41 protein-coding genes and 2 pseudogenes (2 of these 43 only partly in view) are annotated in these 57,671 nt (G+C 61.5%); 16 read left to right on the top strand and 27 right to left on the bottom strand.

From position 1 onward, the window contains the following. On the top strand, window positions 1-217 hold the end of the coding sequence (locus tag P6U29_RS02335) for a 3'-5' exonuclease (RefSeq protein ID WP_407116151.1). The gene continues 680 nt to the left of window position 1, outside the view; 217 of the gene's 897 nt are visible here — the last part of the coding sequence; the start codon falls outside the window, past its left edge; the stop codon is at window positions 215-217. A 5-nt stretch (window positions 218-222) separates the two neighbouring features. Here P6U29_RS02335 and P6U29_RS02330 read toward each other — a convergent pair whose 3' ends face one another. Next, window positions 223-405: a DUF3606 domain-containing protein gene (locus P6U29_RS02330; RefSeq protein ID WP_407116150.1), complete on the bottom strand. Its 183-nt coding sequence runs from the start codon at window positions 403-405 to the stop codon at window positions 223-225. Between the two features lie 229 nt (window positions 406-634). On the opposite strand from P6U29_RS02330, the gene P6U29_RS02325 reads away from it, so the two are divergent. From P6U29_RS02325 to P6U29_RS02310, 4 genes are all read left to right on the top strand, one after another. Beyond that, on the top strand, window positions 635-913 hold the full coding sequence (locus P6U29_RS02325; protein WP_407116149.1) for a hypothetical protein: 279 nt from the start codon (window positions 635-637) through the stop codon (window positions 911-913). Next, entirely contained in the window at window positions 914-2,596 is a 1,683-nt protein-coding gene (locus P6U29_RS02320) for a helix-hairpin-helix domain-containing protein (RefSeq protein ID WP_407116148.1), read from the top strand. A gap of 490 nt (window positions 2,597-3,086) precedes the next feature. Continuing rightward, the gene (locus tag P6U29_RS02315) at window positions 3,087-3,962 is read left to right on the top strand and encodes a tyrosine-type recombinase/integrase (protein WP_407112507.1); all 876 of its coding nucleotides are present in this window, start codon (window positions 3,087-3,089) and stop codon (window positions 3,960-3,962) included. 10 nt (window positions 3,963-3,972) lie between these two features. Further along, a complete protein-coding gene (locus P6U29_RS02310; RefSeq protein WP_407112508.1) occupies window positions 3,973-5,166 on the top strand; it encodes an IS91 family transposase in 1,194 nt (397 codons plus the stop codon). Window positions 5,167-5,839: 673 nt separating this feature from the next. Here the strand turns inward: P6U29_RS02310 and P6U29_RS02305 are convergent. The 3 genes and pseudogenes from P6U29_RS02305 to P6U29_RS02295 form a co-directional block, all read right to left on the bottom strand. Beyond that, a pseudogene (locus P6U29_RS02305) lies at window positions 5,840-6,283 on the bottom strand (SOS response-associated peptidase); the annotation flags it as partial. Between the two features lie 2 nt (window positions 6,284-6,285). Then, window positions 6,286-6,735: a hypothetical protein gene (locus tag P6U29_RS02300; protein WP_407116147.1), complete on the bottom strand. Its 450-nt coding sequence runs from the start codon at window positions 6,733-6,735 to the stop codon at window positions 6,286-6,288. 30 nt (window positions 6,736-6,765) lie between these two features. After that, on the bottom strand, window positions 6,766-7,164 hold the full coding sequence (locus P6U29_RS02295) for a hypothetical protein (protein WP_407116146.1): 399 nt from the start codon (window positions 7,162-7,164) through the stop codon (window positions 6,766-6,768). Between the two features lie 142 nt (window positions 7,165-7,306). On the opposite strand from P6U29_RS02295, the gene P6U29_RS02290 reads away from it, so the two are divergent. Together P6U29_RS02290 and P6U29_RS02285 are read left to right on the top strand one after the other, a co-directional pair. Next, on the top strand, window positions 7,307-8,230 hold the full coding sequence (locus P6U29_RS02290) for a Ku protein (protein ID WP_407116145.1): 924 nt from the start codon (window positions 7,307-7,309) through the stop codon (window positions 8,228-8,230). Window positions 8,231-8,250: 20 nt separating this feature from the next. Next, on the top strand, window positions 8,251-8,505 hold the full coding sequence (locus P6U29_RS02285; RefSeq protein ID WP_407116144.1) for a hypothetical protein: 255 nt from the start codon (window positions 8,251-8,253) through the stop codon (window positions 8,503-8,505). 197 nt (window positions 8,506-8,702) lie between these two features. On the opposite strand, the gene istB is transcribed toward P6U29_RS02285, so the two are convergent. Both istB and istA read right to left on the bottom strand, forming a co-directional pair. Next, on the bottom strand, window positions 8,703-9,446 hold the full coding sequence (gene istB, locus P6U29_RS02280; RefSeq protein ID WP_407112755.1) for an IS21-like element helper ATPase IstB: 744 nt from the start codon (window positions 9,444-9,446) through the stop codon (window positions 8,703-8,705). Window positions 9,447-9,457: 11 nt separating this feature from the next. Continuing rightward, window positions 9,458-10,996, bottom strand: coding sequence for an IS21 family transposase (gene istA / locus P6U29_RS02275; protein ID WP_407119246.1), 1,539 nt, complete (start codon window positions 10,994-10,996; stop codon window positions 9,458-9,460). Between the two features lie 288 nt (window positions 10,997-11,284). On the opposite strand from istA, the pseudogene P6U29_RS02270 reads away from it, so the two are divergent. Continuing rightward, window positions 11,285-11,471: pseudogene (locus P6U29_RS02270) on the top strand (cell envelope biogenesis protein TolA); the annotation flags it as partial. Window positions 11,472-12,254: 783 nt separating this feature from the next. On the opposite strand, the gene P6U29_RS02265 reads toward P6U29_RS02270, so the two are convergent. The 13 genes from P6U29_RS02265 to P6U29_RS02205 all read right to left on the bottom strand — a co-directional run bounded on the left by P6U29_RS02265 (window position 12,255) and on the right by P6U29_RS02205 (window position 25,718). Then, complete coding sequence (locus tag P6U29_RS02265; protein ID WP_407116143.1) at window positions 12,255-12,524, bottom strand: hypothetical protein; 270 nt, start codon at window positions 12,522-12,524, stop codon at window positions 12,255-12,257. A 12-nt stretch (window positions 12,525-12,536) separates the two neighbouring features. Further along, window positions 12,537-12,785, bottom strand: coding sequence for a hypothetical protein (locus P6U29_RS02260; RefSeq protein WP_407116142.1), 249 nt, complete (start codon window positions 12,783-12,785; stop codon window positions 12,537-12,539). Beyond that, on the bottom strand, window positions 12,782-14,797 hold the full coding sequence (locus P6U29_RS02255) for an integrase (RefSeq protein ID WP_407116141.1): 2,016 nt from the start codon (window positions 14,795-14,797) through the stop codon (window positions 12,782-12,784). Before P6U29_RS02255 ends, P6U29_RS02260 begins: the two co-directional genes overlap by 4 nt. After that, a complete protein-coding gene (locus P6U29_RS02250) occupies window positions 14,775-16,700 on the bottom strand; it encodes a hypothetical protein (protein WP_407116140.1) in 1,926 nt (641 codons plus the stop codon). Before P6U29_RS02250 ends, P6U29_RS02255 begins: the two co-directional genes overlap by 23 nt. Continuing rightward, window positions 16,693-17,934, bottom strand: coding sequence for a tyrosine-type recombinase/integrase (locus P6U29_RS02245; RefSeq protein WP_407116139.1), 1,242 nt, complete (start codon window positions 17,932-17,934; stop codon window positions 16,693-16,695). Before P6U29_RS02245 ends, P6U29_RS02250 begins: the two co-directional genes overlap by 8 nt. Before the next feature lie 396 nt (window positions 17,935-18,330). After that, window positions 18,331-20,436, bottom strand: a complete 2,106-nt coding sequence (locus P6U29_RS02240) for an AAA family ATPase (protein WP_407116138.1) — start codon at window positions 20,434-20,436, stop codon at window positions 18,331-18,333. Between the two features lie 282 nt (window positions 20,437-20,718). Next, a complete protein-coding gene (locus P6U29_RS02235) occupies window positions 20,719-21,336 on the bottom strand; it encodes a hypothetical protein (RefSeq protein ID WP_407116137.1) in 618 nt (205 codons plus the stop codon). Window positions 21,337-21,668: 332 nt separating this feature from the next. Continuing rightward, the gene (locus tag P6U29_RS02230; RefSeq protein WP_407116136.1) at window positions 21,669-21,941 is read right to left on the bottom strand and encodes a helix-turn-helix domain-containing protein; all 273 of its coding nucleotides are present in this window, start codon (window positions 21,939-21,941) and stop codon (window positions 21,669-21,671) included. 298 nt (window positions 21,942-22,239) lie between these two features. Continuing rightward, window positions 22,240-22,866 (bottom strand): hypothetical protein, encoded by a 627-nt coding sequence (locus P6U29_RS02225; protein ID WP_407116135.1) that lies wholly within the window; start codon window positions 22,864-22,866, stop codon window positions 22,240-22,242. Window position 22,867: 1 nt separating this feature from the next. Further along, complete coding sequence (locus tag P6U29_RS02220; RefSeq protein ID WP_407116134.1) at window positions 22,868-23,197, bottom strand: hypothetical protein; 330 nt, start codon at window positions 23,195-23,197, stop codon at window positions 22,868-22,870. A 102-nt stretch (window positions 23,198-23,299) separates the two neighbouring features. Further along, on the bottom strand, window positions 23,300-23,443 hold the full coding sequence (locus tag P6U29_RS02215; protein ID WP_407119579.1) for a DUF6527 family protein: 144 nt from the start codon (window positions 23,441-23,443) through the stop codon (window positions 23,300-23,302). A gap of 188 nt (window positions 23,444-23,631) precedes the next feature. Further along, entirely contained in the window at window positions 23,632-25,035 is a 1,404-nt protein-coding gene (locus P6U29_RS02210; RefSeq protein WP_407116133.1) for a ThiF family adenylyltransferase, read from the bottom strand. Next, on the bottom strand, window positions 25,032-25,718 hold the full coding sequence (locus tag P6U29_RS02205) for an E2/UBC family protein (RefSeq protein ID WP_407116132.1): 687 nt from the start codon (window positions 25,716-25,718) through the stop codon (window positions 25,032-25,034). Before P6U29_RS02205 ends, P6U29_RS02210 begins: the two co-directional genes overlap by 4 nt. A 98-nt stretch (window positions 25,719-25,816) precedes the next feature. Here P6U29_RS02205 and P6U29_RS02200 point away from each other — a divergent pair, with 98 nt between their 5' ends. The 4 genes from P6U29_RS02200 (at window position 25,817) to P6U29_RS02185 (ending at window position 31,981) form a co-directional block, all read left to right on the top strand. Further along, window positions 25,817-26,836, top strand: a complete 1,020-nt coding sequence (locus P6U29_RS02200; protein ID WP_407116131.1) for a helix-turn-helix transcriptional regulator — start codon at window positions 25,817-25,819, stop codon at window positions 26,834-26,836. Between the two features lie 51 nt (window positions 26,837-26,887). After that, window positions 26,888-30,211 carry a TM0106 family RecB-like putative nuclease gene (locus tag P6U29_RS02195; RefSeq protein ID WP_407116130.1) on the top strand — a complete coding sequence of 1,108 codons (3,324 nt, stop codon included), beginning with the start codon at window positions 26,888-26,890 and terminating at the stop codon, window positions 30,209-30,211. Window positions 30,212-30,424: 213 nt separating this feature from the next. Next, window positions 30,425-31,741 carry a DUF2130 domain-containing protein gene (locus P6U29_RS02190; RefSeq protein WP_407116129.1) on the top strand — a complete coding sequence of 439 codons (1,317 nt, stop codon included), beginning with the start codon at window positions 30,425-30,427 and terminating at the stop codon, window positions 31,739-31,741. Between the two features lie 54 nt (window positions 31,742-31,795). Then, window positions 31,796-31,981 carry a hypothetical protein gene (locus tag P6U29_RS02185; RefSeq protein ID WP_407116128.1) on the top strand — a complete coding sequence of 62 codons (186 nt, stop codon included), beginning with the start codon at window positions 31,796-31,798 and terminating at the stop codon, window positions 31,979-31,981. Window positions 31,982-31,995: 14 nt separating this feature from the next. On the opposite strand, the gene P6U29_RS02180 is transcribed toward P6U29_RS02185, so the two are convergent. Continuing rightward, window positions 31,996-33,186: a hypothetical protein gene (locus P6U29_RS02180; protein WP_407116127.1), complete on the bottom strand. Its 1,191-nt coding sequence runs from the start codon at window positions 33,184-33,186 to the stop codon at window positions 31,996-31,998. A 657-nt stretch (window positions 33,187-33,843) separates the two neighbouring features. Between P6U29_RS02180 and P6U29_RS02175 the strand changes: the two genes are divergently transcribed. From P6U29_RS02175 to P6U29_RS02160, 4 genes are all read left to right on the top strand, one after another. Then, window positions 33,844-36,255, top strand: a complete 2,412-nt coding sequence (locus P6U29_RS02175; RefSeq protein ID WP_407116126.1) for a DEAD/DEAH box helicase family protein — start codon at window positions 33,844-33,846, stop codon at window positions 36,253-36,255. Then, complete coding sequence (locus tag P6U29_RS02170) at window positions 36,252-37,484, top strand: restriction endonuclease subunit S (RefSeq protein ID WP_407116125.1); 1,233 nt, start codon at window positions 36,252-36,254, stop codon at window positions 37,482-37,484. The genes P6U29_RS02175 and P6U29_RS02170 overlap by 4 nt, the downstream gene beginning before the upstream one ends. 4 nt (window positions 37,485-37,488) lie before the next feature. Continuing rightward, window positions 37,489-39,474 (top strand): N-6 DNA methylase, encoded by a 1,986-nt coding sequence (locus P6U29_RS02165; protein ID WP_407116124.1) that lies wholly within the window; start codon window positions 37,489-37,491, stop codon window positions 39,472-39,474. A gap of 335 nt (window positions 39,475-39,809) precedes the next feature. Continuing rightward, on the top strand, window positions 39,810-42,428 hold the full coding sequence (locus P6U29_RS02160) for an AAA family ATPase (protein WP_407116123.1): 2,619 nt from the start codon (window positions 39,810-39,812) through the stop codon (window positions 42,426-42,428). Between the two features lie 57 nt (window positions 42,429-42,485). Here P6U29_RS02160 and P6U29_RS02155 read toward each other — a convergent pair whose 3' ends face one another. The 7 genes from P6U29_RS02155 to P6U29_RS02125 form a co-directional block, all read right to left on the bottom strand. Beyond that, window positions 42,486-46,640, bottom strand: a complete 4,155-nt coding sequence (locus P6U29_RS02155; RefSeq protein ID WP_407116122.1) for an ATP-binding protein — start codon at window positions 46,638-46,640, stop codon at window positions 42,486-42,488. Between the two features lie 50 nt (window positions 46,641-46,690). Continuing rightward, window positions 46,691-47,641, bottom strand: coding sequence for a hypothetical protein (locus tag P6U29_RS02150; protein WP_407116121.1), 951 nt, complete (start codon window positions 47,639-47,641; stop codon window positions 46,691-46,693). Further along, the gene (locus tag P6U29_RS02145) at window positions 47,641-49,467 is read right to left on the bottom strand and encodes a hypothetical protein (protein ID WP_407116120.1); all 1,827 of its coding nucleotides are present in this window, start codon (window positions 49,465-49,467) and stop codon (window positions 47,641-47,643) included. The genes P6U29_RS02150 and P6U29_RS02145 overlap by 1 nt, the downstream gene beginning before the upstream one ends. Next, on the bottom strand, window positions 49,467-53,438 hold the full coding sequence (locus tag P6U29_RS02140; RefSeq protein WP_407116119.1) for a protein kinase domain-containing protein: 3,972 nt from the start codon (window positions 53,436-53,438) through the stop codon (window positions 49,467-49,469). Before P6U29_RS02140 ends, P6U29_RS02145 begins: the two co-directional genes overlap by 1 nt. Before the next feature lie 135 nt (window positions 53,439-53,573). Continuing rightward, window positions 53,574-54,311: a PP2C family protein-serine/threonine phosphatase gene (locus P6U29_RS02135; RefSeq protein ID WP_407116118.1), complete on the bottom strand. Its 738-nt coding sequence runs from the start codon at window positions 54,309-54,311 to the stop codon at window positions 53,574-53,576. Further along, a complete protein-coding gene (locus P6U29_RS02130; RefSeq protein ID WP_407116117.1) occupies window positions 54,301-55,773 on the bottom strand; it encodes a hypothetical protein in 1,473 nt (490 codons plus the stop codon). The genes P6U29_RS02135 and P6U29_RS02130 overlap by 11 nt, the downstream gene beginning before the upstream one ends. After that, window positions 55,770-57,671 carry the 3' portion of an AAA domain-containing protein gene (locus tag P6U29_RS02125; RefSeq protein ID WP_407116116.1) on the bottom strand. It continues 1,545 nt past the right edge of the window, so 1,902 of the gene's 3,447 nt are visible here — the last part of the coding sequence; its start codon lies off the right edge, out of view; the stop codon is at window positions 55,770-55,772. Before P6U29_RS02125 ends, P6U29_RS02130 begins: the two co-directional genes overlap by 4 nt.

The following is a 57,671-nucleotide window of genomic DNA, read 5'->3' as shown; positions in this document are numbered from 1 at the left end:
GGAGCAGACGGCATTCGAGCTCAAGGATTCGCTGAAGCGGCGGGGCTATCGTTGGAATGACGGCAGCGACGGCAGGCCCAAGTCCTGGTTCAGAGACGTCGACGAGACCGCGCTCGACGACGAGATTGCGTTCCTGCGGACCCAGATCTACATGCAGGACGTCGAGCCAACCGTGCAGAGGCTGACCGCATTCACACGGTTCTCCGAGCGGATCTGAGCGGCCTAGCGGCCGAGACGCTTCTCGACCCGCTTGCGGCTGTTGCCGACCTTCTTGACGGCCTTCTTCACGGCCGATGCCGAGCGGCCGGTCTTCTTCGCTTCGTAGCGGACTTCGTAGTCCTGTCCTTTCGCGACCCGGGCGCGGTCCTGCTTGCGTCCACGCGCGGTCTCCTTCGCTGCGGCCATCGGCTCCTACTGATGGCGATGCAACGCCGCAAGGAATCGCGGGTTCCGCGTGAGCTATAGTCTGCGGCTCAGCGGCCACAAGACTGGGCGTGGAGGATGGGAGCCCATCCGTCGCGCAACAGGCCATCCCACGGCATATCGAGATCGAAGGCTGCAACGGGCACCGAAGGGCGGTCCGTTTTGCCGAGCTCGATCGAACTCCCGACGCGAGCCGGCGTTTACCGACATCATGTCAGACGCATTCGACTACTTCCGCGCCTACGCCGTTCGCGCGCTCTGCAAAGCGAGAGCGATGCCGCGCGGCAGGATGAAGCATCTGCAGCTGGTGGCCGGCCGGATCTACAATCTCCTCAAGAACGAGGCTGCCTACGGCCCCAATGCGCAGCACCTCGAGGACTTCCGAGCAGCCCAGAAGCTCGAGAGCTCTCTCGAACGCCGGCCAAGCGACCGCTCCGGCGGTCGCCTTGCTCCGGCGGTCCCGCAAAGCGCGGACCGGGAGGCTGACTGAATGCCTTCACTCGACGCTCGCGGTGTGGCAAGTCTCCTGCGAGAGTACGCGCAGCGCACAGCCTTGCGAGGCGGCAATCCATATCGGGCGAAGGCCTATTCGAGGGCCGCCGACAGCCTGGCTGCACTTGCCGTCCCTCTGAACGTGCTCATCGCCGAAGACCGGCTGACGGAGATCCCCGGCGTCGGTGATGCGATCGCCGACATTATCACCAAGCTCCACAAGACGGGCAGCCATCCGAGCCTCGAAAAGTTGCGGAAGGAGATTCCCGAGGGCGTACTCGAGATGCTCGCTGTGCCCGGCTTGCGGCCGGAGAAGGTGCTCCGGCTCTACCACGATCTCGGCGTCACCTCGCTCGCCGAGTTGGAGGCCGCCGCCAAGGACGACCGCATCAAGAAGGCGAAAGGACTCGGCGCCGCGCTGCAGACCAAGATCCTGCAGAACCTGGCGATCGCCAAGAGCGGAGAAGGCCGCCTCCACCTGCATCGTGCCGCCGCCCTGCTCGCGCACGCGAAGGAATCCATCCGGAAGGCCCGACCCGAACTCAAGCGCGTGACGATTGCCGGCGATTTCCGTCGAGGCTGCGAACTCGTCGGCGACCTCGCGATCGTTGCGGAGGCTCCGGAGTCCGCGAAGGTTCCAAAGCCGTCACCCGCCGACGGACTGCAGATTCGGCTGTCCGATCGCAAACACTTCGGCGTCACGCTTCTGTTCGCGACCGGCTCCGCCGCTCATATCGAGCAGCTCCGAACGCTGGCCGCCGAGAAAGAGATGCGGTTGGAAGCAGATGGCTTGCACAAGGGGCGGACCCTCATCGCCGGCGACGAGGCCGAGATCTATCGCGCGCTTGGTTTGCCTTTCATCGATCCCGAGCTCCGGGAGGGGCGCGGAGAAGTCGAGCTGGCACTGAAGGGCAAGCTGCCGAAGCTCGTCACGGACCAAGACCTCCGCGGAATCCTGCACTGCCACACGGATGCTTCCGATGGCACCGAGACCCTAGAGACGATGGCGAAGGCGACACGCCAGCACGGCTTCCAATATTTCGGGGTCGCCGACCATTCCAAGTCTGCGCACTATGCCGGAGGTCTGTCGGTGGAGGAGATCGCGCAGCAGCACCTGGAGGCCGATCGGCTAAACAAGCGCTTCGGCAAGGATTTCCGGATCCTGAAAGGCATCGAGTCCGACATTCTGGCGGACGGCTCGCTCGACTATCCAGACGGCGTGCTTGCGCGCTTCGACTTCGTGGTGGCCAGCATCCACGGCCGGTTCAAACTGGACCGCAAGGCGCAGACGCAGCGCCTGCTGCGGGCCATTTCCGATCCTCACACGACAATCATCGGCCACATGACCGGGCGGCAGCTTCAGCGGCGGCCCGGCTACGACATCGACGTCGAGAAGGTGCTGCGGGCCTGCGCGAAGCATGAAGTCGCCGTCGAGATCAACGCCCATCCATGGCGGCTCGATCTGGACTGGCGCTGGCACCAAGCGGCGCTTGAGTTCGGCTGCATGCTGAGCATCAATCCGGACGCGCATTCCATTCCCGAGCTCGACCACATGCACTGGGGCGTCGAGATGGCCCGCAAGAGCGGTGTCCGTGCCGACCGGGTCCTGAACGCGATGACGCTTCCCGAGATCACGCGCTACCTCCGCCAGAAGCGGCGCTCGCTTGCTCGCGCCGCCTGATGCCCTCGGCGCACTGCCTCTCGCTAGAGGGAAGGGTGGTGGCGGTTGCCGCCGATCGCGGGCATCACTTCAGCAAACCCATCCAGGACCGTGAGAGGATCAAGGCGGGTCGAAGCGGGAAAGGTATCCGACGTCGCGCTGAAGATCGTGATGCGCGATGTAGACAACAAAGACACAGTGACGGCCTCGGCGGACTTTGCATAGCACGCGAACGCCTTCCCTGAGCCCCGGCGAGCCCCCTCTCTCATCGCACAGAGTTAGCTCGTGTACCCATAAACTCGGCGGCGTGATGCGGCAAACGCAATGTCCGCTTTTCCCCGATAGCGACCGAGTTCGTGCGGCAGCGCAGTATGCCGCGATGGGCCAAAGGACTAAACCGCTCGCGCGGTAGGGCCCCGGGGCTGGCGACACAGCCAAGACGATAGCGCGACGGGGCGTCCTGTCTTGAGATGAGGGGTTCGCAACCTTCACCCAAGACAGGAGCATCCCCATGACCGACGAGGCAATGAGCCCGTTGCGCCGGCGCATGATCGAAGACATGACAATCCGCAAGCTCGCGCCGAAGACCCAACATGACTACGTGCAAAGAATCAAGAACTTCGCCGCGTTTCTCGGGCGATCACCGGATACGGCGACCTTCGAGGACGTGCGCCGCTATCAGCTACATCTGACGGCAAGCGGCGTTGGCGTGCCGACCATCAACCAGACCGTCTCGACGCTGCGGTTCTTCTTTCGGGTCACACTCAAGCGCCACGAGATCGTCGAGCATACCCATGTCATTCACGAGCCGCGCAAGCTGCCGGTGGTGCTCAGCGTCGAGGAGGTGGCGCGACTGCTCGATGCTGCGCCGGGGCTGAAGTACAAGGCGGCCTTGAGCGTGGCCTACGGCGCCGGCCTGCGCGCCACCGAGGTGGTCTCGCTCAAGGTCTCCGACATCGACAGCCAGCGCATGATCATCCGCATCGAACAGGGCAAGGGCGGCAAGGATCGTAACGTCATGCTCTCCCCATACCTGCTCGACCTGCTGCGGACCTGGTGGAAGGCGGCGCGCCCCCAGGGCTGGCTGTTCCCGGGCCGCGATCCGGCCCAGCCGATGACCACGCGCCAGCTCAACCGCGCCTGTCATGCCGCTGCGCAAATGGCGGAGATTAACAAGCGCGTCTCGCTGCACACCTTGCGGCATAGCTTCGCCACCCACCTCTTGGAGCAGAACATCGATGTCCGCGTGATCCAGGTGCTGCTCGGTCATGCCAAGCTCGACACCACGGCGCTGTATACCCGCGTCGCTACCAAGACGATCAGCGAGGTCATGAGCCCGCTGGAGCACATCGCGCTCAAGCTCAAGGAGATCCGGCCGCCCGGCTGACGCCAAAGCGGTGTCGCGCCCGGCTTTGGAGGTTGCGGATATCTTCCACGACCATGGCCCGGCATGGCGCAAGGCCCATGCCGGCCATGTCAGCCTCCACCAGCTCAAGGTGATGTCGGCGATCGAGCGCTGCCGCACGGCAGCCCTCGGCGGCCATGTCGCGCGCTGTGAGGACTGCGCCTATACGACCATCGCCTACAACTCCTGCCGCAACCGGCACTGCCCGAAGTGCCAGGGCGCCGCCGCGAAGGACTGGCTTGCCGACCGCGAGGCCGAGCTGTTGCCCGTGCCGTACTATCATGTGGTGTTCACGCTCCCAGGAGCGATCGCCGACATCGCCTACCAGAACAAGGCCGTCCTCTACGACCTGCTGTTCAAGGTCTCGGCCGAGACCATGCTGACGATCGCCGCCGACCCCAAGCATCTGGGCGCCAGGATCGGCATCACCTCGGTGCTGCACACCTGGGGCTCGGCGCTGACCCATCATCCCCACGTGCACATGATCGTGCCGGGCGGTGGCATCTCGCCCGACGGCCAGCACTGGGTGTCCTGCCGGCCGGGCTTCTTCCTCCCCGTGCGCGTGCTCTCCCGCCTGTTCCGGCGGCTGTTCCTGGAGAAGCTCGTCGCCGCCCATCAAGCGGGCCGCCTGACCTTCTTTGGCGATGACGCTCATCTCGCCGAGGTGCAATCCTTCGCAGCCTTCCTGGCGCCGCTGCGCAAAGCCGAGTGGGTCGTCTACGCCAAGCGTCCGTTCGGCGGGCCCGAGGCCGTGCTGGCCTATCTGTCGCGCTACACCCACCGTGTTGCCATCGCCAACAGCCGCCTGATTGCCTGCGACCAGCGTGGCGTCACCTTCAGGTGGAAGGACTACCGCATCGAGGGCCGCGATCGCTACAAGCAGATGACGCTCGGGACCTTCGAGTTCATCCGCCGCTTCCTCATCCACGTGCTGCCACGCGGCTTGCATCGCATCCGCCACTACGGCCTGTTCGCCAAAACCTCCTGCGCCGACAACATCGCCCGCGCGCGGCAGCTGCTCGCCGTTGCAAGACCTGAAGGCAAGCCTGCCGCCGTCGATCAAAGCAAGCCGACTTGTCCATGCTGCGGCGGCCGCATGATCATCATCGAGGTGTTCGCGCGCGGTGCAACGCCGCGGCATCGGGCGACAGCTCCAACGAACCGCACCAGGATCGACACCTCATGACCGCGTCTCAATCCTGCAAATCAGCTCATCGCGCTCGCCGCCTCTCGACCGGCCACGGCGGAGCGCGCTCAGACATCCGCCTGCCGACGCAAATCCTCGGGCGACCTGTCGAGTTCGATGCCATTCGTCGCGCATTCGTCAGCCGCTTCACCGTCGCACAACTCGTTGCAACGGCTCCATCCAAATCAGCCAGCTCGCCCGCGGCGCTCAAATCCCCATAGCGCCCGCCGCAACGCCTTACGTTCCCTCAAGCGCGGTTTCCTCCTTGGAGGCTTTCGGACGCCGACCGCCGAATACGCGGCGCCGTCCCTCATGCGGCCGGCATCCGAAACCCTTCACAGAAGCTGCCCTTGAGTCGAGGATAGTGATATGAACTCTCTCGCCGACCGAGGCGGAGAAACGAATATGTCGCCCCTAGTGGTGATCGGACTTATCCCTTTTCTGCCGCTCTCTATTCAGCTGGTCCTTATTCTCGGTAGAGGCCAAGTCAGTTTGCGAGGCGGCTCCGTCATACGTTGGGATGAAAATTCGCGACGGTATTGGGCGATAGTCGCTACCCACATCCCAGTGCTGACAGTCAGCTTGGTGCTGATCTATCTCGGGTTCTTCGGCGGCAGACCACCCTGACCAGTCTGAACGGGATCAGCGGCCGTTTTGCTCAACCTGATGTCCGAGGACGGGTCTCGTCCAGCGCGAACCGGACCGGCACTTTCTTGCCGTCGATCGAGTCGTACTCGGAAAATGACGTGAATGGCACCAGGCAGCGATGCTCTGGTCCGAGCCATCGCTTCCAGTGGGCGCTGCTGACATTCCTGATGTTCGTCGTGCCGCCGTCCGGCTCGATCCGGAGCAATTCCTTGAAGTCGACCGTCTTGCCCTTGGCCTGCAGCTTTTCCGCGCGCTTCTTCGTCGCATCCATCAGGGCCCGCTGCGAGCTCGGCATGCCCCAGCGTGCCATGACGATCTCGCGCCCCTCGGCACCGTTGCGCACGATCGGCGCGGGGTAGTCGGGAAAAATCCCTGGCATTGATGGCCGGTTGCCGACATCGCTGTTCAGCGCGCAGAACAGGCGACGGATCGCGTCGACGTTTTTTGTCATCGAGTAGAGATTGCACACGATCAAGTCTCCGGAGCGACCGGGCGGGGCCGCGACATCAGTTGCAGCAGCGTGGCGGAGGGCCGACGCCCGGCCTTAGCACATTTGCTGCAGCGGAGCCGGCTGGCCAAGTCGTGGACAAATGTGGTCGGCGGATGACGCAGCGCCGCCAAGTCGACGTTCCGTCGGGTCTTGCACCGCGAGCATTCGATCTCGAGCGAGGCGAAGCCCCCGTTGACGGCCTGGTCGACCATCGGTGATGGATCAATGGGCCCGCCATCTGCCCACATGCGCTCGTTCCAAGATTCGCAGAGCAGCTTGTCGGCCTGACGGATGAGAGCTTCGCCTTTGGCCCGGGCTTCGGCGGCCTGTCCTGCGAGGATCGTCGTCATCGCGCGTGCCCGGCCGAGCTCCTTGGTGAGCGCCTTGCGGTCTCCTCCGGAGAGGGGCGTCGGGTGACGCTTCGGTGCCATGCCAGCATTCCATTCCGGCCGCGCCGGCGACTACTCGAACTGAGGCCAACAGCCGTCTTCCTCATGGCGCCCGGTGCGCTGGGTGCAGGTATTGTCCAACAGCCGCTGCCCGACATCCTTCCAGAGCGCGTCCGGACCATAGAGCCGAGCGGCATCTGCCTTCTGGATCTCGACGACCCTGGCACAGCGGCGGCAGCCCACCCTCAGAATAGGTTGAGGAATTTGGCTCAGCCGCAGCGTCCCTGCGGAGGGGCTTGCCGGCTTGGCATCGGCGCGCGGGTCAGCGAGAAGCGCCTCCCAGTATTCCTGCGGCAGATCATCGTCTGGAGCCAACCCGGGCTTCGGGGGGACGCTCCTGCGGACGCCGGCGCTCATTTTTTCCATTTGCTTGGGGGTCGGCATGCGCCAGCTCGCGGGTCGATTGGTCATGCCCTAATTAGAACATAACAAGAACAAAGGAGTCGAGTCCCGGACCGAAAAATTGGGCCCAACGGCGAGGCAGCCGTTTGTCGGAACCATGGTCTGCCGTTCGTCTTGAATCCAGGCCGTCTCGAACCGGAGTTCTGCGTACATGGCCCCCCGTGCCAACTGGAAAGGCTTCCTGCGTCTGTCGCTCGTGACGTGCCCCGTGGCGCTCTATCCTGCCACCTCCGAGTCAGAGAAGATCAGCTTCAACCAGCTCAACCGGCAGACCGGCCATCGCATCAAGTACCTGAAGGTCGATGCTGACACGGGCGACGAGGTGCCCAACGAGAACATCGTCAAAGGATACGAGTTGGACAAGGGCCAGTACATTGAGGTCAGCAAGGAGGAACTCGAGGAGCTCGCGCTGGAGTCCACGCGCACGATTGAGATCGACGAATTTGTCGACAAGTCTGACATCGATCCGCGCTACCTGATCCGCCCCTACTACATTCGCCCCGACGGCAAGGTCGGTCATGACGCCTTCGCCGTGATTCGCGAGACCATCCGTGAAATGGACAAGGTCGCGATCGGCCGGGTGGTGCTGACCAACCGCGAGCACATTATCGCGCTTGAGCCGCTGCACAAAGGACTCGTCGGCACGCTGCTGCGCTATCCCTATGAAGTGCGCAGTGAGCAGGAATATTTCGACGAGATCCAGGACATCAAGGTGACGAAGGACATGCTCGATCTCGCCAGACACATCGTGAACCAAAAGGCAGGGCGGTTCGAGCCCGAAAAGTTCGAGGACCACTACAAGACCGCGCTGATCGACCTCATCAACAGGAAGCGCGCCGGCAAGCCGATCACTCCGAAGGAGCGGCCCGCGGCGACCAACGTGGTCGACCTGATGGAGGCGCTGCGGCGGAGCGTTGGCCGGGAGGCAGCTCCTTCGGAGGCCGCAAAGCCAGCCAAGAAGCCGCGCAAGGCATCGAGTGGACAGAAGGAGATGCTGATGCCGATCGAGGGCAAGAAGCCCAAGGAGACGGCGGCGAAAAAGCCAGCAGCCAAGCCGCAGCGGAAGTCAGCCTGAGGTCGGAGTAGGAGGACCGCATGGATATGAGAGAAGCTTCCGCGATGACCGAGGCCTCTGGCCTGATCGACGATTCGGGCGCGATCGGCACACCGCAGCCGAACGACCAGACGAAGTCGACCGGGACCCGAAGGTCGCTGCGCCAGCCTTCGAACGAGGCGGCGCTACGCTGGGCCGAGCGGCTGCGCAAGGTGACAGTGCAGGCCCCATTGTTGCTGATTCCGATGATCTCGCCCGGGTGTACCGATTTGATCTCGCCCAGGATTCCGAGATGATCTCGCCCACCATTCCGATTTGATGTCGCCCGGGGCGCGAGGCGTTCTGGCTGTCTGGTTTCTGGCATCGGCGAAGCCGCGTGGTCAATCTTGAATCGCGGCTCGACGGGTTGGTTTTTCTGTTGCTCCTGCTGTGGGCATGTGGGCGACGCTCTTGCGTTGTCCAAGCGTAGCGGCATGTCCACAGCGCCACAGGCTCAAGCCTTTCGGTCGGGTTTGCGGGTTCGCCGCATGCTTTCGCCGTTGAGATCGATCCGGTGGGCGTTATGGACCAGGCGGTCGAGGACGGCGTCGGCGTAGGTGGGATCGCCGATCAGCGCGTGCCATTGATCGACCGGGAGCTGGCTGGTGACGATGGTGGAGCGGCGGCCGTAGCGGTCCTCGAGGATCTCCAGGAGGTCGTGGCGGGCGGCGGCGTCGAGCGGCTCGAGGCCCCAGTCGTCGAAGATGAGGAGATCGACGCGGCCAAGCGCGCGCAGCAGGCGGGAGTGGCGGCCGTCGCCGCGCGCCAAAGCGAGATCGGTGAACAGCCGCGGGACGCGCTGGTAGAGCACGGAGCGATTGTCACGGCAGGCCTTGTTGCCGAGCGCTGAGGCGAGCCAGCTCTTACCGACGCCGGAGGGCCCGCAGATCAGCAGGTTAGCGTGGTCATCGATCCAGCGGCCTTCGACCAGCTTCGTCAGCAGGCTGCGGTCGAGGCCGCGTGGAGTGCGGTAGTCGATGTCTTCGACGCAGGCCTCCTGGCGCAGCTTGGCGTATTGCAGCCGCTTCGACAGCCGCTTGTCGCGTCGTAATGACGCTTCGCGTTCGAGCAGCAGCGCAAGCCATTCGGCGTGGCCGAGGCTTGCGGCCTCGCCGCCGGCTTCGATGTCGGCGAAGGCCTTGGCCATGCCATGCAGGCCGAGCGCGTAGAGTTGATCGAGGGTCGGATGCGTGAGCAAGATGTGATCTCCTAATTGTAGTAGCGCGGCCCGCGGATGTTGGGATGAAGGATCGGCGCGTCGTCCGCGGAGCGCTTGGGTGAAGGACGCCGATCGAGATTGTTGGCAAGGATCGATTTGACCGAGCCGTACGTGCGCGCGCCAATATCGATCGCCCGCATGGCGGCGGCATCGAGCCGCTCGTGCCCGTAGGATCGGGCGAGCCGGATGATGCCGAGACAGGCGCGGAAGCCCTGTTCCGGATGCGCCCGCTCGTCGAGGATCAGGTCGCACAGCGCCGCGGTGGCCGGCCCGATCGAGGCGGCGTCCTTACGGATGCGCTCGATGGTCCAGCCAGCGTAGCGCCGATGACTGGAGGCCATATGCTCCGGCACGGTCGTGTGCTTGTGGTTGCCGCTCATGCGCTGATGCGCGGCGATCCGCTCACCCTTGTGGAAGATCTCGACGGTGCGAGCCGTGAAGCGCACCTCCACCTCGGCGCGGACGAAGCGATGCGGAACGCTGTAATAATGCGCCTCGACCTCGACGTGATAATCGATGCTGACCCGGCAGATCCGCCACTCGGCGAACTCGTAAGGGTTCTCCGGCAGGGCCTTCAGCGCTGGCCGGTCGATCTCCTCCAGCAGCTTGCGGCGGGTGACACCGAGCCGCCTAATCGGTCGCTCCTCGTTGAGCCGGATCATCAACTCGGCGATCGCCGCGTTGACGTCGGCGAGGCTGTGGAAGGTGCGGTGGCGCAGCCGCCCGAGCAGCCAGCGTTCGACCATCAGGACCGCCTGCTCGACCTTGGCCTTGTCCCGCGGCCGTCGCGGCCTGGCCGGCAGAATGGCGGTGCCGTAATGCGCCGCCATGTCGGCATAGCTGCGATTGATCCTGGGATCGTAGAGACAGGCTTTGATCACAGCGACTTTGGTGTTGTCCGGCACCAGCAGCGCCGGTACGCCGCCGATCGCCTCGAAGGCGCCGACGTGGCCGCTGATCCAATCGGCGAGCCCCTGCGTCCAGGTCGCCTGCGCGTAGGTGAAGCTCGATGCGCCGAGCACCGCGACGAAAATCTGCGCACTGCGCCGCTCGCCGGTGCGCCGGTCGATCACCACCGGGACGCCGTCGCCGGCATAGTCAACGAACAGCTTGTCGCCGGCCGCATGCGACTGGCGCATCGTCACCGACAGCCGGCCTTCCCAGGCGCGGTAGAGCTCGCAGAAACGCGAATAGCGATACCCGCCGGGCTCGCCCGCGATGTACTCCTCCCACAGGATCGACAGCGTCACGTGCTTGCGCCGGAGCTCGCGGTGCACCGCCGCCCAGTCCGGCTCGGCCTGCCGGCGATGGCCCCGCCGGGTGCCGGGACCGGCTCCCGCGCTGGCGAACAGCCGGGCTTCCAGCACAGCGTCGGTGATGGCGTCGGGCAATGGCCAGGTCAGCCCCGCCGCCTCGAACCGGTGGATCGTCAACCGCACCGTCGAAGGGGCTGTCCCCACCCGCCGCGCAATCTCGCGGGTCGGCATCCCGGCCGACTTCAATCTGATCACATCGCGCACATGGCGCATCGCAAACCTCTCCGTCGGCATCCAGGTCCCCCTTCGCAAAGCCGAAAGGCGGACCGTATCGGAGCCAGAAGAGGCCTCGTCACCCCGGGCGACATCATCCCGGAATGGTGGGCGAGATCATCTCGGAATGGCGGGCGAGATCAAATCGGAACGGTGGGCGAGATCATTCCGGAATGGTGGGCGACATCGAGCGGAATCAGCACCCATTGTCCTCGCTCTTTATCGCGTTCCTACTCGGGACCTGGGTCGCGCGCCGGCGTTAGGACAAGCCGCGGGCTGCCGACAACCATGGCGAGGAAGCTCAAGACATTTCAGACTTCGCTGGGCTTCTACGATCTCGCGATCGCGGCGCCGTCGATGAAAGCGGCGCCCGAAGCATGGGGGCGCGGGCAGCAATCTCTTCCATCAGGGTGTCAAAGGAGACGGAGACCCCGACGTGGTCGCCGCAACAAGGTCGAGGCCAGGCGTGGTACTCACCCTCACCCGACGTAATCGCTCAGATCGAGCAAGCGACGTCACGACGTTTGATCATCGGTCTTTTCTGATGGCGTCCGCGCCTGCAGGCTTTCATACTCTCGACAGACCGTTAACTCTCGACCAATGACACCGTCGATGGGCCATCCACGTTAACGCTCCCGCGTTTGCCGAGCGCCGGACTTCCGGTGCGCCGCCTTCCAAGGCGTTGATACAACCTAGAAACGACGCCCGAGACGATAGAGTCAGGGTTATGCGTTAGAGAGCTTTCCTAAGGGCCCGCGTCAGGCCGCCGACTTTGTTTCAAAAATCAAAGACCCCGCCGCTAGCGGCGGGGTCTTTGATTTTTGAAACCTCTTACAAACCAGCTTGGAACGGTTTAACGCTCCGATGCACTCTCAATCAGCGCCGGAGTTGACATAACTCCGAACTGTCAGGAGCACCCCGATCTCTTCCCCGCGTAAGAGATCGTTCGGAGTTGCCAACGTTCTTCTTTCAGGGCCTCTCTAATTCCGAACAGAGTTTCGACCAATTGCGGGCAGACAATTCCGAACGGTTTCACAGCCTCATTGAGGCCGGCTCGAGCTTCTCGTTGTCTGGCCTTAGCGAACGGATAACGATATTCGCGCACACCTCTCAGCCGGCAGGCTCACGCGCCCGAGAAACGGCCGCGACTATCGTAAGGAGGTTCCTAGTGAGACTGAGTTCCGGCTGCGAAAGCTCGGCAGGAGTCCTCGGGGGGTGAGATGCGACTTCGGCCCGGCTAAAAGAGCGGCTTCGCGGCTCAGCTGCGGATTGGATTCAGCTTTATAACCTTCTCGGCAGACAGCTTCGTCCGAAGCACGGTTATCTCCGAGCGCAGTTCCTCGATGGTCTTCTCCGCAATTTCCAGGTGCTTACGCGTGTCGGCATATTCCAGCTCGGCTTCGGCATACGCTTGCTGTACGCGCTTGAGCTCCGCCTGCGCGTCCCGCACCCTGTTGGTCTCGCTTTCGCGGATTGAGCGGGCGCCTTGCTCGATAAGTTTGTTAGCCCGATCGACGAAGTCTTGCACCCGTTGTCTGAGCTAGATCACACTGGGCTGGTCAGTTTTGCGCAGATACGCCTCGCTTTTGCCGGCCTGCCGCAATACTTGAGCTATGCTTACCCTGCCGCCGGGGTACCCGCCTCCATTTGCCTCGACAGCCCTTTCGATTCGCTCCATCGCATTCTCAATCGCCTCGCGGCTCGCCCTGAACTTGCGGCGAGCAGCGTTGCTGCCCTCGGCGGCGATCCGCTGTCGGTTTTCCGCCCTACTCAGGACCGGTCGTTTCATTTTCGGCGCTCCTCCCATACGCGCTTGATGTCAGAATGCTCAGCCAGGATTTTTTCACGGACCTCGTCCCAGCGCTTCAGCTCGGCAACGATCTGTCCGTCGAGATTGTCAACGAGCATCTCCAGGCCGTCGGTACTGGCGCCATGCCGTTCTCGGATCAGAGCAGCGAGCACTTCGGCGCACTGCTGCTTGGCCGCGGAGAGTTCGAAGCGATAGTCACAAGACGTGCGGCAGCCGCCCGGGTCGGGGGCACCGCGGCCCTTAGTGCAAGGCCCGTACTGAGCCAAGCCCTTTGTGCAGATCACCCCCTCGCGAACGAGCGACCAGTACTTGCCATAATGTGTCAGCACCTCGGCGGTCTCGCGCAGGGTCTTTGTGTCGAAGACGTCCTCGCCCATGCGCATGGCCTTGGGCAGCTGCTTCTGCAGGGATGCCGCGGCGGGCCCCGATGCTTCTTCCCCGACGATCTCGGCAACCGCCTCCTTGGCCAGCGCGTAGGTCATCTCCTTCGCGACGAGAATCGCTTCTTCGGCGATGCTGGGATCTGACATCATGTAATGGAGCGTCATCTCGACGTCCTTGTGCCCAAACAGGTCGAACAGGACCTTGGGGGCTCCGACGACGCTCAGGGCCACGAGGCGCGCTACTGTATGCCGCCACCGATGCATGTGTGCCGTGCCTGAGCCGAGCAGGTGGGACAGGCCGAGGTACTCTACGGTGCTCCTAAAGACAGATGTCGCGGAGTTGAGGCGACCTGCCTTTTTACCTCGCATCGCCACCCACAGGTGGTTCTGTCCTTCGGGTCGCAGCAGCTTCGATAGACGGCGCTGGAGATCGACAGCGCGCTCCGCCGCAGGATGCAGCGGCCAATCGCGAGTCTGGCCGCCGATCTCGTCGATCAACTTGAACGTTCTGGACTCGTACCGTCCTGCTGCGGGCCCGAACGGCACGTCGTCGGCGGCCAATATTTCACTTGAGCGGGCACCCATGCATGCGTTGACCACGCCGAGATTGCAGCCCTGGAGGATGCCGAGGGCGATGTAGAACGATGGAACGTCGGGCGGAGGGAAAGCGTCGGACAGTTCTGCGGCTTTGCCGAGACGCCACGGGTATTGCAACCGACGCAAAGGAGCGCTTGTTCGGTCGCGCCACACGGCGATCGCCTCCTGGCGCGGCCTGCTGCTACTAGACCAGTATTTGTATTTTTTCCTGATCTCTAGGTCGCGCTCCAGATGGTCGAGGAGTGCGTCCGCTAGATTGTTCTGAATCCATAGAGCCCGGCGAAGAAACTCCGTCACGAACTCGTCCGAGAACGGCTCCACGGAGGGTCCCGGCGTGGGATCTGCTGGCCTGAGCGCTTCGGCTCCCCCTCGAATGGGCTCGAGCGGCGCATGATCGTTCGCGTCCAGTCTGCGTCGAAAGAACGCCGGGTAGTCGAAGATGACCCCACGTTCGCCGGCATCGGCTAGAATCCGGAGTGCCATTTTGCATTCGCCCTCGACGCCACGCGCGACAGGATAGAAACCGGTCAAGACGTCGGAAAGCGTGAGGTTGCCGAAGACGGAGCCGTCCGTCGAGGGACGATTCTCAAATTGCCACTCAGCCAGTCTTAGAAAGGCATAGGCTCGCAACCGCCAAGTGTTGGGCTTGCTCTCGACGATAACGGAGTTCGCGTTGTGCGGCAGCCAGAGCGCGTAGAGCGCGCGCCGGACGCACTCGTCTCGCTTGGCGGCGAGTGTGGAATCGGCAGGAGTGCCGGCCCGCGCTGGCACCACACTACGCCTGCTGAAGTGACGCGAGGTACCAGCCGGCATCCAGCCCTCCGGTACCACGAGCACCTCCGCATCCAGGCGGCAGCCGGGGAAGATCTCAGTGGCACGCAGCTTCTCCCAAGGCACCTCGCCAAGATCAGCATAGTTCTCGGCGAGACCGATCTGTCCGTCGCGCCAAACCTCGATATTGGGCAAAGACGGAGCTGCCTTGACCGCCTTAGTAGCTTGGATAGGTGCCATGAACGATGATCTCTCCCGAATTTAGCTTTCCGGTCCACGCGGCCACTTCGGTCGAGACGCGGCCGGCATCAAAATGAGCAAGCGTCTGCTCGATCGATTCGTACTCGTCCGCGAGGGATGAGCCGATCCAGCTCGCGAGCGGCATGGTGCGCTTGAGCTGCAGAAGTTCAGCGAATCGGCGGGCAAGCGGCGGCATGCTCTCAGGAAACACCACTCCGTGTTGGCAACCCGTGCAGCGCTGGACCCGGCATATCGCACCTTCTGGATGATCGGGATCGATCTCTTTCGGAGGAGAGCGCGGGTCGAGACACCCCTTGCCGACGCGCGTTCGCTGCCGGTAATCCAACAGGCGCCGCTCTTGTTCGGACGTGATGTTGCCGCGGTCGACGAGAAGCCCTAGCCGGGTCGGGTCCACCACCCGGCCGCACTCGACCTCGGAAAAGACCGCGTTCTGCAGCTTGCGGATCTCCGCCTCGCTGTGAGCCCGGTACCGCTGGGACTGGATGTAGTGGCGGGTCGATCTCAATGATTTGTGGCTACCCGCGAACTTGGCAATCAGAAGATGGTAACGGGAATGCACGTACGCGTGCCCAATCCACGCGTGGCGAGCGTCCTTCGTCACGATCGAGAAAAGCTCGGAGTACCTGTCAACGAGTCCGCTTCTTTCCGCGGCGAGCCTGGCGACATCGAGCAGCCTGCGGTTCCTACCATTGGCCATGAACCCCGATACCGGCCCCGAGGATCCGCGGCTCACGAACAGCCAAGGCGTGCGCGACAGCCGTTCCAACCTTTCAATTTCCATACCGAGCTTCAGGTTCGGGTCGTCTGCCGCCCGGCGGCGCGTCTCAATCAGATCAGCTATCACCCGATCTCGCAGCGGCTTGGTACGCTCGATCATGAATTGAAGAATGCGATAGGGATGCAACTCTGGGCGCATCATCGAGATCGCGAACTGATGACGATCGGCCCGGCGCTTGAAGGCGTGGATCACTGCGAACAGTTCGTTTTGCGGATGCGGCTGGCACCACCCGTCAGGATCAAGCACATCAATGCCGCACGCCGTGGAAAGATTCCAGCCAGTCTTCAGCAGAAATAGCCAGAGGAAGACGCCCGTGTCACAGCGGGACGGCACAAACAGACGCAGTGTGGCTACGAGACCGCGAACGTCTCGCTCGTTCATCCCTGGAGCGAGATAGCCGGGACCGGGCTCGTTCACCAGTCCGGCCGCACCATTAGCAGCGAGCCCCTCATGGTCGAACACGCCGAGTTGCACCAGGTGTCTCACCATCCAAGCGCGGTTATTGGGACACCGCCAGCCGTGGGCGCGCCCGCGGGGATCTTCACCGAGTGAAGCGCGAAGGGCACCGTCGTCGAACATGGCTATGATAGCGCGCGCATCGCTCCTCAATACGTGGAATAGCCGTCTGGATGCTTCCTCATGTAGGGTAGATGCATAGGCCGCACGGTCCCGGCGACGGCTGGGCCAGAAGAGCGGACGAAGTCCATTGAGCGACCTCATCCCGTTCAAAGTTGACTTGATCCGTCTAAAGGTCGATCCGCGGCCCGCCAGCCACTGGCGCAACTCAATCCCATGCGCGTCTTTGATGTCGGCACAGCTCGCCACCACCTCATCGCGCCGCCTACGGCTGCGCCAATCGAGATACCTGAAAAGCTGCCGCAGCGCGACCCGGATCTCTTTGGCGTTTCCCTTGGGCGGATTTACCGTCTTGAAGAAAACAGCGATCTCCCTCGCGAAATGCGGCCGCCCAGAATAGGAAGCGCCACGTTGCGTCCTCCTGCCGCCCAAGGCGAACTCGGACAAATCAAGAGTGTATGCGCGCTCACCGGAAGGGATGACCTTCACCTCGAAGGTCTCTCGCTCGATGCTGTCGATTTCACTCATCCGAGCCGCTCTCCAGGAATTCATGCCAACCGGACGCCACCTCGGCGATGCCGCAAGCGTGCACGAGCCACCGCAAATACTCCTCAGTGGTTTCCGACGAGATGTGGCCAAACTGGCGCTGCAGCGTCTTCAGCCAAAATTCGCCGCGATTCATGACCCAGTCTGCCGGCATCGCAGCGAGCCCACCACCGCGATTGGCTTCAATCGACAGGGCATGCAGAATCCAAAAGCATGCGAACGTGTGCCGACCCTTGTGGGGCGACCAGCGCGGCGGACGGGGCCGCACCTCCGAGAAGCAGCGGTAGATTGTTTGCGCGGAAATGGGTCTGCCGTGCGCAGCGGGATGATCGCTGAGAAACAAGCAGTTCGTCTCTTTCCTATGAAGCTTGAAATACCTGAAGGCGTGGGTTTTTCGCTTTTCATCGATCCAGATTCTGACTTCATGCGCGTATTTGAGGGGCACGCCGATCGTGCGGGGCCGCCCGCCCTTGGTCGTGACGAGCCTCATCGGTACGGAGGCGAGGCCGTGGCTACGCGCGTACGAGATATCGCTGACCTTTGGCCATTGCTCGACTGTGAGCGCCTCGACCTCCATTCGCCTGGCGCCGGTGTCCATGATGAACTTGCACGCGAGCCTTTTAGCGCGTCCACGCTGGCGCCCGACCGCCTCCAGCCATTCGCGAATCTGTTCGGGCTTTGGAAGGACAAAGCCGGCCTTCTCCAACGAGATCACATCCTCCTTTGCTCGGCCGACCCGCACCATGCGTGGTCCGCACCCCAGGCGCTTACGCCCTGGCCGACGGAACATTTTCACCTCGAATGGTCCGCGGAGGCGTCGGTCTACTGACCATCGCAAGAAGTTAGTCGCTTCGTCGGCGCGTTGGTTCGCGGTGGATGGACTGAGCTCTATGCCGGTACGGGACCATTCGCCGCCGATCTGCTCCTTCTGATAGCGAAGCACGTCATCGTAGGTAACCGCCCGCCACTTGATGCCGCGCGCCTCACACCACAGGACGAAGTTCAGGAGTCGCTCGGCGATATTGCCGAGCGTGCGGCCGCGCGGGATGTCAGCACCACCGCCAGGATGCCACTCCAGCCGTGCGCGCTCGCGCAGATAGCGGTTGTGCTCGCGGCAGTACCTGCCATTGGAGTCGAAGATCACGGGGACGTGCGCGACAGATTCGTAGCCACGCGCGGCGAGCCGCTCAGCATCGGGAAAGAAAACGTTGGCCATGCTTCGACGGCCGGCTGAGCGCCCGCCTATGGCGGGAGCCTCTCCGATGCGCCTGCGATCCCGCCGGGTCACCGCTTGGAACGCGTTGTCGCCGGAAGGCTCGCAATACAGCGCGCCGATCTTTGCCGGATGTGCGCCCCCTGTAGTGAACCCTGCCGGCAACATCGCGTCCAAACCTCAACCAGAAGTTACTACAATTCCCACCATCAAATAGTTGGTAATCGAATCCTTGACTGCGCACACTGCGGCGGCAGCAGCGCGCGGGTACTCGAGTTCTGACTGGCCAGCCGCGCTCTTCCTGCGTCGCTCCGGCGTGCAGGATCGGGAAACGCTAGCGGTCTTCATCAGGCCGATGGTACGGTCGAACTTTTTGCATAGGCGCCAGACTCTCGGACGTTACTCAAATCCTGTAGCTCCACCGCTTCTGTCAGGCGACTCGACCGTTCGCACCGGATGCGCTTTCAAGAGATCACCGATTGCGATCCGATCCAAATAACCGACCTCTTCCAGTCGCTTTGCCACGGCTTCGACTGCGGCACGGTTAGCAGACACAAGTTCGCGCGCGCGCGTTAAGCAACGATCGAGGCGTTTCGTGATCAAAGCCACGATCGAAGGGTCGTGGAGAAGCATCTCGGTGGTCCGCTCCGAGAAATGCGCGACTCCGATCACTCCGAAGCCGAATCGCAGCTCCATGTCGATTGCGGCCTGAGTGGCCCGCGAAAAGTCGCTATTATCCCCGACACCTGATCCGGCGGTCGCTTGCGACGTGCCCAAGATCATCTCTTCGGCCGCACGGCCGCTGAGAAGCGCCACCATATAGTTTTCGATTCCGGCCCTAGTTTGTGAGTTGGCCCGCGAGAGCTCGACTCGCGTCGTAGCGCCGTGGTCCAGAATCGTCAGCGCCTGCGGTTCGAACACGGCCAGAGCGATGCCGACAACGAGGTGCCCGCCTTCGTGTACCGAACACGCGCGCCTCAGGATTTCCGGCATTCCTTCGCGTCCAGACCGGATCTCGTGAAGGACGTCATCGAGCGCAATTTCGCGGATCGCGCGCCGGGCGCGCGACTTTGCTCGCCGGACCCACGCCTCGACATCTGCGCCGGTCCGGCCGGCAGCCGCAAGAGCGGCAGGCATCAAATTAACGGCGGGCAGGACATCCTGCCCCAGATGAAAGCGGAAGATCGCGGCGAGGTTCTCAGAATTGGGCAGTTCGATCTCGATCGTGCGATCGAGACGTCCTGCGCGTTTGACCGCAGCATCGATGTGATCGGGATGATTGGTCGCCCCGATCACGATAACGCCCGGCCGCTCCTCGATGCCTGCTAACAACTCAAGAAGCAGGTTGACGATCTGAGTCCAATATTCCTTGTACTCGGTCGTTAGAGTTGCGCGATCCGAAATCCCGTCAAGCTCATCGATGAACAAAATGCAAGGAGCCAGCTGGCGTGCACGCGAAAAGCACTCTTTGATGGCTGCCAGCGTGCCAGACAAATAGGTTGCAGCATTCCAGTCGGCGACAGAACTTGCTACCAAAGGCACGTCAGCAGACTTCGCTAGCGCTCTTGCGAATTGCGTCTTGCCTACGCCGGGCGGTCCGGCTAACAAAAGCCCCTTTTCGAGGCACTCCCAGTCGAGTCGTCCCGCCCGATATTCCCGCAAATCCGCGACAAGGTTTAGACCCCATTCGCGAGCCGCACCATACCCTGCGAGCTCTTCAAGGCGTGGACCACGGTGATCGAAGAACGACTTCGTCGAAACGATCTTCTCGAGGAGCTTGATGCAATCGTCGGCATTGCGATCCGCTCGAACCGAGAGCGTCAAGTCTGAAATGTCAACGGCGCGTGCCAGTTGTTCATCGGGGACCGTACTTGGAGATCTCCCTGTCACCGCTTCGATCACGAGCGCAATCGCCGACGCGTCAAGTTGGCCCAGTGAGAGATGGTGTTCTGCGGCGCGAAGAAGATCGCGCGGCAAATGGCGGCGCGGATCAGGTGCCAACCCAAAGATTGGGGCGCGGGCGTGTAACGCCTCGGAAATTATCGCATTTCCTTTTTCGGGCCGGTGTTCGTTCGATGTGCCGTCTCGAGCCAGCAGCAATACTGGACGGGTATAGTGAGCACCGTCGAACGCCCGATCATCAAGCACCTTTGCATCATTGCCGAACGCGCAGGTAGTCAGGACCCGCCGGACCGGGGAGACCACCTCGGCGCCGTGCGTAGCGAGCGAGATAACGGGACACTCTCGGCGCAAGTCACGCGTAAGTCCGTCGCTGCGTTCGATGGCACGTGCGACGAGAATAGCGGCGGCTGCCAGATCGGCTCGGATGGATGTTCGCTCAGCAGATTCGGGTGCGGTCCACAGATCATCGATAAGGCGCTCGATCGGATCATCGGGGTCACCACTGCGCAGGAGCGGGCTGCTGTTCGTGCCAGCCTCGGCGGCCAGCATATCAAGATATGCCCGCGCAAGAAGATCGCGTGGCGTCGCTACTTCTATGCTCATTGCTCACTCCAAGGCATGCTCTGAATCAAGGAACTTGCAACACCAGGCGCCCTCCATAGCGCTTGCAAAATCATCCAGCCAGACAAATGGTCTCTCTCCGCCAATCGGGACAAGCTTGAGGATGGCGCTACAGCCTCTCGCCTCAACACATTGTCAGGGTCGACGCATCTTCAAGCGAGCACAGCGCCATCGCCCAGAAACATATCTCGATGTCTCTCAACGAGCTCCTGACGAGAGCCAGTCGCTCATGCAACCGGCTACCTACAATTGGGCAATACCTCACTAGCCCGCGGGACGGAGATACGTTGCGGTTTGTCGCCCGACTACGATCGTATTCGGACCTAGAGGCACATCCTCGATGTTCAGCACCACACGATCCTCACACGCAAGCGCGCAAATCCCGTTAAGTAGGTCGCACGCGGGACGAACGCGTTCCTCGAGTTCGATGATCGTTTGCGGACCCTCCTCATGAAGAACGGCCGCGATCTTGAGCCTATCCCTGATCGTCACGGAGTAGCGCTGATGCGACCACACTTCGCGCGCATTGGAAAACAATGGCTCTGCCTTGATGTCTGAGGCGTCGCGCTCAAGCAGCCGCAGCCCATTGGCCGCCAAAGCACGAATAAGCTGACTGAGCTCAGTGTTGCTACGGCTCGGTCGGTTTTCGCAAACCGTAAGGAAGAACATCGCATCCACCCTTTCGATCACGACCCCTTTCAGGGGAATCTGCGGACCCAACAGATCCGACGACTTTCGGATCGCCAGTACGTCTGGCTCGAGGCTCGCCTGTTGCAAGGCGTAGCGGAGCAGCGGATTGAAGATCCGGATTGCCGCTCTGCACTTTGGGCTTACAAAGAGCGCGGGCCCCGCTGTTCGATGGTGGAATTGACTTGGGCGCATGGTTCGACTCCCGGTTTGATTGTACGCGACCGGACGTCCGCAAAGACTCTCGTTTGGCAACGCGCCATCTCCCCGGCTGTCTACCCCCGGGCTCAGCCGCAGCGATGCCGTCCGGGTCGGGCGAGCACCCCGGCGCGCTTCCGCAAGGCGAGTTGCGGTCACCAGAGCAATACGACGTTCGCTGTGAGAGCTGTTTCAGTGGGAGACGGTGATCCGGATCGGCATCAACGGAACGTCTCCAAATTCATTCTAGGTTCTTATTTATAGGATGTAGCCTATAAATGTGTCAAAGCGATGGCGGAAGATCGTAAGCCCCTGATCGGGGATGAAAATCAGTTCTTCTTCTTGATTGACCGTTTGCGCGACGACGTCTTTCGTTGTGTTGCGCCAAACAAGTCGATGGTCTCAACGCCCAAGGCCGTCGCGATCCTGACGATGCTGTCCAGGGTCAAATTGGCCTCGCCTCGCTCCACATCGCTGATGAACTCCTGATGGCTTGCTACTCTCGCAGCCAACTGCGCCTGGGACAGCTTCAGGGAACGCCGAAGCTCTCTTACCTGCTGTCCGAAGCTATCCTTCACGATGTTCAAGGTCGCTTTTGTCATAAGGATTCGATTGCCGATCGAACAACTTCGGACAATCAATATCATACTTATGGCTTGACCTAAACGGCAGCCGTAACGCACGCGAGAAACGCGCGTTTACACGGTGTGACCAATCCTTCCGGCGCCGCCGACCGAAGGATTCGAATACTTGGGATCAAGTCCAGGTTTGTGAGGTTGCGCCAAGCTGCGCGGATGACGGACGTCGGGGCCGTTTATTAGGTGGGCTCGGTTGCCGCAGGAAGGAGATGCGAAACGTTCAGCAGACCATTGGAAGCTCCATACGAGAGCCAATTGTATGTCAGCCAGCGCGGCGCCGCTCTTCTTCTAAGACGATCCATTGAGCAATTACAAACGTAAGATCGTGAAACGTCAGGTCCTTCTCATCAAGCTCCAAGCGATTACAGATTTTCTTTTTATCCTTCTGGAAGGTGTCGAAGTCCTTTGCTGTCGTGACTCCCCCGGGAACGTGAGGACCGACGGTCCGCAGAAAATCCCTGACTTGCCTTATAAGCGAGTGGACCTTCAGATCGTGCGTATGGATATCCTGGCCTGCGATATCGGAAATGAACTTCTGATAGCGGTACTTCTCCCGGTCCAGTACCAGACATCGCTTCCGCTGTTGGGAAGCGCTGCCGTATCGCTTCGCGCCCAAAAATATTCCAAGCTCAAAGGGCATGTTGAACCGTGGAAGGCGGTTCTTAGGATCGAGCTCGGTCCTGCAGAGATCGTGAATCCCGTAGGGGCACTCTTCGATCAGCGACATGATTTTCTCGATGCGAGTGCCGCTTGCGTCATCGATTTCGAAGGCGCACCTGGCCGAGAATCCGCAGCGAATGACGGTAAATACTATAGCATCGAAGAACTTGCGGTATCGGCGATCAAATGGACAGTTGATAAAAACCCCCAACGGGGAAGCCGCCGCCATGTCAAGCTTTTCTGGTCACGACCTTACCAACAGCCTCTTTCAATGACTGCAGTCTGAAGCTGTCCGGCTTGCCTGAGGGCCGAACGATCACGACGCCGTCGCCGGTAGCCCCCATGATTTCATGCCCGGCAGACTTATAAGCATTCTTAACCCGTCTCACCTGTGCACTGCCTGTACTGGTCCTGCCCAAATCGGCACCAACGGCTTTTACAGCCTTCGTGGACGGGAACCGAAAGCGATGGCCGGGCTTGGCCTCGAACACAACGGTCTTTATTTCCTTGCTTCCGGAAAGAGCGCGCTTGTTTCGATGTTCAATCTTTTCTCTGGGCATTGGAGAATCGCCTCGGCCAAACTTCGGAGTATATTGTATGTATTTTCTACCAAAGTTCCAGACCGAACTGCTCAACCACCTCGCATTAGAACTCTTCCGCCGTCAGTCGCACCAGACCACTTTTCCTTTGCGGATCCAAAAATGAGAGCGGCATCCCGTTCGTCTCCACACGGACGGATGAAGGCTGACTCGGCCCTCTGCATCGACGACGACGTCCCAACGAGGTTTTACTTCGTCCAGGAGCATCATCTCGAGCCGTTCGCCACACCCACACGGACAGCGCAGGCCCACGCACCAGTTCTCGCTACCCTCCTGCGCCAGCACCAGATCGCGAAGTGGGAGCTTGGCCGGAAGGGAATCTCCCTCGACGATGCGCAACCTCCGCCGCGGCCCTATGGTGTCCAAGAGACGCCGCCACCACACGATCTTCGGTCTCATGCGGCCCTCCGTTGCTTGCCGAGGGATGGCAAACCAAGAAGTGGTTCTTGCGGACCCGCGGCAATCGGATAGCTGCCGGAAGCCGAGAAATCGCGCTCCGCGAATACATCGGCATCGCCGTCGGCCAGCATGAACAGTGTCCGCGCACGGCTGCTGTTTGGGGCATGCCGGAAGGGAAATGCCCGCGCGATGAATTCCATGACTGCGTCGGAGGCGGCGCGCATGTTGAGGGTAATGACAGCGGGGGCCTGTTCCTCAATGCCACGAAGGTATCCATCATCGAGCTTTTGCCGGAACGCTTCCGGCGCCGTGCAGGCGAGGTACTCGGCCTCCAGGAGGGCAGCATCATAGACTCCGCGGTCGAGGAGCGTTGAACCACCCGGAAACACATAATCAATGCGGCCGCATACTTCGGCGATCTCGCGTTCGTCACCCAACCCTCTTCGCGTCGGAATCGAGACGCCGAGATCGAAGAGCGGCGTGGCAAAGTAGGCGGCGAGCCGGTCCGCGATGTGTCGTCCCTCGGCGCTATCAACACACGAGAACAGAATGTCAGCCTCGCTTGCCGCCAGAACCGCGTCACGGGTAGCGATGGAGCTCGACACACGCTGGACATCGCATCCTTCGCGATAGTGTCGCACGGCGGAGGCAAACATCTCGACCTTGAGCCGGCCGTTCCTCGCATCATCAGTCGTTGCATTGAGAATGCGATTGAGGTTACGAGGCTCAACCCTGTCAAAATCGACGACGATGATCTCGCCGAAGCCAAGGCGAGCAAGCTGCTCAGCGACGACCGACCCGGTACCGGAGACGCCGATCACGCAAGCGCTGAGGCGGCCCAGCCACTCCGTCATCCCACTCGTAAAGGCAGCCGGCCTCTTGGATGACGTTCCCAGACGGCCGTCTTGGTTCCACCAGAAGCTCAGATCGTCACGGAATACGCTGACAAGGTCGATTGGTTTTGCAAACTCATCAGGCCCACATAGGCGTCCAAGCATCGCACCGTCCGGGAGCATAATCGCCGAGCCAGCCACCTCGCCCGTTCCATGAAAGAGAGCGGGCAGCAGCAGCCTGTCGCTCGCATCATCAAGATCGGAGAAGGCGAACAGGCCACCGGGATGCGAGTGCACCGCGATGATGCTCAACCCAGCAGCCTCAGCGCGCTCAATTGCCAGCTCCACATAACTGCCCGGCCAGCTCAAAAGGTTCTCCGTGCGCTGCGCACATGCTTGGTAGGGCACCAAGACAAGGTCGCAGGCCAGAAGTTTGCGACGTCGTCCGGTCGCGCGTGTGCAGAGCAGCAGGGCTGCGGCTTCCAGCCCGTCTCCTGGAAAGAGGTGACGATGCAGAGGTTGGAAGATCGGCTGTGGGAGCACCAACGTCTCTTGGCGCGTGATCACCGCTCCACCTCCCGACGGAGCGACTCGTCCACGAGCGCAAGGTGGGTGCCGACATTATCGCGCGCGCTGTCCCATGGGCGGTGCCGCGACCAGCGCTGAAAGCCGATGCCGGTCACGGATTCGATGCATTGCACCTGAGGGATAGGCTGGCCATTCGCCAGCGCCAGATGCGGGTGACAATAGAACATGTCGAGCTGAGCGCCCGGATAGCTCACCGGCACCTCAATCGCGATGTCCGTGGCCCCAACGGTGTAGCCCTGCGGCAGCGGATAAGAGTGGAGCAACAGCCAGCGGCGTGCGCCATCGGCGATGGTTTCCCAGCGCAGACCCAAGCGGTCCAGATGGACCTCGTCCTGGGGCAGCAAGGCGAAATCACGCCGGCAAGGCCCGGCGGCTTCGCCATTGTTGATATGCCGCGGGGTCAGCCGCAGCTTCTCGACGCCGGGATGCGTGAGGTCGATGGTCGCGTTGAGCTCAACCTCCTTGCGCGGTTCGCCGGCGATCTTCAGGACAATGATCCAACCGGCATCGGGATCGAAGCCCGCCAATTTGAGCGCATCCCGCACCACAATCTGAGGGAAGCGCGATTCGATGACAACACCTTGGACGTTGAGCTTCCAAGTCTGTTCCGGGCGAGCGCCATCCCTTGCCTCAGATCCTGCATTAACATTCTGATTTTCCATATCTTTCTCCATCAAACCGAGTCGCCGGGCCAAAGCTTTGGGTGACCGTCGAAAGGAACTTTGCTACCGTCCTACGTCAAAATCGGTCGTAGGATTCCATGCGGCACGAGAAGGCGGCAGCCCTACTGAATCTTGCGCGGACGCTGGCCTCCAGCGCCGAAGGGCTGACGCTGGACGAAATGGCCCAGGAACTCGGTGAAAACCGGCGCACGATCGAGCGCATGCGTGATGCGCTCGCCTCTGTCTTTCCGCAGCTCGAAGAACACCAGGATGGCGCCACAAAGCGCTTCCGCATTCCCGGCGGGCTCGATGGCTTCATCAACGCGCCCACGAAGGAAGAATTGCTGGAGCTGAACAAGGCGATCGAGGGCCTGCGCCGTCGCGATGCGCACGCCAGCGCCGATGCTCTACAGAGTCTCGAGAAGAAAATACGCTCAGCGATAAAGCGGCCAGCACTCAACAAGCTGGCCCCAGATCTGGAGGTGTTGCTGCGGGCCGAGATGATCGCCGTGCCGGCGGGACCTCGGGCTGTTGAAGATCCCGACGTGCTTCTCGCGATTCGCGATGCCCTCTTGCAGATGAAAGTTCTGCAATTTGTCTATCACGGCGGCTCAAGGCCTGGCGCCGCGCGCGAGGTCGTGCCGTTCGGCATCCTATTCGGGCGCTGCAATTACCTGATTGCCGCCGATCTCGGCGCCACCAAGCCCAAGCATTGGCGGCTCGACAAGATCGAGTGCATCACGGTGATCGAGAAGACCGCGTCCCGACCCGCCGGCTTCAACCTCGTTCAGTTTGCCACCGGGTCATTCGGCTTCTTCCAAGGCGAACAGGAAGATGTGGTGCTTCACGTCCTTCCCCATGGCATGGACGAATTCAAGAATTGGCAATTTCATCCTAACCAGAAGGTTGAGTTCCTTTCCGACGGCGGCGCGCTTGTGCGATTTCGAGCGAGCGGAATGCTTGAGCTCACCTGGCATCTCTTTTGTTGGGGCAACCAGATCGAAATCATTTCTCCGATCTCCTTACGCCAGCTCATGACCACGGAATTGCGTGTGGCCCTCTCCCGGCACGAGGAGCCGCCGCGGCTTTCGTCTACCGTCCCGGGCCCCATCGAATAATTTTCTTGGCTACGACCGCTTTTGTCGTAGGCCGCTGGTTGATTCGCCTCCATGAAAACACCGCTGTCACCCTCGCGCCTGAACGATTATCTCGGCTGCCCGCACCAGGCGGCGCTATGGCTTGCTGGCGCCAAAGCACCGGCGCCCGACGCTACCATAGACCTGATCCGCACCAAGGGCTTCGAGCACGAAGCCAAGGTTCTCGCCCACCTTGAAACGCAATATGGGAAAGCCGTCCATATTTCGGGGTCGGCACCGGCGAGCGAGCGCGACGCGGCAACGCGTGCCGCCATCGCGGCTAAAGCGCCGCTCATCTATCAGGGCGCGCTGATCCACGGCGACTGGATCGGGTTTCCAGATTTTCTGGTGCGGAAGCCTGTGACTGGCGGGGCGGTTGTCTACGAGCCGGAAGACGCCAAGCTCGCCCACAAAGCCAAAGTCGAACACGTCCTTCAGCTCGGCATCTACGCCGAACTACTGGCCGCGACACACGCTATGCCCGTTGCCCGAGGCACCCTCCACGTCGCCGGCGGTGGTCCGACATCGTTCGATCTCGCGCACACGCGGCACATCCTGCGGCGCCTCATGCGTCGCTTCGAGTCATTCTGTGCCGCCGAGACCCGCGCCACGCGTGCCATACCATGCGCCGCCTGTGCCCAATGCGACTTCAAACCCAGCTGCGAGGCGGAATGGCGCGGAGCCGATAGCCCCTTCTTCGTCGCGGGCGTCAGCGGCGCGCAGGTCCTCAAGCTCGAAGAAACTGGGATCAAGACACTTGCGGAGCTTGCCGCCGTGCGACCGGATGTGAAGGTAGCGGGCATGGGCGCCGAGACGGTCACAAAGCTTGCGGCCCAGGCTTCCCTTCAGTTGCGCGCGCGTGCCGATGGCCAGCCGCATCTTGAAATCCTGCCGACCGTTCCTGGCCGCGGTTTCTATCTGTTGCCCCCGCCCGATGCCGGGGACCTCTTCTTCGATCTCGAAGGCGATGCGCTGTATGAAGGGGGGCTTGAGTATCTTTTCGGTGTAGTCGGACCGCTTGACGATAGCACGCCGGATACATTTCATATCTCGTGGGCTCACAACCATGCTGAAGAGAAAGCAGCTTTCGAGGCGCTCATGCGACGCTTCGTCAGGCATCTCACCAAGTATCCCGACGCCCACATCTACCATTACGCTGCGTACGAACTGACCGCGCTCAAGCGCCTGGCGATGCGATACGCCACGATGGAGGCCGAGTTGGACTCGATGCTGTACGAGCGCCGCTTCGTCGACCTCTACCGGGTGGTCCGTCAAGCGATCCGCGCATCAACCGAAGGCTATTCGCTGAAAGACCTTGAGCAGATTTACCGCGGTAAGCGCGCCGGCGAGGTGACCACCGCAGCAGATAGCATCGTGGAGTACGAGCGGTGGCGCCTGACGGGCGAAGCTGCAATTCTCGAATCGATTGCGTATTACAACAAGGAAGACTGCGTCTCCACCGCGCAGCTCCGCGATTGGCTAGAAGGCATGCGCCCCCCAGGCGTTGATTACCGGGTCATTGACGAAGCCGACGATAAACCTGAACAGAGTGCCGCGCGGAAAGCGCGCGAAGCAGCGAAGCAGGATCTCGCGCGGCGGGTGCGCGCGAGCACTTCAGGAAATCCTGACCTGCGGGAGCTCGTGGCCGAACTGCTCTGGTTTCACCAGCGAGCACAAAAGCCCGGCTGGTGGTCTGTCTTCGAACGTCAAACTTGGTCCGAGGACGAACTCGTCGAAGACCCGGAAAGCCTCGGCGACCTCGTACCAGATCCGTCATCTGTGCTCGTGCGGGACAAGAGATCCATTGAAGCCACTTTTCGTTTCCCGCCGCAAGACACGAAGCTGCGTACCGGAGGCACCCCAAAGATTGCCGCAACCTTGGCCCCTGCCGGGACCATCGTCGACCTGATGCCGGAAGACGGATTGATAGTTCTTCGGCGCGGCACGAAGACCGGAGGCTTTCCAGAGCGCTTCAGCCTTTTGTCGACGCCACTTAATCAGCGCGATCTGCCCGAGGCGGTCATGGCGTTCGCAGAGCGCTTTGCGGCCGGCGCACTCGAAAGCGATACGGCCGTCATGCATTTGCTCGAACGACGTGCGCCAAGGCTCAAAGGCCGCGCGGCGGGCGCGCCGCTTCAGGATATCGCTGAGTCAGCTTGTGCCGCGGCTACGCGAGCGGTTCTGGACCTCGACAACAGTTATCTCTTCATTCAAGGACCTCCCGGCACCGGAAAAACCTACACCGCTGCCGAGATCGCGGTGCGCCTGCTGAGCAAGGGCTTTCGCGTTGGCGTGGCATCGAATTCGCACAAGGCTATCAACAACGTGCTTGAGGAGATCGAAAAGCGGGCGGTCGCGGTAAGACTGGCGTTTCCAGGTGCCAAGAAGGGGCGCCAGGACGAGCCGGATAGTCATTTCAACAGCGCAAATGTCCGAACGGTATTCGATTCCAAGCACATTGGTCGCGCATTTCAGCTGGTCGGCGGCACCGCCTTCCATTTCTGCCGCAAGGATCAAAGACAACAATTTGACTACTTGATCGTCGATGAGGCAGGCCAGGTTTCACTCGGCAATCTCGTGGCCATGGGGTCAGCAGCTCGAAATATCGTGCTTGTGGGCGACCAGATGCAACTCGCTCAACCGGTGCAGGGAGTGCACCCTGGCGAAAGCGGGCTGTCCTCCCTCGGATATCTTTTGCAAGACAAGGCGACTGTTCCGCCTGACCGCGGCATCCTTTTGAACGAAAGCCGGCGGCTTCATCCCTCGCTCTGCACGTTCATATCGGATGCCATCTACGACGGTCGTCTGACGGCGCATGCTGAGGCCAAAGCCCGCCAGCTTATCCTTTCACCCGGAGCACATCGTGCACTCCAGCCCGCCGGCATCACCTTTTTCGGCGTAACCCACGAAGGGTGCACACAATCATCACTGCAGGAGGCTGACGCAATCGCCGAGCTGATTCAAGATTTACTGACACATCAGGTGCAAAAGGATCCGGCGTTAATAACTCCGCTGTCCCTGGCTGACATCCTTGTCGTCGCGCCTTACAACATGCAGGTCAATTTGCTCAAGCGGCGCCTGCCCGCCGGTGCCAAAATCGGCACAGTCGACAAGTTTCAAGGCCAGCAAGCAGCGGTTAGCATCGTCTCGATGACGACCTCGCGAGGCGAAGACGCGCCCAGAGGCACGGAATTCCTTTTCAATCGCAATCGATTCAACGTCGCCGTCAGCCGTGCGCAGTGCCTTTCGATCGTGGTGCTTAGCCACGAGCTGTTGGAAGGCTCCTGGCCGAGGCTCGAGGATCTCTTGCGCCTCAATTTGTTTGCCCACGCCGAGGCAGTCGCCAAATGCGTCTAGGCACTTAGAAGATTACGAGCTCATTGAGCGACTTGAGCCCTTGAGGCGGCCGCTGCAACCGCTCAAGCTGCTTTCGGTGGAAAAGCTCATACAGATGATCAGTGCAGTCGAAACACATGCGGAAATCCAGCTAAAGCCGCATTATTCCAGACGCAATCAAGTTGGTCCGATCAAGATTCGAAGCAGCATAGAGCGGCAAAGGAGCGAGGGCTTATGAATGTTAGAGCAACTGCGGTAGGAAGTTCGAGCGATCCTACTCTTTGCTGTCCGAACTGCAACCACGAGATCCGGCTGACGGAGTCGCTCGCCGCCCCGCTCATCGAGGAAACGCGCCGGCGCTTTCACGAACAGCTTGCCAGAAAGGACGCTGAGGTCTTCCAGAAATTGGAAACGGTGCGTCAGGAACGCGAGCAGCTCGCCAAGGCGCGCGAGCAGATTGAAGATCAGGTTGCAGAGCGGCTCGCCGCCGAACGAAACCAGATAGCGGCCGTGGAGGCGAAGAAGGCGCGCGAAGCCGCCGCGGTCGAGTTGCTGGCTAAGACGTCGGAAGCTGCAGAACTCCGCCGGTCGTTGGAAGCCAACAATATCAAGCTAGCGGAGGCACAGCAGGCGCAAGCCGAGCTGATACGCAGGCAACGCGCCCTTGATGAAGAAAAACGCGAGCTCGACCTGACAATCGAAAAGCGTGTACAGGCCTCTGTCGACGAAATTCGGGCAAGAGCAAAGCAGGAAGCGGACGACGCTGCGCGCCTCCGAGTGCTCGAAAAAGATCAGACCATCGAATCGATGGCGCGCACAATCGAGGAGCTCAAACGCAAGGCCGAGCAAGGGTCCCAGCAGTCCCAAGGCGAGGTCCTCGAGCTGGAGCTCGAGGAGCTTCTTCGCGCGCGTTTTCCTACAGATCTCGTTGAGCCCGTCGGTAAGGGCGAGTTGGGCGCCGATGTCGTCCAACAGGTTAATGGCTCTATCGGTCAGCCTGTTGGCATAATTCTCTGGGAATCCAAGCGCACCAAAGCTTGGAGCGATGGCTGGCTACCAAAGCTGCGCGACGATCAACGCCGCTGCGGCGCAGATGTTGCACTTATCATCTCTCACGCACTCCCGAAGCATGTCGAACACTTTGACTTGGTCGACGGCGTGTGGGTGACCCATCCACGTTGTGCAGTGCCAGTTGCTGTCGCGCTTCGTCAAACTCTGATAGAGGTCAACAGCTCGCGCCTGGTCCAGCAAGGACAACAGACCAAGATGGAGCAAGTTTATCATTATCTGACTGGCACGAAATTCCGCCAGCGGGTGGAAGCTGTCGTCGAGAAATTCAACGATATGCGCGAGGATCTCGACCGAGAACGCAAGTTCATGGGCCGGCAGTGGGCAAAGCGCGAGACGCAGATCGTCGCCGTGATCGAGTCCACCGTCGGCATGGTCGGAGACTTGCAGGCGATTGCGGGCAAGGCGATGCCCGAGATCGCTAGCCTTGATATGCCTCTATTAGAAAGGTCTGCGGACGCCAAACGGAAGGCATCAGGCTAACTTGGAGGACCGAATGAAGTTGGCGCGGAGAACGGACCAGGCTTCCGCTAGTTCATGGAAGATCTATTATGGGCGCGCGACAACTGTAATGGCATCGTCAGAGTGATCGTCGCCACTCCCAAGCAGGATGGTCAGACACGCCGCATCGCCGAATGTTATTTTCAGGAACGTCTTGTCATGCGCGTCGTTGATGCCGATCCAGTGAGCGGCGCCTTCAGGCTCGAGCAGACCACGATTTGAGCGAGTACGAGGCCTCAGATTTTTGGCGTAGCAGAACGAGTCTGGCCACAATGCTCCTCAAGGGCTTGAGAAATCACACCATTCTTCAACGGATCTATGCGATCCGCTTCCTGTAACGCCCAACTCGCCCAGTTCTCGAATTCGGCCTCTGTCATTGCTATCTCGGCAATCCGCAGTCGGGCCGATTCCACGTAAGTTCGTATTTGATTGGCCCAGTCCAGCGCCTTGGCCTGGGACAGCAACCGTCGAATCCGTTCCCTCTCCAGCCTCTCCTTAAGCTCGCGTGCTTTCCGCTCGGCCTCGTCTTGTCGCCGCTTGAGTTCAGCTTCGGCATCGGCTTTTCGGCTGATGATCCATTCTCTATGTCGAACGAGGCCATTGCGGTAAGAGGCTTCCGCGCTGACCAGCATTTCGACCAAGACTTCCGCTAGTTGGTCTTCAAGCGAGCTTTCGCCGCCATCTTCCCAAAATTTGTTCGCGTTTGCTCGATCACGCGCCGCGCCGAAAGCAAGACGCAAACGCTCCTTCTGGCCTTCTTTTCTCGATTTGATCGGTTCAATGGTAAAGTGCACATGGGATCGGCCGATCGTGATAGTTATATCCCTTTCACTAGCGGCAGCCTGTCCGTACTTTGAGGTGCTCATTGACGGGCGGCAGCCGATGCGAGCGGCAGCCAGAAAGAGCGCGTTGATGACCAGTAGACGTCTCCGCTCGATTCCGGTGTCGTATTTTGGCGCGTAGTAGTCGGAATGCCATTTCGCGAAATCCTTCCGGCGCTCATCGTCATGCGCAAGGAGTTTCGCGACGAGCGGATGTGCGGGCTCGAATGATCGTCTGCAGCGGAGCTGACCCACCAACTTTCTAGCGCGCTGTTCGACGGAAGGCATGTCTTCATCGAAGGTGGGGATAGGCGGAATGGCTACTTCCTTGAATTTTTCCGCCCAATCCGGGCCCCCATAGTTGCTGCCCGCCGATTCACCAATGCGATCAGAGGCACCAGGAAAGCGAGGCGGCAACGCGATTTGTATGGGCTGTTTTCCAGCTTGTTTCCTCGCCCAATATCCTCGCTCCGGGACGGGAATGTCAGCCTTCTTACAGTGCTTGGCGAGGGCAACGTCGGAGATGCCGAGGCTGGCTGCCACGGTTCTCATCGGCTGAGACCACACAAGATCGTATAGCTCCTTTCGGGTAAATTCACTATCCATGCTCGCAGCTCTTAGTATCGAGGGACTTCTTAGCGTGTGGTGGTCGATTGGGTCGTGATTGCTCTGTCTGCTCTATTTGTCGAGCAGGAACGCCCGTCGGTGAATTCACTATCAGCGGAGCACACCCCGATCCGCGCTTCCACCGAATGGGTCCGCAGCAAGTAGAGCCGCTTCAGCCGTCCCCTACCATTGAAGGCAGCCGCACGCGCGGCGTAATTTTGCACAAAATCCATCGATTGAATGACGGCGTCTCACTGATTCGAAGCGCGGCGCTACGATGCTGGCTTGTCCCGTTCTTGCTTGACCAGCCGATCACACGGCGACCTTTGGTTCGGTCAGGTGGTCGATAGGAATTGGTGCGGGGGCTGCAAGCCGTCAGGCCCCTCGATCATACCTGAGCACATGACGGTGGCTCGCGAGGTCTTCAGCGCCCGCGTTACCGCAGCCACAGCCTCGCCGCCGGCAAGCTCCTGGCGCGCTTCTGCCTCTTGGGCATCGCACGCGGGCGGCCCAGCCGCCCTACCCTCAGCCTCGGTACGCGCCAACCCTGCCAGCCCATCGTGTTGCGCGTTCCTGCAAATTCAGGCTATCTGAGGTAGATGAATGGGTGCGCGCAGGGGGCGCAGATGAAGGGCAAGGACCTGGGGGGGGGCGAATGTGAGCCTGAATGAGGCAGACACGCGCTACCACCTCATTGATCCAGTGTTGCGCGACAAGGGCTACATCAGCCGCGACCGTATCACCCTGGAGACAGTGCTCACCCCGCCGCCGGTGGAGCCCACAGGCCCCAGGGGCCGTCGCCGCAGAGGTCCGGGCCGCACGGACTATCTCTTGTGCGTCCAGGTGAGTGATATGCCCAGGGCAATGCCAGTTGCTGTGCTTGAGGCGAAGAAGGAAGCCGACGATCCGCTCAGGGGCATGCAGCAGGCACGGGGCTACGCCGAGACGTTGCGTTTCGACGTCAAGTACGTTTTTTCCACCAATGGTCACAAGTACGGCGAGTACGACCGGTTCACCGAACTGATCGAGGGGCCATTCGCATTCAGGGATTTCCCGTCACACGTGGACCTTACCGCCCGTTATGCCAATGCGAGCGGCATCGACCTGACGCAGCCTGAGGCGACAATGCTCTTCCAGGCAGATAGCCCGGCCTGGTCGCAAACCCGCTACTACCAGGATGCTGCGATCCGCGCCGCGTTCGAAAAGATCATCCTTGACCGCAAAGCTGGCGCATCACCACGTGTCCTGCTCACGCTCGCCACCGGCGCGGGCAAAACCATTATCGCCGCCAACTTGCTGTGGCGCCTCGCCCAGGCCGGCCAGTTGCCTAAACCGGCGCTGTTCCTCTGTGACCGCGACGAACTGCGTGAGCAGGCCTACACGAAGCTCAAGGCGGCGTTCGGCGACAACGCGCGCATCGTCAAAACCGAACGTGGCGGCAATGCAGCCGCCAATGCGCGCATCCACATCGCCACCTACCAGACGCTGGGTATCGACGACACGGGCGACGCCAGCTTCCTCACCGAGCACTACGGTGAAGATGCGTTCTCCGTCATCGTTATCGACGAGTGCCACCGATCCGCCTGGGGCAAATGGTCTGAGGTGCTGCGTCGCAACCCGAATGCCATCCACATCGGCCTCACTGCCACGCCGCGCAAACTTGAGGAGTCCGAGAAGGCCACGGCCGAGGACCACGAAATCACGGCCAACAACCGTGAGTATTTTGGTGAGCCGGTTTACGAATACACGCTGATCCAGGCGCAGGAAGACGGCTATCTGGCGGCCTGCGAGATCGTCAAGCGCAAGGCCAGCATCGACAGCGCCGTTTTCACCAAGGAAGAACTGCTCCAGGTAGGCGTGCGCGACCTCAGGACTGATCGGTTGCTGACCGCCGAGGACCTCACCAAGGATCAGTACACCGGCAAGGACTTCGACGACGAAATCTTTATCGAGCTGCGCACGCCCAAGATGTGCGAAGACCTGTTCAACCTTCTCCGCGAGAACGGCGGTCCGGAACAGAAGGTCATCATTTTCTGTAACCGCGAGATCCATGCCGACCGCGTGGCCCAGCATATGAACAACCTGTATGTGCGTTGGTGCAGGGATCAGGGCCGCACACCGAAGGACCTCTACGCCTTCAAGTGCATGGGCGGAGCCAACAATGGGGCTGACCTCATCGAACCAATGCGTGGCTCCAGCGAGCGCGCCTTCATTGCCTGCACAGTGGATTTGCTTGAGGCCGGCGTAGACATCGAGCGGCTCAATGCCGTGGTGTTCTTCCGTTACCTGCAATCGCCCATCAAGTTCTACCAGATGGTCGGACGCGGCACCCGCATCCACGAGGAATCAGGTAAGTACAAGTTCTGGCTTTACGACTACACCGACGTCACAAGCCTCTTTGGCACCGAATTCATTACCAAGCCGCCGCGCTCGGGCGGAGGTGGACGCAAAGACGATGAAGGCGACGAGGGAGGCGGTGGCGGCGAGGGGGGCGATGGCCCAGCCGTAGGCGAGGTCGGCGGCAAGCCCGTCGTCATCACGGCGCAAGGCCGTTTCATCGTCGTCAGCCGCGACGGCAGGGATACACCTGTGCCAGTGGAGGAGTACCGCCGCGAGGTGCTCGGCCGCGTGCTGAACGAGGCGCACACGTTGGAGGAGTTCCGCGCGCTGTGGATCGAGCCGCATAAGCGCCGCCAGTTCATCGAGCACTTGCTGGGAGAGCGGCTTGACCCCGACCTGATTCGCGATGAAGACCGGATGAACGACTTCGATCTCTACGACTACTTCAGCCACCACGGGTACCACGCCCGCGCCTTGAGACGACCTGAGCGCGGCGATCTGTTCCTCACCCACAACCAGCCCTGGTTCGCCGCCATGCCGGAAAACGCTGCCATCGTGCTCAAGGGTTTGGGCCATCAGTTCGCCCAAGGAGGCACCGACGCGCTGGAAACCCCGGCGCTGTGGGAGGTGCCGGCCATCAGAGTCGCCGGCGGTCTGGATGCACTCCGTCCTTTGGGTGCGCCCGTGCAAGTCATGCGCGAGGCCAAGGGGAGGTTGTTTGGGGTATGACGGGCCAAAGCACCCTCGGCGAAATCCTCTTAGACATCCAAGCTGGCAAGAGCTTTCAGACCGCCGAAACCCCCGCGCGGCCTGATGAGTTGGGTGTGCTCAAGGTCAGTGCTGTGACTTGGGCGGAGTTCCGCCACGATGAGGCCAAGGCACTTAGGGGGGCTTACCAGCCCGATGATAGCCATAGGGTCCGAGCGGGTGACCTGCTGATCTCCCGTGCCAACACAAAGGAATTCGTTGGTGCCGTAGTGTTGGTAGACCGGGACTACCCGCTCCGTCTTTTGTCCGACAAGACCTTGCGTCTTGTAATCAACGAGAACCTTGCCAACAAGGAATACCTGCTGTTCGCCCTGCGTGCGCCGAAGGCGCGCAAGCATATCGAGCACTTCGCGACGGGAACAAGTGACTCTATGCGAAACATCTCGCAAGGGGTCATCACGTCGATTCCAATTGATCTCCCGCCGCTTGATGAGCAATGCCGCATTGCCGCCCGCCTGAAAATCCAACTGGAGCAGGTGGGAACGGCGTGGCAAGCGGCTAAGGAGCAAAATCGGGAGGCTGAGGCGCTGCGCGCCTCTATCTACCGCGAAGCTTTCCGCAAGGCCGTGCCGGTCGCAGTGCCGCCAAATCTCGGCGAATCGCCCTCCCAATGGCACTGGCACAAGCTCTCTGATGTCGCTCGGCTAGAAAGCGGTCATACGCCAAGCCGCTTGCGGCCCGACTGGTGGGGTGGCGACGTCTCGTGGATATCGCTAACCGAGATCCGCGCTCTCGACGGGCAATGGGTCGAGGGTACGCAACTGCGTACCAACGAGGCAGGCATCGCCAATTCGGCGGCGCGTGTCTTGCCGCGAGGCACTGTGTGCTACTCGCGCACAGCCTCGGTAGGTTTCGTCGCCATTATGGGCCGCCCTATGGCAACGAGTCAGGATTTCGCAAACTGGGTATGCGGCAATGCCCTGGACCCGGAGTTTCTGATGCATGCACTGATCCGTTCGCGCGCTGAATTGCGCGAACTAGCGACCGGCGCCACGCATAAAACGATCTACATGCCTACGCTTGAGAGCTTCCATGTGTGTGCGCCGGAGCCGAATGAACAACGGCTCATCGTGAAGGCGCTGAAGAAACAACTCGTTGAAGCGGACACGATCCGTTCCACGCTAATCCAGCAAGAGGCCACGGTTTCAGCTTTACCGCAGCGCATCCTCGCCCAAGCTTTCGAGATCTGAAAATATGGCCCGACCCGAGAAAACCAACAAAGCACCCAAGGCTATCGCCTCCACGCAGTCGCTTTCAGCTTTCGTCAAAAGCATTTGCGACATCATGCGGCGCTCAAACTGCGCCAGCGCCCTGCAGTACGTGCCGGAGCTGACGTGGATTCTGTTCCTGCGCATCCTCGACGCGCAGGAGGCGCGAGATCAGGAGAAGGCGGAGGTGGTGGGCGCGAGCTTCACACCCGCCTTGCGCGCGCCCTATCGATGGCAGGACTGGGCGGCGCCCTGGTCCGACAAGCCCGAGCACCCCAAGACGCCCGAAGGCAAGCCATTCGGTTGGAAGCGGCAGGAGTTGTTCGCAGCGGGCGACGGCAAGCTGTTCGAGTTCATCAACAAGGCGTTGCTTCCGCATCTGCACAGCTTGGACATCGACATGCGCACCGGGCTGCCCAACCCGGCGGCGGCGCCGAAGCAGCGTGTCATCGGTCGCATCATGACGGCTGTAGAGAAGGTTCGGGTGGATTCCGAGACGAACCTCCGCGACATCTTAGACCGGGTCCACGAGATCAGCATCGATCATATCGACGACACCCATTTCTTTACGCTGTCTCAGGTCTACGAGGACCTGCTGCTCAAGATGGGCGAGAAGAACTCCGACGGCGGCCAGTTCTTCACGCCGCGCGAAGTGATCCGGGCGATGGTGCACACGGTACCTCCCAAACTCGGCCAAACCGTGTACGACCCCTGCTGCGGTACGGGAGGCTTCCTGGCTGTGGCCTACGAGCACATTGCGCGGAAGCTGGGCGAGAGCGCCACCAGCACGGATTTGGATACCCTCAAACACGAAACCTTCTTCGGCCGCGAGAAGGAGAACCTGGTGTACCCCATCGCGCTTGCCAACCTGGTGCTGCACGGCATCGACCAACCCAACCTGTGGCACGGCAACTCGCTGACGCGCCGCGCCACGTATGGCGCGCTGTTCGAACAGGCGCCCAAGCAGTTCGACGTGATCCTGGCCAACCCGCCCTTCGGCGGCAAGGAGGGCAAGGACGCGCAGAAGAACTTCGCCTTCGAGACCAGCTCCACGCAGGTGCTGTTCTTGCAGGACATCCTCGCCGAGCTGGCAGAAGGTGGCACCTGTGCCATCGTGCTGGATGAGGGCCTGTTGTTTCGCACGAACGAGAGCGCCTTTGTCGAGACGAAGCGCAAGCTGCTGGACGAATGCGACCTGTGGGCCATCGTGAGCCTGCCGGGCGGGGTGTTTTCCACTGCCGGTGCCGGCGTCAAGACCAACCTGCTGTTCTTCACCAAGGGCAAGAAGACAGAGCGCATTTGGTACTACGACCTGTCACACGTGAAGGTGGGCAAGAAGACGCCGCTCACACTCGCGCACTTCGGTTTCGGCAAGGCCGGCAACGTGCTGCCCGACGCGCAACTACCCGCTACGCTTTCAGCGGAGTGGTCAGCCGATGAGACCAACGCTGGTAATCACTTCCCGAGCTACGCGACGCTGCTGCCCCATCGTGGCAGCCCGCAGGGCGACAGCCGCTATTCGTGGACGATGGACTTCGCCGCTCGCCGTGCCGAGGCGCGGGCGAAGATGCAACCCTTGTTGGAGCAGTCCACCGCGATCCGCACCGAGGTGGTGGACCTGAAAGAAAAGCTTAAACGGCTGAAAAGGAATGGAGAGCCAGAATCCGAGATTACTGCTGTCGAGGCGCGCATCCGTGAACAGGACAAGGCTGCTCGCGACTTGGAAGCGGAAGCCGCCGGCATCGACGCGCAGGTGTTCGATCTCAAAGCGGTCAACCCGAACGCGGTCGCCAAGTTGGATGACCGCACGCCGGTGCAGATAATCCGGAATATTGAGGCCCAGGGCCGCATCGTGGCGCAGGCGCTAACGCGCCTCAGCGCATTAATGGCCGCCGAAGAACTCATCGAAGACGGATCCTCAAACAGGGAGCCGGCGGTTGCCGTCGGCGCAAGGACGAGGTCTTGGAGCTGATATCTACCGTCAGCCGAATTGATCTGGTCGGCAACAGATTTTCCAATGTGGCGTTTGGGTGCTTGGTGCGGCGGTAGCCGAGAGAGCGGCCAACACTTTCGCCACATCCGTGAGGTCAATCAACCACGAGAGGCGGCCGTGTCGTCAGCTTACGCTGCATGCCGTGCGCTGGAGTCTAAGCATGGCAGCAGCGAAGCGCAACATCCGGCCTGCAGCTGCAATATAGACTTTCTGCTACTCAATCTCTGCATGTAACTGAGCCGATCTTGCGTTATGTCAGCAGAATCGGTGCCAGAATGGGGAACTCAGGATTGGCTCCGCTGAGGGGGCAATCCATGACGGCAGCGCAGCCTAAATCCGTCTTAGACATGATCCTCGAATGGTCGTTGGATCGTCCTCTCTGGCAGCGGGATGCGCTGCGCCGGATCGTTGCCAACGGCAAGCTGCTGCCGGAGGATCTGGCTGAGTTGGTACAACTATGCCTCAAGGGCCGAGGCGCGAGAGACATCGAGCTAAGCGCGACGCCTCTAGCCGCCGAACATGTGCCGGCTGTCGCTGCGGCGGAAGCTGCAATCTCCCTGACCTCCATTGCCGATGTGGCAGGGGTCAATCGGCTTGCCAGCGGCCAAACATTGTCATTTGAGCCCACCGGTATCACTGTGATTTATGGCGACAACGGCGTCGGCAAATCAGGCTATGCGCGTATCCTAAAGCGCGCCTGTCGAGCCCGCTTCGTTGGCGATCTGCTGCCCAACGCCTTCGATCCATCTGCCACTCAGACTGCGAGCGCGACAATCGCCTATGCTGCCGGGAACGTGGCCGCACCTGCGATCCCTTGGGTTAACGATGGCAAGCCGCACCCGATTCTGTCGGCCGTTTGGGTCTTTGACCGCGACAGCGGCGCGGTACATGTACGAAGCGAAAACGAAGTGGCTTTCCGCCCTTTCGGGCTCGACATTCCCGATGAGCTGGCAGGCGTCTGCCAAGCGGTCAAGGAGGCGTTGGCGGCCGAGCAGGGTAAGCTGGAAGCCGCCCGGGATGCCGTGTTCATCAAGCCGATCTTCAGCACCACTTCGCCAGTCGGGAACATTCTATCCAGTTTGACGCCGGCAACGGATTTAGCGGCCCTTGAGGCATTGGCGCCCATCTCCGAGGCAGAGGAAGGCCGGCTCGTTCGCCTGAATGAGGATTTGGCGCGCGATCCGCTGAAAGCTGCCGGCGAGGAGCGCGCTCTGGCCTTATCCCTACATCGCTTTGCCGATGATCTAGCGAACGCCCTTGCGGGCGCGACAGACGAGGTGCTCTCGAACCTTCTTGCCCTGGCTGAGGACGCACGCCAGAAGCGCGGCGCCGCAACGTTTGCTGCGGAAGCGGCCTTCGGGAGCGCGCCAATCAAAGGTGTTGGTGGAGCAGCGTGGCGCACCCTTTGGGAAGCGGCACGGCGGTATTCGGAGCAGGTCGCGTATCCTGAGGGCCCGTTTCCCCCTGCAGCGGGCGACGCAATATGCGTGCTCTGTCACCAGACACTGCCCGAGGAGGCCGCAACGCGCATGAGCAGCTTCGAGCGCTTCGTGAAGGCAGATACAGAGAAGCTCGCCCAAGAAGCAGAGCGCAACTTCGAGAAAGCGCGTCTCGCTTTAGCATCGAAGCCTGTTCGCATCGCCGCTTTTCCACTACGACGCCAGCTTGCGATCCGTGCTCCATCAGTTGCTGCGGCCGTCTTACGTAGTCTTGCGGCGGCCCGCTTGCGCCGCTTCATCTGTTTGTCGTCATTGAATCAGCCGGGGACGGTGCAGATGCCGAATCTGCCGGCCGATCCAGTCCCCCTGACGCGACAGCTTGCAGAGGATACAGCTCGCTACGCAGAGGAGTTGGCTGCGGCGGCCGATCTGGCCGGCCGCAAGCGCTTAGAAGATGAGCGCGATGCCCTGCGAGATCGCAAGGCGTTGGACGTCCTGCTGCCGAAGGCCAGGGCCGAGGTAACCCGGCTCGCACAGCTAGACCGGATCGCGAAATGCCTAACTGAAACGGGCACCAGGGCTATTACCACCCTCGGCAACAACATTGCCGATTATGTCATCACGCCGCGAGTGCGGGATCGCTTCCAGGAAGAGATTCAGAAACTCGCGGCAAGCCGGGTACGCGTCGATATCGTGCGCTCCGGTGGCAAATATGGGTCGCCACAGTATCAAATTCGCCTTTTCGCAAACGAGACGGCGAAAGTGCATTCCGTCCTCAGCGAAGGCGAGCAAACGTGTGTTGCGCTCGCTGTGTTCCTGACCGAGCTGGCGACCGCCGCCCATGCCTCATGCTTGGTGTTCGACGATCCTGTCTCCTCGCTGGATCACCGTTGGCGCCAAAAGGTTGCAGAGCGCTTGGTCGAGGAGGCTGGCGTACGCCAAATCGTAGTATTTACGCATGATCTGGTGTTTCTGAACGACTTGCAGACGCTGGCACACAAGAGCGGCGTAGCGCTCAAGGAGATATCCCTGACGCAGAGCGGCCTCGGCGCCGGTATCGTCAACAATGGTCTGCCTTGGGCAGGCCAGAAGGTCAAAGAACGGCTCGACAACCTTGAAAAAGAAGCGCGGGCCGCTGCGAGGTATTACGAGGCGCATGACGATGAGGCATACAACGCTGCGGTCGTCACCTTCTACAATCGGCTTCGCAGTACTTGGGAGCGAGCCTTAGAAGACGTCGCATTTTGCAATGTGGTCAACCGTCACCGCGACTACATCAACGCCCGCGACCTGAAGAAGGTAACGGCGCTCACCGAAGCCGATGCAACGGCCTGGGCAGCAGGCTTTAAGACCTGTTGCGACATTACGGACGCTCACGATCCGTCGCGTGGGCGCAATGCCGCTTCACCACCACCGGCAGATTTGCTTAAGCATATCCGGGACCTGTCCACCTGGGTCACCAATCTCCGGGAACGGCAGAAGCAGCTTCAGTAGACCCACTCCAACGGGACGGCCGACATTACTCACGGCGACGTCCGAGTCAGGCGTTACTCAGCCCGTGGAAAGACGGAGGGTCAGCGGTTTTGCGGTTGCCGCGCTAAATAACATCGCGTGATAAGGTTCGAGTGACTTGAGACGATCAGTGGTGCGCTGCTGATCCGCCGTAGGACCGGTGTTGCGCGCCAGAGCTCTGGCATCGGCCTCGGTGACACGTAAGACCAGATAGCTTGCCACTGCTTCAAACAGCGCACCATCGAAGTCTCGCACCCCTTGCGAGGCAAGCGCCAGCGCCAGCCCATATTTGCGACATTCCTTGGCAAAGCGCGGGATTAACTTGAGCTTGGCGGCGCGATGCGCCTCGTCGAAGATGATCGCATTGGTGAGGCGGTTCTGGACGCCGCGGCGGAACATGTCCTTGTAGATGCTATAGAGCACGAAGGCTGCAAAGGCGCGCTGGACGATATCGTTGGTGCTCAGGTGCACGCGTATCAAAGTCGGTTGCGGGGCGCCGAGGATCCCGGCGTCCTTCTGGTCACCGTCGAAAAAGCCATAGTCCGCGAGTTCCTGGAGCCGCGCGAGCAGGTTCTGATTCGGCTTGGGGCGAGATTTCAGGATGTCGAGAAACGATCGGAACCGCGGCGGCTGTGGCCGCTCGCGGGTCCGATCATTCCAGCCCAAATCGTCATAGCTTTGCTTGATCGCGCCACGCAGTTCCTCGAGTTGGATCTCACCAAGGTCGGGAAAGATCGAGGCGAAGATATCGCGCAGGGTCCCGGCAACATCGATATACGCCATGGGCCCCGGCGCATCGACGCGCAGCGGATTGAATCCCAGACCATCGAAGTCGATCGTCCGCATCGGTCCAATCGCTGCAGCGAGCTTGTCGTCGATATCGTCGTGATAGGAAAAGATCACCGGTGCGATGCCGGCCGCGGTAAGCTGCTTGGCGATGTTAATAAGGGAGGTGGTCTTCCCCATGCCGGGCAGGCCGACCATCATCACATGCGGATTGGTGCGGATCGAGACGGGCCAGCAGACCGGCACACCCGTGAGCGTCTCGCCGAGCCCAATCTCGACTGGGTCGGTCCGAGTTATGTGTAATGCACTTGCTGGCATCTCTGGCAGCGTAGGGGGCACAATTTTCGGGGTCGCTTCGTCGGTCGCCCCCCCGCTGAGTTCGCCTGGCACGTCCTGATCGCTCACTTGCCCAGAGTGTGATTGTGGCGGCGCTGGCGCGTCGTCGGATGTAACTCGGTTTGAGGCGATCTCAGCAGATCCAGGCGCTTGCGAAAATGGCGATTGCGGCGTGGGTCGGGTGGCCGCCTTCTCGCGCGGCGGCGGCTCGCCGCGGTCGGGCGTGTCATGACGCCCATCTGACGGCGCGGAATCGTCGTCGCGGGCAAGCCCAGCTAAATCGGCGGCTGCGGCAGGCTCGCCGAGCGTGAGCGGCAACATCGGGCGTCCGGCCCCCACACCGTCTTCATCAGGCAGGAGCGTTGGTCCAAACAGCCACAACCCAGTGTCGCTGCCTTCTGAAACAATCCGCTCCGCTTGACCGGTGCGATGTTCCGGGCAGAATATATAGCCCACGTCGGAATCGCTGACCGATCCGGGCTGATAGACGTCCTTAAGGACTAGCTGGTCGATCTCGTTGGTCAACCGTGCATAGGCGCGATCTGATAGCCGATGGCGTCTGGCACGATCGACATAGAAGCGTAGCAGCTTGGTGAGCTGCGCGCGGCGGACGACGCGGTCGAGCGGCGCTAGTGTCTCGCTAAAGAACCAATCCATCCAGCGTTGCCTAAGTTCGCTCATCTGCGCGACCATATGCTCCAGCATGTCGGGCTGGCGGGCGGTTCTGAGATGTTGGCGATGTTTGACTTCGACGAACCGGAACTCAAGCGGACCTCGCGTCGGCGCGCTCACATGGATGAAGTCAGCGCGTCGGGCGCTGTCGCCATCGGCCTCGGCCATTAGCACGATGGGTGCGTGATCGGCGATCTCGTCAACCGGAATGAGCATGCCCTGCTCGACGTTGAGCCAGGTGCTCCCTCGGCCACCCGCCGCGACGCAATGCGCATGCATAAGAGCAAGGGCTATCAGCTCGCCGGTCCGCGTGCCGCCATCGGAAAGCCGAATCGCCAAGCGGCCGCTCAGTGCTTTGAGTTGGTTGACCAGGAATCGGCTGTTTCGCTCGCTGCTGCTCAAACCCATACCGCCAAGCGCTTCGTCGACGAGATCACGAACCGAATCGAGATTGGTGGTCGAGGTGACGAGCTGGATCGCGGCGAGGTCGGTGCGCTCGGGCACCGTGTCGATCACGAACCGTTCATAAGTGTCAGGGCTCTCGCGCGGCGCATCGAAGTAATCAAGTGCGGCATTGCGGTCGAGCGTGATCACCCAGTCACTGCGGTCATGCAGCCGATCGAGGCGAATGCGATCCTCAGCAGGCAGCTTTGTCTTCAGCACCGGCCAATCGGTGGCGGCTCCGCCAAGCGCTCGGGCGGTTGCACGTGCTGTCGCACGGTCAATGCGGCGCAGCCGATCGCTTGCGGTGCGATTGTCGGGGCTCGGCTCGCCGGTCAGTTCGGGCGCTGCATAGGTGACCCAGGCCAGCTCCTCGCCGTCCAACGCGTGTCGTTCGAGGGTACGAATGAGCCCCCATGCGTGCAACGGGCGCGAGTCTGACAATGTTGCTGCCGGAATAATGTCGAGCTCAGTGCGAAACAAATCGAAGGCCAGGCTGACGTGCGCGGCGCGCACGGCATTCCAAGCGGCGTCGTTGTCGATGGCCGGTTCTTCCTGCTTGGCCCATCTCAAGCGAGGAACCAGGACCTCACCTGGCCGGGCAGCCGTGTCGGCAAGCCACCGATCGCGCGCATCGAGAACGTGCCCGCCGGCACGCCGTCGACGCCCAACACTTGCCAGAAACTGACCCGCGCTGGTCGAGTTGGCTGCATGGAAGAGATCGAGCGTGAAGCACAGCGAGGAAGCGGCTTCATCGTCTTCATCGACGCCGCGCGCCGCGAGCGTTTGGCCAAGCGCTCGGGCTACGGTCAGCCCATCGCCAGCACGCCAGGCCTGGATGGTGAGAAGATCGGGGCGCTCGCCGCTTGCGCCGCCATAGCAGTCGAGATAATGGCCAAGCTCGCGAGCGATCGCGCCGGCGCTGGCTTCACCGATAGATGGCGCCGATGCAACGTTGTCACTCATGCACGCGGCCAAAAGCGCGGTCGCGGCTTTGGGTTCGAGCTCACCATCGAGCGTCATCGCGACCGTGTGGAACCCCAGCACGTCGGCAAAGACAAATCCGCGTGTACCCGCTGTTCCAGGCAGCGCGAAGGGAAAGAAGGCGGAGTCAACTGGCGAGACCGACTTCTGGACGTGACTCGGCGACAGACCCTGCTCGTATCGTGCATGCGCGATCGCTTGGTCATAATGAGCATGCCACGCGAACCGCACCGGATGGAGCGGCGTAACCAAGAGGCCAATGAGCTGTCCCGATTGGCTACGAACTTCAATGGTGCCGTGCCGCGCAAGCGCGGGGGCGCCGCCATCCAACGCCTTCTCCCACGCGTTGACATAACTGTCCGCCGCGCTCCAGCCGCTGGTGAGCACTCGGCCGAGCAACCCGGCGGGCCCTAGTTCGCCAGCAAGCTTGCGGCAGGCATCTCGGGCGCGCTCTGTGGTCGGGCTAATATCGTCCGGTTCGAGTTCGACGAATTGCAAGGGACCGATCGGCGAGCCATCAGCGCGGACGACCTGGATCCAATGGCCGATCGGTCCGCCTCGAGCCTCCCAATCTCTTTCCACCACGCGCAGCAACCAGGGGCGATAGACGCGCGCCCCGCGGCTCGCGGCTTCACCCTTCCAGTTTATATAGCCCTTCCGGTCCTCGACCGGACGCGTCGCCGCCTCTGGCCCAGCTACCAGTAGGTCAAACTGTTCGCGATCGCCAACGCCGATCGCACCTTCAATGAGCGTGCGTACCTCCTGGCCGGACGCGCTGCTGAGCGATTTAATTGCTTCACCAAATTCGAGCGTGAATGGCTCGCTTTGCACGACAGCGATGTCATCTCGGCCAATTGCGGTCACTTGGACGATCGCGTCGAACTTCTCGTTGCCTTCGAGTTCGTCGAAATCATCAACGCCGATCACGACCTGCTGATAGCGATGGTCGCGATGGCTGACAACACGCTCGGTCAATACGTCCTCGCCGGCAATTACTGAGATACGATAATCGACACTGCCAGCCGCTAGTCCATCTGGGTTCGTAGTCCAACGTACCACACACTGCGCGCGGTCCTTGGTCGCGCATTGCGATCGAGAATGAGCCGCGGCGTAGTCTCTTCGCCTTCTGCGTTGATGAGCCCCGACCATTTGAGCAATTTGCCTTTCGTATCGCGCCAGGACGTGAGCTGGATCAGGCGCAGCGCCTCGCTGGCAAATCCCGGCTTGATAGCGCCAAGCCAGAGATTCGGCTGGTCCTCGATGCGGCGGGCGGATTCTTCGGGACTCAAGCCCGCCACTAAGCGCAGCGCCCTTTCGAGTTCGGGGCCGTGGGTATCAGCTTCATCAAGGACGAGCGCCCGCACGCGCTCGGAGACCACGCGCGTGTCGCTCACATAGAGCAAGCGATCGGCGAGTTCGGCTGACAAGTCGAGCTCGCTGCTCGAGGGATCACCCTCGCATGCGATTGGCCACAGCCCCAGGCGCGCCACGGCCCGGCCGGCGTTCTGCGACGCGCTGACATAGAAATCGAACTTGGCCCAAGGCGTCACTCGGCGTCGTCGACCAAGCCGTTCGGCACGCCGGATCGCCTCATCGAGCACACTCATATGCCCCCAGAAGGGCCTGCGCGCGAGAGTGAGCGCCTCATTGAAGAGCTCGGCTTCACCGATCTCGCGCCCGGCGCTGTAGATGCCATCGAGACCCGCGCCCGCGCGTAACGGATCGATGATTAAGAGCGCGGCATCACCCTTGTCCTCGCGTTGTTCGACCGCCTGATCGGCGGTAATACGGCGTGTGCCAGTGATATCGATCACTGCGTTGATGGTCCAGCCCGGGATATGAAACGCGTCGCTATCAGCCAGCACATCGACCTGGTCAGACGTCAAGCAACGTAGGAATGCAATTGAACCCGGGACTGGAGCGCTCAAGATATTGGTGATCGCCTGCGCGAACAATTTGGCGTGTTCGGGTCCCATCACGCTGCATCCTCCATCGCTCCGTCGCGATCCTGGTGCGCGCGATAGCGTGCTTTGAGCTTCTTCATGCGTTCGGCATCATTGACCCCAGTTAACAAGCCCAAATCGCGCAGTCGTCGTTCAAGCATGCGACGATTGCGTTGCAGAAGGTCGCTCGGCACCGCGAGATTCGGCGGCGCGCGATCGATATAAAAACCATAGTTCTCCCTGAGGATGCGCAAAAAAGCAGGGTACGATAACGACTGCGCTTTACGCCCTTTACCGTTGAGGCGTACGTGGCGGTGGACCAAATATTCGATCACGGGGTTGGTGAGAACAAAGGACAAAGCGTCGCCGCGACGATGCTGTCCTTTCCTTCGGCTTTGATACAAGGCCACCTTGCGCCGCTTAGCGAGCCCGTTCACCTCGTCGATCATCAGCGCTGAGGATAGGAAATTGTTGAGCCGCTCCTTGCCGCCATTGGCGGACCCAGTGAACGCCGCACTCAGGGCCTCGGCGAGCGAGCGCCCGGGATCGTCCTCGCCGCCTTCCTCGCCAAGCAGCGTACGCAGCTCGAGATCCTCGGCTTTGTCCGCTGCTTCGCGCAGCTTGCGCGCGGTCTTGCTGAAGTAGCGCCGCGCGTCACGCGCCTCCTCATGGACGCCGTTGAGAAAGCTCCCTAGAAGGTTCAGCCATTGTGTGGCGTTGGGCGAGGTCGGCGGAAGCGTGCGTCGATCTATGTCGGACTCGTTGCGGACGTAATAGTCGAGTAGGCGTGCATGCATGAGGATAGCGGGCAGCCGGTTGACGGCCTGACGAATCAGAAAACCGCTCTCCTCTGAGCTTGCCCGCAGCGCCGGATCGGACCCGCTCGAACAATCCATGAATAACGGGAAACTGGTCGCCGTGTCCACTTCCGGTATTTCACCGTCCGCTCCCCAGCGGTTCATGATGTCCACCGTCGCGGCGAAGATCACGGTTAGCCCGACCGCCATTGCGGATTCGAGCATAGACAAGAGTGCCGCACGCGGGGTGGCATCGCCGCGCGCATAGCAATCGAGAAACACAAGCAGATCATTTCGGAATGTGTCGGCCGCGCGGACCGCAATCGGTCGCTGATTGGGGATCGGCCCGGGATTCTGTCGCCCGACTGCCTTGCTCGGCGCCTCGCCGCAGCCCTGAGCAAGCCGAACCGTGAGCAACTGATCGAGCGGCAAGGGGACGGCCTCGTCGAGCGTGTCCGACCTAAGATCGCTCTTGAGTGCGCCGATCGTCTGCGTTCCCGGCGCGAGCGCGGCGAGGAGCTCATTGTCCTGGACACGTGCGCCTACCCTGTAGCGCCCGCGCTCGGCAAAGGGTTCGACCATATCGCCCTCACGCTGGTTGCTGATCAACGCGGTCACCATCTCGGGTACGCCGCGCAAGTTTGCAGCGGTAAGCGGAAGGTCGATCCAGGACGCGAAATAATGATTGGCAAAACAGCGCTGGATTTGTTCGTCGTGCGATTCGACGCGGCGCTTGTTCTCAAGGATCGAGGTAAGCAAAAAATCGCCGAGGATCGCGCGCCCGATGTCGCTGTCGAATCCATCAATCGTCGGATCGGCAACGAGACGCGAGACCGTGGATTTGATTGTCGGCGTGCCGCCCGCGCCATAGGTTTCGGCAAAACGTCCCTTGCCGCGGCGATGCCCCCAGCGAAACAGGTAGAGCACCATCGGCAGGATCGCCCCGACCGAAAAATCCTGCGGTGTAAAGGGAAAAACCGGGGGATAGGTACTGGTCCAGATCTGGGCGGTCATGTGATTGCCGAGCACCGACTCGACCACTTGGCGGGTTTCGTTCGGCATCAGGCCGACTCCTGGGTAAGCAAGATCAACTGGCGGTCGTCGCGGGTTGCAACGGACAAGCGATGGATTCGCTCGCCATCCGCCGGATTCCAGGCGTTGAGCGCGCGCTCGTCTTCCTGCGCAAGCCGGCTGGTAAAGACCCCGAGATTGGCGAAAACGTCGTCGGAGAAGGCGTCCAGGATCTGTACGCCGTCGGCGAGATCCATAAGTAGAGCATAAAGCTCGAGCGGAACAACGAGCTCCTCCACCCCGCCGTGTGCGGATTGAAACCGCAAAGTGAGGAAGCGGTGTAGCGTCTCCGAGCCCTCGGTCACTTGGAATCGCTCGGGCTCGAGCGAGAAGCGGGCCAGCGACTTCTCGATCCAAAAGGCCGTTTCGGTCGGCGTGCGCGGGACGACGCGGATCGGCACCCGATCATCCTGGCGATAGGCCGACTCGGGTAAGGCTTCGAGCCGCGACAACCCCTCGCACAAGCGGCGCTTGATCGCCTCCTGTTCGTCGCTCGAAAACAACGGAAAGTGACGAAATTCAGACGCCCGACGTCCTTCTCGCAAGGTCAACGCATGATCGTCGCCACCGACCGCCCGCACTTGATCGGTCGACCAGGCGAAATAGGCGCGTCGGCGCGCATCGCGCAGCGGCAGCGGCCGCCCGACCATGTCCCGAAAGCGCTGCGCACCATGCGCTGGATCGGGCGTGCCACGCCCAACCAGATAACGATCTATGCGTGCATGGGCCTCAAGGGCCGGATCGAGTCGGGCGAGTTCCCGCAACAACTCACCTTGTCGATTGGGGGACTGTGGGTTGAACGCATGATCGGCGGGATCATGGGGTTCAAGCTCGGGATTGTCGTGCAAGTCCTCGCACGCATAGAGCCCGAACAAGATGTAGCTGATTGCAGCCTTGAGCTCGCGTGCGGTGATATGGATCTCGTTCCGCTGGTGCACAGTCTGGAGAGCGTCGACTAGTCGCGACCTGAGGCGATTGCCCCGCGCGCGAACATCTCGATCGTCGCTGGCCCCCATCATGTCCGCCGAGCGCTTCATGGTACAGCGCGCTTGCGCGGCGCAGTTGCGGCATGGTGCCCAGATCTTAGGAGCCTCGGCGCCGCCGATCAGACGTCCGACCAGTTGGTCGACAAAGTCGGTCGAAATCGTACCGCGCTCAAGGTCGAGACCACCGACGAGCGAGCGATTATTGAGCTCAATCAGCCGGATATGGCGCGGCAGCGCACCGCCCTTGTGGGCAAGCGCCGAGGCAAGATCGCGCGTTAATGCCGTCTCGTCATGATCGGCCTCGGCATGGTCGATCCACTCCATCAGCCGTCCGTCGTTGACCGCGACGAGATGAACGCGGTTGTCATTTGCAGGACCATGAAGGAAGGGGGCGAAGAGTTCATCGAGCAGCGCATCGGCGGACTGTCCCTTCCAGCTCGCCGCGCCATCGAGGTTGATGGTGGCAGCACGGCCAGCAAGCCGGCCCTTCCACACGCGTTCACTGGAAGGCGGCGGGTCACCGCCCAGCGTGCGCACGAGTTGCTGCAGAAACGCGGTCTTGCCGTCGCCGGCATTGCCGCACAGGATCACAAGCGAGATTTCGCCCGAGGCGATGGCCCGGGGGAGCGCGATGTCGAGCGCTGTGGGGACGTAGGTGTCGAATGCGAAATCGGTATCCAACCCGCGAGTTTCAGTGTTGCCAAAGCGTGAACCTGGATAGGCACTGAGGATATCCTTGACGCGCGGCACGAAATTAGGCCGCAGCGGTTCGGGCTCGGCGAGCACCTTGAGGATCGCGGGTTCGATCGGCCGATTGGACGGCAGCGCGTCGCGCAAGCGACGCAGCGCCGCCGCTGCATCGCTAAACCTCCCTTCCGGCGAACTCGCGGTCGCCTGATCAAGGATCGGAATCAGCCTCGGAAAAGCCCCGCGCTCCTCGGTTGTCCAGGCTAAGCCGGAGCCTGTGCTGGCCCATGCGGGTGGGCGATTGGTGATCGCGTGAAATAGGCTCGCAGCGAGGCTGTAGATATCGTCGCGCGCATAGACCGGCGCGCCGTCCCGGCGCTCAGGCGACGCATAGAGCAGCGTCCCGGAGCCGCGCGGTTGATGCCCGATCGGCCCAGCCAGATCATAGTCGATGAGCACGACCTTGGTCTCATCCACCAGGATATTCGACGGGCTGACATCGCCATGCACCCAGCCTTGAGCGTGAAGCGCATCGAGTGCGGCGCACAAGTTCTCAAACCAGCCCAACACGAGCTGCTCAGTCGTGTCCTCGCCGGCCACTTCAGCAATGAACTCAAGGTCGCCCAGCCAGGCATTCAGCGGTGCGCCTTGCGCCCAGCGAAGCAGAGTCATGAGGTCGTTGGCTTGCCAAGAGCTGGCACATTCCAGAACGTTGGACAGACCCTCGCGGAGCGAAAGCGGGCGAAGGCGTTGATAAGCAGCCAGCGAGGCTGGGCCGAGCTCGGGGTTGAATACCGCCTTCCCGACAAAGGTGCCGATTGGTTCGTCATCGTCACCGCTCAATTGCTCAAGCTTGAACGTACGGCCGGCGCCGCCTTGGCCGAGAACTGACACAACGCGATATTTGGCGTCTTTCCAAGTGAAGCGATAGCCTTCGTCCCAGCGCGCGGGCGACACTGGCTCTGGCTCGGCGATCGCTGAGACAGAAGCCTTCGGAGCCTTGTCCTGCAACAGCTCGGCGAGATCGCGTGGGCTTGGCCGATTGTGCGGTGTCGCGTCGAGGCCGAGCGCAAGGATCTCTCGGATATCGCGTGCACTATCGCTCGGAAAAAGCTCGGTCAGGATCGCGCAAAGGCTATAGAGGTCTGATGCCGGGGTCGCTGCCGCGAGACCGTTCGACTGGATCTCCGGTGCGGCAAAGCCGCCAAGCTCATCGGACGTCTCATGGCCGCTGACAGTCTGCGCCGGCGTGAGTCGCGCCCAGCGCCATCCGGCAAACAACGGCGAATTGTCGGCTCGCACCCGCACACTTGCGCCATCGAGCGCGCGGTGGAGCAGCGGGCCGTCGTATCCTTCGGCAAATTCAGCGAGAGCTAGGAGCGCGCGGATTGCAAAATCGCGACGGTCAGCGAACGTCCACTGCGCTTGATCCTTGAGCGCTGCGACCGTTGCTGCTGCGCTGTCGCTCACGCTAAAGAAATACATCTCACCAGCATAATTGGGCAGCGGCTGCCAGGAATCGACGAGGCTTGGGAGAAACAGCGATTTCTGAAAGCGACGAATAACGTCGAACTCGCGGCGGGCACGCCGCTCGGTGAGCTCTGCTGCCTCGCCCGCCGGAGCCGCCGACAGATCATAGCAATGCAATAGCACGCGATCACCAGTCCAGGGATCGCGCGCGGTGAAGATCCGCTGAAACCGGTCGTCTTCTGGTGTCAACAATGTGAGCTCGTCGAAGCGGCCAAGCCGTTTGAGGCGTGCCGCGTCAGCTAGATTGTGGCGCGGGGCAAGACCCGTGGCGAGCTTGTCGGCATTGATCCCATCCGCCGAAGCCGGCGTTGCGATGAGCTCCATCACGTCTTTGAGGCTATAGGCCAGTACTCCTAGAGAGTGGCGGGCCTGCTGCCCATTGCGCTTGAGCGGTCCTGCCTCGCGGGTGAGCAGAAACGCAGCCGGCACGTACCCGAGCCGGGCATCGAGCGCGCGCAGCTTGCCCGCTACGCGTTTGGCCTTAGCAAGTATAAGCTGGGCGGCTGGATCAGCGAGATCGCCTCGCCGCAGCGCCGACCCATCCCAATGTTTGACCTCGATCACCACTGCGCCACCCGGACCGATCGCCACCATGTCGATCTCGTCGGCCTGGCCGTGGGGATTGGGAAAGGTAAGGTTGGTTAAGACATAGGCGGTCCCCGTCCCTTCGACGCGACGGAACGCTTGATCGACTGCTTTAAAGGCCCTCAGTTCGCTTGCATTGGCAAACGGGCCGCACTGCACATGAACGACGCGCACCCTACCCCCCGGTCTTTAACATCTTAGCTGCGACAGCCTCGAATGCAACTCTTCGCCCGCTGCGCCAGAAGAACGCGCCCGACGCGATTCGTCGATCAGAGCGCTCTGCCGATGCGGTCTCGGCGCGAAACTGGGTTACTTTCGGGCGCCGACGACGATTACTGTCACGTTGTCCTTTCCGCCGGCATCAAGGGCAGCAGCCACAAGCCGTTCTGCGGGACTGTCAGGTTGTCGCAGGAGAATTCCCGCAATCTCATCTTGATCAACCATGTCGCTGAGACCATCGGAGCAGAGCAGTACGCCGACGTGGTCCTCGAGCTTAAAACGCCGGATGTGGGGACGCAAAGCCTGCGGTGTCGTCGTGCCGCCGAGCGATTGGGTGAGCGCGTGGCTGCGCCCGCCTCTTCGAACCCGATCCACATTCAGCGTATCGTCGCGGCTCAACTGAAGCATCTGGCCCCGGCGGAGTTCGTACGCGCGACTGTCTCCCACGTTGAAGACGAGCGCCGAGTTCTCGAAGTAGATGACTCCTACGATGGTCGTACCCATACCGGGTCTGCCCTCGCCGGAATACATCCTCTCGAACAGCCTTCGGTTGGCATCGGCGATTATGGACGTGACATCCGCTTCGTCGCGCGCGCGATCGATCGATCCCGCGATCGTTTCGACGACTGTTCGACTGGCGATCTTGCCGCCTTCGTGTCCGCCCATGCCGTCGGCGATCACGGCCCAGCCGTGATCGCCCGCGAGCGTTCCGGACCAGCTTTCGATCGGTTCGCGACCGATCCGGTCGCCGACGAGATAGAGATCTTCGTTCGCGCTTCTTACGCGGCCGACGTGAGTGGCGGTCCACACCGGTCGGTTAGTTGCCATGTCGTCCGACCGGGTTGCTGCTGCCGAGCACGATGCTCCTGATTTCTTCGACGAACGCCGGCTTGCGAGTCACGAGTCCTTGGACGCGCATGAAACCCGTCCGGCGCGAGACTTCGCCCAGGAACGGGCGCGTCGAGATGACCGCCAGCTCGTCGTCCTGGACCAGGAAGAAGAAGTCTTGCGTCCGGCCCTTCCGGATTGTCAACCCGCCTTTGGCGGCGCGACGGGCGAATTCCGATAGGGGATCGTATCGACCACCGGTGCGCGGTTCGGTCTGGGGAGTGAGATAGGACTCGATCTCGATCTGGACACCCCCTCCTATCAACAGATCGATTTCGCGCAGTCTGGCCGCGTTGAGGATGGACGGCTGCAGTCCGGCGCTCGTGACGATCAACGATCTGCGGGCCGCCTTCAAGGCCGCATCGAGAAGTTCGGTCTGTTCGTAGCATGCGAGTGGACGGACCTCGAACGTATCCATCCCCTGCCTTGCGATCTCCAGCCGTTCTTCCGCCGCCACCAGGGCTGCGGCCACGGGGTTCAGGCCGCGCGGAGGCAAGCCGGCCGCGGCTCTTCTGACCGAGTCCACCTCCACCAGACTATCGAGCTCCAGTTTACGCGCCGCCATCATTGCCTCGCGATCGGGCATGCTCCTGTACATGGGACGCCCGACCATCTTTTCGAGCTTTTTGCTCAGATCGGTATCCGCGATCGCCCGCACAAAACCCATCTTTTTGGGGCCGCCGTGCTGCGCGAAGGCGAGTTCATACGCGTCGGAAAGCTTATCGTCTATCACGAACGCCACCTGGACCTCGTCCGACTTGTCGGCGGCGTAGACGAGCGCGACCCCCTCCCGAAAAAGGTTGTTGCGCCTGACCACGCGCTTCAGAGAAAGCACGGTGCGACGGAAGTCCTCGCTCCGCTGTCGGCGAATGACCTTCGAGATGTCCGGGATGGCCAATTCGTCGACCCCGGGCGCTTCCGCCGGATAGGGCCGGATTTGAACGGCCCCGGTCCCCTGGAGCAGGGCCGGGCGCACGACGCTCTCACCCGTCAAACGTAGGGGAATTCGGCGGATACCGTCATAGTCGACGACGATCATCTCCTCCTGGGGAACCTCCAAACGGTCGGACGAAAGGCGCAATTCGCCGGCCTCGGTGAGATGAAATGTGTCGGGACCGTCGCTGTCCGCCTCCCTCGTGACGTAGCCGTCCGAAATGAGCACGTTCATGGCTCCGATGACGACATCGAGCTTCAGTCCGAGCATGTTGGCGACGTCCGCCTCGTGCGTTTCCCCGAGCGCCAGGCAGCGCATAGCGAATTCTTGGATGGTCGGCATGAACCGAGGCGCCATCGTGATGGCCTCGAGCGTCAGGCGGAAGATCGGCAATCCGACCTCGCCGTAGTCGACGAGATGGAAGCCCTCGCGGAACTGGTATTTCCTCGCTGCAAGCTCGGGCGTCACTGAAGATCCTCCGCCGTGCAGGTGCTCTCGTTGTTGTCGATATAGTCGATCACCGACCTGAACGGATTCTTACCGCCGACGTTTCGGCAGAAGAAGTTGTCTCCCACGATAACCAGACCGCTCTTGCCCCTGGACAAGGCGACGTTCAGCCGAGGACGTTCGCGCAGGAAACCGAGGTCCTTCTCATCGTTCGACCGGACGACCGAGTAGATGCAGACATCGGCTTGCCGCCCCTGGAACGCATCGACGCTGGAGCAGGCCACGTCGAGCGACGGCCATTCGGCAATCCCGCGCTGGATCATTTCGCCGAGAAGCTTCACCTGTGCCGTGTACCCGGACAATACCGCGACCGAAATGCGCTCCTTCTGAGCCTTGGCGACGAACTCGAGGCGCAGCAGTATCTTGCGGATCTGCGCAACCTCGGTGGGGTTCTTGAAGGTCAATCCTTCGGGCTCCTCGAACCGTGTGGGCAGATCCTGGGTCGAATACCAGGTCACCGGCTTGGGGAAGGCCATGGACAACTTCAGCCCATGCGACTTTACCGGGCTCTTCAGCTTGCCTTTGTAGAAACAGGTGCTGACTAGATCGCCTATCGGCTCGATCATCCTGTACTGGCTCTTCAGCCCCGCGCGGCATCCCGCGGGAAGGCCCGCCTGCTCGTCCAGCAACCTATCGAGGAGGGTCGCCTTGACCTCATCGGCCTCGAACTCGTCTAAGAGGTCGTCACCCAACTGCTCAAAAAATGGAGGAAGCTGCTCCGGATCTCCGACGATGATGGACCGCTTGCTGCGAGACAATGGGATCAGAATTTCGGTCGCGGTCGCCTTGGACGCCTCATCGACGATGCAAAGATCGTAGGCGACCTCCTCCATGCCCCGAACGCCGGCGATGCCGACGCACGTCCCCGCGATGATCTGGGCCGACGACAGCATCGCGGCGTTGAAATCCGGGGATCGGCCGACCCGCAACAGCCAGTCCTCGAGCAGCTTCAGGCGATCCCGGCAAGCCGTGATCATGGGCGTGTCAGCTAGGAAATGGGCGGCCCATTCTCCGAGTTCGTCCAGGTCTTTCGATTGCGCGAGGCCCGCGGCGTATTCGCCCATCTTCTGCAATTCGGCGCGTAGGTCTTTTTCCTCGGCTATCGCCCGCTTGAGCGCCTGCTTGCTGACGCCGATCTCGCTGTCGATCTGCGTCGTCTCCTCCTCGACCTCGTCCTGATCGGCGGGGCCACCCGCGGAATCGATTCCTGTCTTCTCGACGCTGACCCGGTCGGCTTCCTGCCTGGCGATGCTGTCGCGAAGGCCCTTTTGGATCGCGAGCACCTGCAGGAGACGCTCGACCTTCATGCCGACCGCCACCGCTTCGCGATCGACATTCTTCTCCGACGCCCACCTCTGCATGTCCGCCTCGGCCGCCTTGCGCACGTCCTTGATCCAGGCTTCGACCCGCCGCTCGAGCAGGAGCTTGTGGCCGAGATCGGAGATGCGCGCTTCGTCGCTCCGGCCGATGCGGATCATCTCGAGCGGGAGCTCCATCTCGGTGATCCGCTCAAGGACGTTGTCCAGAGCAATGTGAGTCTGCGAAGACAGCAGGATTCTATGCCGGGGATGGCGCTTCAGCCACTGGACGACGATTTCCGCGATCAGCTTGGTCTTGCCCGTGCCCGGAGGCCCCTCGATCGCGAGGATGTCCTGCACGCCCAAGGCCTTGGCGAGAATCTCTTTCTTCTCCTCGTCGAAATCCGCGCTTGTCGGAACGACGTCGTGCACCTCCACCACCGGCTCCGCTGTATGCGGATCTATGATGATACCCTTGAGCTGTTCGCACTCGGCCCGGTCGTAGAGCACGGTATCGAGAGCCGCGGTCTGACGGTCAAGGGCCCGTTGGGCGGCGAGCGT

It is taken from the genome of Bradyrhizobium sp. LMG 9283 (assembly GCF_045571415.1).
GTDB lineage: Bacteria > Pseudomonadota > Alphaproteobacteria > Rhizobiales > Xanthobacteraceae > Bradyrhizobium.
Note: the sequence above shows the minus strand (reverse complement) of the source record. Positions and strands in the feature narration are given on the sequence as shown.

What these genes read in the sequence shown, in the direction of transcription:
- P6U29_RS02330 (WP_407116150.1), bottom strand. Translation starts at nt 405, where the DNA reads ATGGCCGCAGCGAAGGAGACCGCGCGTGGACGCAAGCAGGACCGCGCC.
- P6U29_RS02325 (WP_407116149.1), top strand. Translation starts at nt 635, where the DNA reads ATGTCAGACGCATTCGACTACTTCCGCGCCTACGCCGTTCGCGCGCTC.
- P6U29_RS02320 (WP_407116148.1), top strand. Translation starts at nt 914, where the DNA reads ATGCCTTCACTCGACGCTCGCGGTGTGGCAAGTCTCCTGCGAGAGTAC.
- P6U29_RS02315 (WP_407112507.1), top strand. Translation starts at nt 3,087, where the DNA reads ATGACCGACGAGGCAATGAGCCCGTTGCGCCGGCGCATGATCGAAGAC.
- P6U29_RS02300 (WP_407116147.1), bottom strand. Translation starts at nt 6,735, where the DNA reads ATGGCACCGAAGCGTCACCCGACGCCCCTCTCCGGAGGAGACCGCAAG.
- P6U29_RS02295 (WP_407116146.1), bottom strand. Translation starts at nt 7,164, where the DNA reads ATGACCAATCGACCCGCGAGCTGGCGCATGCCGACCCCCAAGCAAATG.
- P6U29_RS02290 (WP_407116145.1), top strand. Translation starts at nt 7,307, where the DNA reads ATGGCCCCCCGTGCCAACTGGAAAGGCTTCCTGCGTCTGTCGCTCGTG.
- P6U29_RS02285 (WP_407116144.1), top strand. Translation starts at nt 8,251, where the DNA reads ATGGATATGAGAGAAGCTTCCGCGATGACCGAGGCCTCTGGCCTGATC.
- istA (WP_407119246.1), bottom strand. Translation starts at nt 10,996, where the DNA reads ATGCGCCATGTGCGCGATGTGATCAGATTGAAGTCGGCCGGGATGCCG.
- P6U29_RS02260 (WP_407116142.1), bottom strand. Translation starts at nt 12,785, where the DNA reads ATGAAACGACCGGTCCTGAGTAGGGCGGAAAACCGACAGCGGATCGCC.
- P6U29_RS02255 (WP_407116141.1), bottom strand. Translation starts at nt 14,797, where the DNA reads ATGGCACCTATCCAAGCTACTAAGGCGGTCAAGGCAGCTCCGTCTTTG.
- P6U29_RS02250 (WP_407116140.1), bottom strand. Translation starts at nt 16,700, where the DNA reads ATGAGTGAAATCGACAGCATCGAGCGAGAGACCTTCGAGGTGAAGGTC.
- P6U29_RS02245 (WP_407116139.1), bottom strand. Translation starts at nt 17,934, where the DNA reads ATGGCCAACGTTTTCTTTCCCGATGCTGAGCGGCTCGCCGCGCGTGGC.
- P6U29_RS02240 (WP_407116138.1), bottom strand. Translation starts at nt 20,436, where the DNA reads ATGAGCATAGAAGTAGCGACGCCACGCGATCTTCTTGCGCGGGCATAT.
- P6U29_RS02235 (WP_407116137.1), bottom strand. Translation starts at nt 21,336, where the DNA reads ATGCGCCCAAGTCAATTCCACCATCGAACAGCGGGGCCCGCGCTCTTT.
- P6U29_RS02230 (WP_407116136.1), bottom strand. Translation starts at nt 21,941, where the DNA reads ATGACAAAAGCGACCTTGAACATCGTGAAGGATAGCTTCGGACAGCAG.
- P6U29_RS02225 (WP_407116135.1), bottom strand. Translation starts at nt 22,866, where the DNA reads ATGGCGGCGGCTTCCCCGTTGGGGGTTTTTATCAACTGTCCATTTGAT.
- P6U29_RS02220 (WP_407116134.1), bottom strand. Translation starts at nt 23,197, where the DNA reads ATGCCCAGAGAAAAGATTGAACATCGAAACAAGCGCGCTCTTTCCGGA.
- P6U29_RS02215 (WP_407119579.1), bottom strand. Translation starts at nt 23,443, where the DNA reads ATGCTCCTGGACGAAGTAAAACCTCGTTGGGACGTCGTCGTCGATGCA.
- P6U29_RS02205 (WP_407116132.1), bottom strand. Translation starts at nt 25,718, where the DNA reads ATGGAAAATCAGAATGTTAATGCAGGATCTGAGGCAAGGGATGGCGCT.
- P6U29_RS02200 (WP_407116131.1), top strand. Translation starts at nt 25,817, where the DNA reads ATGCGGCACGAGAAGGCGGCAGCCCTACTGAATCTTGCGCGGACGCTG.
- P6U29_RS02195 (WP_407116130.1), top strand. Translation starts at nt 26,888, where the DNA reads ATGAAAACACCGCTGTCACCCTCGCGCCTGAACGATTATCTCGGCTGC.
- P6U29_RS02190 (WP_407116129.1), top strand. Translation starts at nt 30,425, where the DNA reads ATGAATGTTAGAGCAACTGCGGTAGGAAGTTCGAGCGATCCTACTCTT.
- P6U29_RS02185 (WP_407116128.1), top strand. Translation starts at nt 31,796, where the DNA reads ATGGAAGATCTATTATGGGCGCGCGACAACTGTAATGGCATCGTCAGA.
- P6U29_RS02180 (WP_407116127.1), bottom strand. Translation starts at nt 33,186, where the DNA reads ATGGATAGTGAATTTACCCGAAAGGAGCTATACGATCTTGTGTGGTCT.
- P6U29_RS02170 (WP_407116125.1), top strand. Translation starts at nt 36,252, where the DNA reads ATGACGGGCCAAAGCACCCTCGGCGAAATCCTCTTAGACATCCAAGCT.
- P6U29_RS02165 (WP_407116124.1), top strand. Translation starts at nt 37,489, where the DNA reads ATGGCCCGACCCGAGAAAACCAACAAAGCACCCAAGGCTATCGCCTCC.
- P6U29_RS02160 (WP_407116123.1), top strand. Translation starts at nt 39,810, where the DNA reads ATGACGGCAGCGCAGCCTAAATCCGTCTTAGACATGATCCTCGAATGG.
- P6U29_RS02150 (WP_407116121.1), bottom strand. Translation starts at nt 47,641, where the DNA reads ATGGGACCCGAACACGCCAAATTGTTCGCGCAGGCGATCACCAATATC.
- P6U29_RS02145 (WP_407116120.1), bottom strand. Translation starts at nt 49,467, where the DNA reads ATGCCGAACGAAACCCGCCAAGTGGTCGAGTCGGTGCTCGGCAATCAC.
- P6U29_RS02135 (WP_407116118.1), bottom strand. Translation starts at nt 54,311, where the DNA reads ATGGCAACTAACCGACCGGTGTGGACCGCCACTCACGTCGGCCGCGTA.